Genomic DNA, 57671 nt, shown 5'->3' on the forward strand with positions numbered 1-57671 from the left:
ACGATATTTTAAAGCGGACCTCTAAGCTACAGATATTTTAATATACCGATATATTCTTAAAATAATTGAATATTTGTCAAAAGAAATGGAGAAGATTTACTTCTAATCCATTTTATTTAAAAAGTCTTTGTTACTTGTAAATGATAAACAACTCATTCTAACTTCATCTAACTCACCTAAACCCGCATAAAACCGTCTATTCCAATCTAAAGATAAATTTAATGTTAAGAAAGTGTAAAGTTTATTTACATTACGTTAAGAAAATGTTAATCTACGTAAGGATATAGGAGGTTTTGTATGAAATTAGCAAATATATTTTCTATGCTAGGTGGTTTAGCCCTATTTTTATATGGAATGAATATGATGTCTAATGGACTAGAACTCGCAGCTGGAAACAAAATGAAAACAATTCTTGAAAAATTAACATCCAATCGTTTTCTTGGCGTTTTAGTAGGTGCATTAGTCACTGCCATTATTCAATCATCATCTGCAACAACAGTGATGGTTGTAGGATTCGTTAATTCTGGATTAATGTCACTAACAAGTGCGGTATGGGTCATTATGGGAGCAAATATTGGTACTACGATTACCGGTCAGTTAATCGCTATTGATATTACAGCTATTGCCCCTTTAATTGCTTTTATTGGTGTAGCCATGATTGTCTTTTTCAAAAGTAAAAAACTGGATGCATTAGGAACTGTTATTGGTGGTCTTGGTATTTTATTTATCGGAATGGAAACAATGTCTAATGCGATGATTCCTTTAAGAACAATGCCAGAATTTGTAGGATTAATATCTAAATTCCAAAATCCATTTATTGGTATTCTAGTTGGAGCTGGATTTACAGCTATTATTCAATCTTCATCTGCTTCAGTCGGAATACTACAAGCATTGGCTCGTAGTGGCGTAATGACATTACCATCTGCTATTTATGTTTTATTTGGACAAAATATCGGAACATGTATTACATCAGTACTTGCTTCAATTGGAACAAGTAAAAACGCTAAACGAACAACCATTATTCATTTATCATTCAATATTATTGGAACCATCATCTTTGTTACAATTAGCATGTTATTCCCATTTGCTCATTTAGTTGAAAGTATTACACCACATAATGTAGCAGCACAGATTGCTAATGTTCATACAATATTTAACGTAACAACTACTCTTTTACTTCTTCCTATAGGTACTAAATTAGTTGATTTAACTTATCTTGTTTTACCAGAAAAACATGATGAAACTGAACATATGACACTTAAATATCTAGATTTTAGTATCTTTAACAATGATTATCATATTGGTACAAGTGCTATTGCGAATACACAATTATTCAATGAAAGTCAACATATGTTAAATTTAGCTAATCATAATGTTAAACGATCATTTGAATTACTTGATCATTTTTCTCAAGAAAAATATGAACGTTTATTAAAAGATGAAGAATATATTAATTACTTAAATCAACAAATTATCGATTTTACAACAGCTGTTATTTCAAATGAATTTCCTACCGAAGGATCTCAAACAATTGTCTTATTCTTAAAAGTGGCTTCAGATTTAGAAAGAATTGGTGATCATGCAATCAATATAGCCAATAGAGCAAAAGCTTTATCTGAAGATGATACTCACTTCTCTATTGATGCTATTAAAGAAATCAGTATCATGGAAAGTCTATGTAATAATATTCTTGATGAATTAGTTATCTTAGACTATGATGAATTTAAAAATCTTGTTGATAAAGTTGATGTGATGGAAGACAATATTGATAAAACACAACATCAATTTACAGTTAACCAATTACATCGTTTAAAAGAAAAACAATGTACAACAGAAAACAGTATTATTTATACAAAAATTCTAACTGACTTTGAACGAATTGGTGACCATGGTTTAAACATTGCTGAAAGTTTATATCATATAAGAAAAATTATGAATACCATGAAGATGATTAAACCAGAACCCGAAACACTTAAAGAAGCCTAAATATTGAGAACTAACATAAGTTAGTTCTTTTTATTATAAAAAAATGATTGCGTCTATCACTATAGACTGCAATCATTTTTAATAACTATTTATAATTTCTTACCATTAATCATCTATTTTTATTACTTTTTTATTTGGCTATAAATAGCCATTTTTCTCCATATATTCACTCATATTTTTTTAATCTGCTTCGTCCATTTGTCGTCCACAATAATAAAAATCTTCTTATATAATATATATAGAAAAAATATATATTCTAGCAATTATAATACTATCTATATTAGAAAATTATAAGTGATAAGATTCCCTGCCTTGAAATGTGCAAATGGTCTCCTAAGCAGTATCGGGTTTCTATGATCACAGTAAATGAATATGTACTGCAATTTACGATTCAAATAATAGCAGTAAGAAAGTATCTGATAAGAATAAAATTGAAATGAGGCAAATTATCAGAACTAAAATATCTCTTTTTCAGAACATTTTGAAGATAGATTACAAGATAGAGAAGTAGACATAGCTGATGTAGTAGATGCTATTAGAAATCCTCTAAAAACAAATAAGTCAAAACTGACACACAATGCAAAACATCATTTAAAATCATAGAATAAATGCTACAATTTATATAGATCCTAATATTGGTATCATAACCACAGTACACAAAACACATTTTAAAATTGCTAAAAAACTATTAGACGGAAAGGAAGATTGAAATGCGATTAAGTTTAACAAAAAATGAAATTGAACTTTTGAATAAATTTGATATTTTTATTGATGAAAATAAAGATTATAGTGAGGATGAGTTGTTAGATTTGTCTGAATCTATTTACGATCAAGAATCTTTTAATTATGAAAAACCAATAGCTAAACAATTGGCGCATTTAGGAGATAAATTACAAGATTTAATAAATGAATAAAATCAAAGATTGCCTACTCTCAATGTAGATACTATAAGTTTTTTAATTGTATTACGTATACCAAAATAAAAACGTGAAAAAAACAAGATGGTTTTAATGATTAGTATTATGTTTTTGATGCTATCATTCCAATATATCCAGGTACATTCCGTTATAGGTTCAATAAGGATTTAAAGAATGTTAATGTTAAACATATTACTATCTATGGGTTTCGACATAGCCATGCCAATTATCCTCTATCCAATCCTACAATAAATAAAAGTCTAGTTGCCAAAGAATGGAACATTCTATTGAATGCTAAAGAACACATACGCTTATATTTATGAAAAAAGGCGTACTGCTTTTGTTGAATATATAGAAAAATTATAGGTTTGTCGTCCACAAAAACAAAAAAGCCTCATAAAAACGAGGCTTTTTTAATTTAATCTAGCTCTTCTCCGTTAGTTTCGATAACATGTTTATACCAATCAAATGATTTCTTTTTACTTCTAGAGAAATCACCTTCATGTTTATTATTATAATTAACATAGATAAAACCATAACGTTTATCATATTCACCAGTAGAGGCAGAAACAATATCAAATGGTGACCACATTGTATAACCTAATAAATCTACACCATCATAATCTACAGCATCTCTCATCGCTTGAATGTGTTCTTTTAAATAATCAATTCGATATTGATCATCTATTGTACCATCAGCCTCTTTTTTATCATAAGCACCAAAACCATTTTCTACAATCATCATTGGTAATTCAAAACGATCATTAAACCAGTTTAGACACCAACGTAATCCTAAAGGATCAATTTGCCATCCCCAGTCAGAAGCTTTTAAATATGTATTTCTAACAAAGTCTTCTGGTACATAATCAAAAGTCTTTTCATTACGTCCTTGATATTTTGTAGCAAATGACATGTAATAAGAGAATCCAATGTAATCTACTTTGCCTGCTTCTAAAATAGCTTTATCTTCTTCAGTAATAAAATCATATCCCTTTCTTTCAAATTTCTTTAAGATATGACGAGGATAATGTCCTCTTGCATGAACTTCTACATACCAGTATTTTTGATGCATTGCACCTAATGCATTCATAACATCTTCTGGTTTTGGTGAAGCTGGATAAACACCGTTCATACCTATCATACATCCTACTTGTAAATCAGGATTAATTTCATGTGCTGCTTTTACAGCTAATGCTGAAGCAACTAACTCATGGTGAGCTGATAAATACATTAAATATTCTGCATCATCACCTTCTTTAAGTAAAATGGCACCTTCTTGAATCAAGTTATGTTGTGTAACATCAGCTTGATTATTAATTTCATTAAAAGTCATCCAGTATTTTACTTTATGTTGGTATCTTTCAAAACATACTTTAGCAAATTTAACAAACATATCAATGGCTTTACGATTTCTAAAACCACCATATTCTTTAGCTAATGCCCAAGGCATTTCAAAATGTGATAAAGTAATAACTGGTTCAATTCCATGTTTAATTAATTCATCAAAAACATCATCATAAAATTTTAAACCTTCTTCATTAGGTTGATCTTCATCCCCTCTTGGAAAAATTCTAGTCCATGCAATAGAAGTTCTAAATGCTTTAAATCCCATTTCAGCCATTAAAGCAATGTCTTCTTTATAATGATGATAGAAGTCTACACCAACATGGTTAGGATAATCTTCACCAGGAATAACACCATCTGTTAATCTTCTTGGTGCTCCTGTTACATTATCACCTGCAGTTTCAACGTCAGTACAACTGATTCCTTTTCCTCCTTCTTGCCAAGCTCCTTCACATTGGTGTGCTGCAACAGCGCCACCCCATAAAAAGTCATCTCTAAAACCCATTATTTTACCTCCAATTTATATTACTTATTATAGTATACTATAAATTACTATGTTTTAAATATTTTTTTAAAAAATTAAAATAATATATTGAATTTATCATAGGCGAGAACTATAATGCAGGTGTAAAAAGAAAGAAGGCAACAATATGAGTGATTTAGAAAAAAAATTAGAAGATGAAGCAAAGGATGCGTTTGATAAATACTTTACTTACGACATCCAAGAAAAAAAACATCATCAATCTAAAGACTACACTAAAGAACAAATGAAAGATATTGTCTTAAAAGAAATTGATGACAGTGAAAAGAAATTAAAAGAAGCTTATTCTTTAAAAGAAAAACTTGAAAAAAGTATTGATCAACAAGCTGAATCATCACTAAAAAAGTATTTTAAAGAATAAAAATAAGAGCTATGCTCTTATTTTTTTATATACTCAAATGGAATCCATCCTACATCATTATGACAAATTCCATATGCATAATGTCCATAAATCCCTGCTATCCTTATTTTATCTCCCTTGTTCACTGATAAAAAACAATCTATATAATCATCTAAACAGTATGCTTTATTATTTTTATAGTATAAAAATTCATTTTTTATTGGAAAAATTGCTTGTGTATCAATTTGTTTACATAACGAAAACTCTTGCCCCTGTTTTAATATTTCAACTTCAAAATGAGGCCATGCTATCTTATGAACATGTTTAGAATTAATACTTACAGAATGTGTAACTTCATAGATTGGGAAAGGTTGTACATATTCTTTTTTTAATGTCAATTTATGATTTTTTGATTCAACAACAAGTGCATTCATTTGACTAATCATCTTTACACCTGTTCCACCATCCAAACAAATAATCCTTTTTTCATTATTAATAATAATATGATTGTCTATTTTATTTTGATATTGATTTGAAGTAGGCAAATGACCAACTACAACATAATCATTCAAACAATGTCCATCTTGATAAAAAGTTTTTGTTTCAATCATTGATGATAAAGAGCCATTATACCAATCTGTTCTTTTTTCTATGCCAGCATGAATGAATAAAAATTCATTAAAATGTAAAGATAATGGTAATGTATGTAAGTAATCTAGATAAGGCTTTAAATAAGTTTGAACTTGTTTTTGTAAATAATGAGGATCAGCTTTTCTATCCAGTTTTAAAGCAGTTAATGCTTGATCTATCATCCCGCTTTTACCAATATGACTGACATAATGCATCATTTGACTAGCATAACGTTGATCATTGATGAGTGTTTCTATTGCATACTCGCAATTACCTAATAATACAAATACTCGATTTGATTCTTGTTGTAACTGTTTTAAATATCTTATAGTTTGTAATGTTTGGGTTCCCTTTTCAACAAAATCTCCAACAATAACTAAATAATCACCTTTTTGATAATGAACGCGTTCTAACAGCGATTTAAAACGATCTAGATGGGAATGAATATCACTAATAGCAATTAGACGATAATCCTGATTTACTTTTTTTATAATATGATTTATTTTTAACACATGTTTCCCTCCACATATCTATTATACTCCATAACGAAAAAAAGTCATTTATATGACTTTAATCAATCCAACCAAAATGTTTACAAGCATTATAAATACCATCTTTATCACAATCATCAGTAACATAAGTTGCTTTAGCTTTAAGTTCATCAATAGCATTTCCCATAGCAATACTTGTCCATTCATCTCTAAACATGCTTAAATCATTCTTTTCATCGCCAAAAACAACAACATCTTTATAATCACCTTGAAAGTGATCGACAATCATTTTAATTCCTACCGATTTATCACCTGGTTCCACAAATAAATATTCTTTATGAAAACGACACCAAGGAAGCTCTTTTAATGATTCTAATTGTTGTTCCTCAGGACTATAACAAGCTATATACACTTTGTAAATTTTATCATAATCTAAAGGATTCAATCCTTCTTTCACTTCTGTTTTCATATAAACATCATGCGTAAAATCATAAAAGCGATGATCTGGTGCTAATCTTCTCGTTTTATTATCTGGTGAAATAGCCCAAATAAATCCTTTTTCTTTACACTCATTAATCAAATTAATACATTTTTGATAATCCAAAGGCTTAATATCAATCAACTGATCATGAATGGTAATTCCATTACCACCATCACTTACCATGTTTTCAAAACCTAAATCATGCATGTGATCAACTGCCATAGCATAGCTTCTTCCTGTTGCTATAGCAACAAAATGTCCTTTTTCTTTTAATAATGCTATAGCTTTTTTTGTTGATTCTGGTATATATTGTTTTCCCGGTGTACCTACCGCAAGTGTCCCATCTATATCAAAAAAGAAATATTTTTTATTCATTCTGTTCACCTCGCTTGTAACTATAGCATAATTATTTTTTTATACTAATAATTTACAAAATGAGAAAAAAAGAGCACACTTTGAAAATGTACTCTTACATATAATTATGGTCAATTTGAATGACTGTAAAGCAATATGGATATTGTTCTTGAATCTTTTTAGTAATCATATTTTTTAGTTCTTGATGATTAATCTGATCTGATGGTGGTACGACAACATCAAAAATCAAGTTTGTATGCGTCTTCCCTGGAACCATTCTAAAATCATGAATCGAATATTCAGGATTAAGATCATGTACTATTTTTTGAGTTAAATCACGATACTTTATCATATCTTTGTTTTCAACATCAATTGGATCCATATGAATTGTTGTCAATATATGAAATTTTTCATGTATGCCTCTTTCAATTAAATCAATTTGATCATGTACGACCATCATATCATCATGACAATTTACTTCCACATGTAATGTTAAAAACAAACGTCCAGGACCATAATCATGTAACAAAATATCATGTACTCCTAACGGTTTATCAAATGACATAATAAAATCTTTAATTTCTTGAATAAACTCTTTATCTGGAGCAAGACCTAACAGTGGATTAACCGTATCTTTAAAAACTTCAACCCCTGCTTTTAACACGATAATTGAAACGATTGTACCAAAAATACCATCTACAGGTAACGTAGTAAATAATGTTAAAACTAATGAACATAAAGTAGCAAAAGTTGTCATAACATCATTCAAACTATCTTGACTTGCTGCTTTTAATGTAGATGAATCTATCTTTTTACCAACGAAAGCATTAAAATGATACATCCATAATTTAATAAAAATAGAAGCAATCAAAATAATAACAGCAATCCAACTGAATAATACTTTTTCTGGATAAATAATCTTTAATACAGAATCTTTTAATGATTGTATTCCTACCAATAAAATTAAAAAGGAAATAACTAAACCTGCAATATATTCATAACGACCATGCCCATAAGGATGTTCACTATCAGCATGTTTATTAGATAATTTAAAACCAAATAATGAAGCCAAGTTACTTCCTACATCAGACAAGTTATTAAACCCATCAGCCATAATGGCTACACTATGAGTAATAAAACCCATGGTAATTTTAAAACACACTAATGTAATATTACAAATAATAGATAGTATTGAACATAATGAACCGTACTGCTCTCTTACTTTAATATTGGCATAATCTTGATGATTTTTTATAAAAATATGTGCTAAATATTGTATCATTACCCTAAATCATAGACAAAAAGATTTTGTCCTTCTACCTTAATTAAGTTTACTTGATCTAATTCTTCAATGTATTTTAACATCTTTTCTTGATTAACTTCTTTATTAGCTAAACGAGCTAAAGTATTTTTTATTTCAGGATTATCAACCTTAATAAATGCTAGATTTTCTTTAGTATATTGTGCTTTTGACATAAGTATATCTAAAATAGCTGCATAAGCTAACTTTGCTTCTAAACGAATTGTTGCATATTGATGTGTTTCAAATAATGGTTTAGGTAAAATAAAATCATGACCTTCATTGCCTTTCATTACTGTTTTTAAACTTTCTTTTGTATATAATTCCATAACTTAACCTCCTATATATATTATTATATCATAGTTTAATCAAAAGATGTCTAATCCTTTACTTTAATTGCGCAACCTTATAAATACATCCTATCTTTTTAAGATAAATGTTTTTTAATAAATTTAACAACTTCATCTAACATTTCTTCACAAAAAAACATCGGTCCACCATGGTCAGCACCTTTCATTCGATAAAAAACAACCTCTTTATTTTTATCTAATAAAGCTTGGTATAGTTTTACACTTTGTTTAAAGGCAACAAGACGATCTTTAGTTCCATGAGCAATCAATATCGGCGGAATATCACCGTCTAAGTAATGAATAGGATTTGTTTGATAAGCTATATCGAGATTGTCTAAAACATTTTTTCTTCCTATTAAATATCCTTCTGGACTGTCAGGTTGCTGATGATTTTTTGTTGTAGGAAAACCATCTTCCATGGTAATATCAACAACACCATAAAAATCAATAATTCCTTTTATATCACAAGAATATTCTTCATATAAATGACTATCCAGCATATTTAAATGAGATGTAAGTCCAGTAAGTAAAGCAACATGTCCACCAGAAGAATCACCAAATAAAAAAGTATTTTTATTGTCGATATAATATTCTTCACTATGTTTTTTTAAAAAACGAATCGCTGTTTTTGTATCTTCAATCTGGGCTGGAAAGGGAGCTATGTCGCTTTCACGATATTGTACAATAGCAACAACAAACCCCTGTTTGCATAAATAATTAAGTTGACCTACATGTTGATAAACATTTTGTTGATGCCATGCTGACCCTTGAACATAAATAATTAATGGATATTTTTCATGATTCATATTTCTTTTTCGAGGCATAAGTATCTGTAAAACACGGCTTATACCATCAAGATTCATATATTCAACATCTGGTATATATATTGTATCCATCTCTTCGTCGCTCATGACTTTTGTATTCATTCCCTCAATGACTGTTTCATCTTCTATCATTTCTTCATATGTCATTTTTTACACTTCCTTTTATAATTTAATCAATAGTCATCAAGTCCTTCACTTGTAATGTAAACGTACTTACATCATTAAAGCCTATTTCTTTTAATTTTTTTACAACTGTTAAACAGTTTTCACCTACTCGATCACTAGTATGACTATCAGTTCCAACTGTAATAATGCGTCCTCCTATATCATAATATCTTTGTACTTGTTCAAAATTAGGAAAACCACATGTTTTCAAATCTCGATATCCAGATGTATTTACTTCTATACCTTTTCCTTTTTTTATTAATGTTTTAAATATTTCATCAATAATATCTTGATACTTTTGATGATCTACACTTTTATCTTGATAAGGGCCATAGCGAACAATGTAGTCTAAATGACCTAACACATTAAAACAATCGAATTCTTGAACACATTTTAATGTTTCCTCAAAAAACTCTTGGTGAGCTTGTTCTTTAGATTTATTTTTAAAGAATTCACCATAATAAAATTCTGTATGATGGATAACATGAATTGATCCAATTACAAAATCAAAAGGGTATTGAGCAATTAATTGATTAATTTCTTCCTTATGATCTAAATCCAACCCTATTTCAATTCCCCATTTAATTTTAATTTTATCTTTAAATTCTTCTTTTAATGACTGAATTGTTTGATAATAGTTTTCAACGTCTAATTCAAAAGAATCAATAGGATAATCAAAATCCCGATGATCTGTAAAACAAATTTCATCCAAATTCATCTTTATAGCTTGTAAAACATGTTCTCTGGGATTGGCCTCACTATCACCAGAAAAACATGTATGCATATGATAATCTATTGTTTTCATAGTTTTATTAAAAAAGGAGAATGCTCTCCTTAATATTCTCCTCTCGTATGAAATTCTTTTTTATTTCCTGTAATTTGATGACGCGCTTTAAGTTTATTTTGAATATCAGATAAAGCTACTCCACGATCATTCATTAATACAAAGACATGATACAATAAATCACTAATCTCACCTACGAGTTCATCTTTATTATCATTTTTAGCAGCAATAATTGTTTCACTTGCTTCTTCACCAACTTTTTTACAAATCTTATCTACACCTTCATTTAAAAGATAATTAGTATATGATTTTTCTTTTGGATGAACTTTACGATCAGCAATTAAATTTTCTAATTCTTTAAAGATATCTACGCTGTCATATGGTTTCACTTCATTAAAGAAACAAGAATAAGCACCAGTGTGGCAAGCAGCTCCTGTTTGCTTAACATAAATAAGTAAAGTATCTAGATCACAATCTAAATGGATTCCTTTAACATCTTGAAAATGTCCTGATTCTTCTCCTTTGTGCCATAGTTTTTTTCGACTTCTTGAATAAAATACAGTTTGACCAATCTCAAGCATTTTATCATAAGCTTCTTCATTAACATAAGCAAGCATTAATACTTCTTTTGTTTGATAATCTTGTACAATTGCTGGAATTAATTCCATTTTTTTAAAATCTGGTCTCATTTTGCTCTCCTTACATTTATATGATGTTGTCTACATGCCTCTCTGACATCTTCTACTGTTGCTTCATCAAAGTGAAATAAAGAAGCAACAAGTGCAGCATCACAATTTGTTTTTTCAAATACATCAATAATATCTTGAATACTTCCACAACCACCACTGGCAATAACCGGTATATCTACAACTTGACAGACTGCATTAATCATGTCAATGTCATATCCTGCTTTTGTTCCATCAGCATCCATAGAAGTTAATAAAATCTCTCCAGCACCTAATGATTGACATTTCGTTACCCAGTCAATTAAATCAATGCCAGTATTTTCTCTGCCACCTTTGACATAAACATCATAACCACTACCATCATCTCTTTTTTTAGCATCAATGGCCACAACAACGCATTGAACACCAAATTCTTTGGCAGCATCTTCAATTAATTGTGGATTTGCTATAGCTGCTGAATTAACGGACACTTTGTCAGCACCACTTGCTAAAATCGTTCTAAAATCATCAAGAGTACGAATTCCCCCTCCTACAGCTAAAGGAATTGTAAGCTCACTGGCTCCACGTGCTATTAAATCTTTAATAATATCTCTTTTTTCATATGAAGCGGTTATATCTAAAAAAACAACTTCATCAGCACATTGTAAGTCATATTTTTTGGCTAGTTCAATAGGATCACCCACATCTTTTAAACCAACAAAATTGATGCCCTTAACAACCTTACCATCCTTAATATCTAAACAAGGAATTATCCTTTTTGTAAGCATGTAATCGCCTCCTTTAAGTCAACTTTATTTTCATAATAAGCCTTTCCGACGATACAAGCATAATAGCCCTTATCAGCTACAGCTTTAATGTTATCAAAATCTTTAATACCACCAGAAACAACAAATTGAATTGAACTATGTTGATAAATTTGATCATACATATCAAAGTTAGGTCCTGTTAAAGTTCCATCTTTTGAAATATCCGTCGCAACAATATATTTTACCCCTAAGTTTTCTAATTGTTTAATAAAATCAAGATAAGCTACTTGACTTGTTTGTAGCCAGCCTGATGTTGAAACAAAACCATTTTTTACATCAACACCAACAACAATTCTTTGAGGTCCATATTTATCAAGGGCTTCTTTTAAAAATTTTGGATTTTCAATAGCTGCTGTTCCTAAAATAACACGATCAATACCTACTTCATTTAAATATAAATCAACAGTTTCCATATTACGGATTCCGCCACCTAATTCTAAATTCATTGAAGTCGCATTTCTAATTTTTTTAATCGTTTCTAAATTGATGCATTGTCCATCTTTAGCTCCATCCAAATCAACAACATGAAGAATCTTGGCACCTAACTGTTCAAAATGTTGCGCTAACTGTTCAGGATGATGACTATAAACTGTTTTTTGATTGTAATCTCCCTTAAACAATCTTACTGCTTGTCCATCTTTTAAATCTATCGCTGGTATAACTAACATGATATCATCTCCTTAAATGCCTTTAATAAATTTTGTCCGACCGTTCCACTTTTTTCAGGATGGAACTGACATCCCATTACATTTTTATTAGCCACAATTGCTGTGATATTAGCTTTTCCATAATCACTGTAAGCCACTAAATATTGTGGATCACATTTTGCATAATAAGAATGAACAAAATAAACATCTTCATTTTCATTAATATATTTTAATAATGGATGTTTTTGATTGAAATGAAGCTGATTCCATCCCATGTGTGGAATCTTTTCATCTATATCCATAAATTCAACAGTTCCTGGAATAAATCCTAACCCTGCTGTTTTTTCTACCTCATAACCCCAATCAAACAATATTTGCATACCTAAACAAATACCTAATATAGGTGTCCCTTGTTCCTTTTTTTCATTTAATACATCAATTAAATCATATTTTTTTAGATTTTCCATAGCTACTGGAAATGCTCCAACACCCGGTAAAACAATTCCATCTGCTTGTCTAATAACATCTTGATCTCTTGTAATAATAGGATCAAGACCAATTCTTTTCAAAGCGCCATAAACACTTTTTAAATTCCCCAAGTTATAATCAATAATAGCTAACATGATATCCCCCCTAAAAGATTTATAAAACACCCTTTGAAGAACTTACTTTATCCGCATTTTCAGGATCAATTTTAACTGCTTGTTTTAAAGCACGTCCTAAGGCTTTAAAACAAGCCTCAATAATATGATGACTATTTTTGCCATAGTGTTCATTAATATGTAAAGTCAAATTGCCATGTGTCGCTAATGCTCTAAAAAATTCTTCTGTCATCTCAGTTTCATAATTCCCTAAAATTACTGTTGGTAAATCTGGAACATGATAGACCAAGAAAGCACGACCACTGATATCTAAATCAACCGTTACCAATGCTTCATCCATTGGAATTGTAAAACTACCATAACGATAAATACCTCGTTTATCACCTAAACATTCAGTTAATGCATCTCCCAAAGCAATGCCTATATCTTCCACTGTATGATGACTGTCAACTTGCAAATCACCATCACATGTTAAATTCAAATCAAATTGACCATGAAACGCAAGCAAAGTCAACATATGATCTAAAAAGCCAACCCCTGTATTAATAGATGATTGTCCTTCTCCATCCAAATTTAAAGTAAGGTTAATTTTTGTTTCTTTAGTTTCTCTTTTTATTGTCGCTGTTCTCATATTATTGATCCTCGAATCTTACTGCAATTGAATTAGCATGAGCATCTAATCCTTCACTTTTAGCAAATGTTTGGACGTCATCTTTGAATGTTTCTAAAACGTTTTTAGGATAATAGCTATAAGATGAATATTTAACGTAATCATAAACACCTAAAGCAGAATAGAATTTTGCTGTTCCACCTGTAGGTAAAACATGGTTTGTTCCTGACATATAATCTCCTAATGGTTCTGGAGTATATTCTCCTAAAAAGATTGAACCAGCATTTTTTATTTTTGGTAATGTATTAACAGGATTTTCAACTAATATTTCTAAATGTTCCGGTGCAAGATAATTAGAAACTTCAAAAGCTTCATCTAAATTATCTACAATAATAGCACCTCCATAGTTTTTCAATGATTCTTCAATAATTTCTTTTCTTGATAAATATGCTATTTGTCTTTTTAGTTCTTTGTTAACTTCTTCAACTAATGATTGGCTTGTTGTTACAAGCATAGCACTAGCAAGCTTATCATGTTCTGCCTGTGACATTAAATCAGCAGCAATATACTTTGGATTAGCTTTTTCATCAGCAATAATTAAGACCTCACTTGGTCCTGCTACCATGTCAATATCGACAACCCCATAACTCAATTTCTTTGCTGTAGCAACATAGATGTTACCTGGTCCAACAATTTTATCTGCTTTTTTTATTGTTTCTGTTCCATTTGCTATTGCAGCCACCCCTTGTGCTCCCCCAAATTTATAAATGGTATTAACACCACTGACTTTAGCTGCTGCAACGATGACCGGATTGACTTTACCATCTGCTTTAACTGGTGTAATAATAACTAAATCTTTCACTCCAGCAAGCTTAGCCGGAACAGCATTCATTAAAACTGTTGAAGGATAACTTGCTGTACCTCCTGGTACATATAAAGCTACTCTTTCAATCGGTCTTACCATTTGTCCCATAATAACACCATTGTCTTTATATAAAGACCATGATTTATCAATTTGATTCTTATGAAATTCTGTAATTTGTTTTTTTGTTCTTTCTAAAATACGAATATAATCCTCGTCTACTTCTTTTAAAGCCGCTTCTTTTTCAGCATCACTTACTATCAAATCTTGTTCATCTTTTATTTCATAGCCATCAAATTTTTTACAGTAATCAAACAGTGCTTGATTCCCATTTTTTCGTATATCTTGAATAATGCCATTTACTGCATTGTTTACTTCTTCGCTAATTTCTTCTTTACGATTATTTAATTTATTAGCTATTTCTTTTAAATCCCCGTTATAATTAATCGTTTTTAACATGTTTTATCCCCCTATAACATTTTCTAATTTATTAACAACATTCATAATTTCAGCTTTTTTAAATTTAAAACTTACTTTATTGACAATCAAACGTGTTGAAATATCACTTACTTTTTCAATCACTTCTAAACCGTTTGCTTTTAATGTTGACCCCGTTTCAACAATGTCTACAATTGCATCAGAAATGCCTGTTACCGGTCCTAATTCAACTGATCCTTCTAATTTAATAATTTCAACATCTTCCTGTTTTGAAGCAAAATATTTTTTAGCCACATTCGTATATTTACTAGCGATTTTCTTTCTTCTTTTAAAATCTTTCGTGCGATACTCTGGATAAGCAGCCACTGCAAAAAAGCATTTACCAATATTTAAATCAAGCAATTCATCATAATCATCAAAATCAACATCATCCAATGTATCTTTACCAACAAAACCTATATCAACAATTCCATGTTCCAAAAAAGTAACCACGTCATTAGGCTTACCAAAAATAACCGAAAATCCATCTTTAGTTTCAATTAATAATTCTCTATCCTTATTAATAATAGGATCCATATCAAATCCTGCCTGTTGTAATAATTTACAAACCTGTTTTTCTATTCGCCCTTTTGTAATTGCAATCTTAATCATTGATTTCACCTTCTCTTTCAATCGCTTTTAAAATATGATTCATGTGATAACAAAATCCTATCGCACTTGCCTGACGATTAAAACGTGGTAATAAATCATCATATCTTCCCCCTGAGATAATAGGTGAAGCTGATTGATCGCTATAACCCTTAATCATTAAACCAGTATAATATTTCATTGTCGGAACCATTCCCAAATCAAAAATAATATGTTCTTTATTTTCAAGTGAATTATATAAATCTCTTAATTCAATTAATGCATCTTTTAATTCCTGATCTTTAATGGTATCAATAGCTTCTTCTAATAAATCAATATTTCCAAAGGCCGTAGGTAATTTTAATAATAATTGATTAAGTCCATCATAAAAATAATTTTCTTCAACAAACTTTTTCATACCACTGATGTCTCTTAATCTTAAAATATGTGTCAAATCATCCTTTTTATCTTCTACTAATTCTAATAATCGATTGTAAAATTTAGCAGAACCTAATTCAATTAAAATGTTTTTTAAAGCTAAATATTTTAATGATTGTTGAATCATATTCATGCATTCCAAATCACCTTGAAGACCAGGCAGATTCATCAATTCGACCCCACCTTGAAAAAATTCGCTACTTCTACCTTTATGCATCGTTTCTTTACGGTATACTTTACCAAAATAACAATAACGTGCAACATCCTGATTATGACTGTTAGCATAAAGACGAGCTAGTGGAATTGTAAAATCCAACCTCATTGCTACATTTTTACCCTCATGATTAATATATTGAAACATTTTATCTAATTCAAAGCCGCAATCTAACTTGGTATACAAGTCAACATATTCAAACGATGGCATTAAAACCTCATTGTACCCATGACTAGAAAAAATCCCCCTTAAATTATTCTCTATTTCTCTTAATTTTGATACATTTGTAATAATTGCATCAATGCTTTCTTCTGGTATTAAATACTGAAACTCTTCCATTCTATGTCCCCCTACTAAAAAACGAGTCATTGACTAATGACTCGTTGTTCTTTATTGTGCCATTAGATACGCCCTTAATATATAGTGAAAATGGGCTGTATCATCAAATGATATAACCCTATGTATTCCAATGGTGATGGTGATTTAATTGTACAAAAATAAGTTTTTTCATATTGATCACCTCTTGTTGGTACTATATTAGCATAAATTGTATACAAAATAAAGTACTATTTCATTAAATTATCTTTTATTATATTAATAACTTATTCTTACAATAATTATTTCTCAATATATTTATTTATTATTAAAGAGGGTTTACAATAATAACCAGGAGGACAATTAAAATGAATTATATTGAAAAAGTATTAAAAAGCGTTAAAGAAAAAAATGCTGATCAGCCAGAATTCATTCAAGCAGTAGAAGAAGTTCTTGAAAGCTTAGAACCTGTAATCGCTGCTCATCCTGAATATGAAAAAATGGCTATCTTAGAAAGATTAGTAGAACCAGAAAGAACATTAATGTTCAAAGTACCTTGGATGGATGATCAAGGACAAGTTCAAGTTAACAGAGGATACCGTGTCCAATTCTCAAGTGCCATTGGACCATATAAAGGTGGTTTAAGATTCCACCCATCAGTTAACTTAGGAATTATCAAATTCTTAGGATTTGAACAAATTTTCAAAAACTCATTAACTACTCTACCTATCGGTGGTGGTAAAGGTGGATCTGATTTCGACCCACAAGGAAAATCAGATGCAGAAATCATGAGATTCTGTCAATCATTTATGACTGAATTATATCGTCACATTGGACCTAGCGTTGATGTACCTGCTGGTGACATCGGTGTTGGTGGACGTGAAATCGGATATTTATTTGGACAATATAAGAGAATTAAGAGTGCCTTTGAAAATGGTGTACTAACTGGTAAACCTATGCCATATGGTGGATCATTAATTCGTCCAGAAGCAACTGGATTCGGTGCTGTATACTACGGAAAAGAAGTATTAGCTCACTTCGGGGAAACATATGAAGGTAAAACAATCGCTGTATCAGGATACGGAAACGTTGCTTGGGGTGTATGTTTAAAAGCAAGAGAATATGGAGCAAAAGTTGTTTCTATTTCAGGACGTGACGGTTACGTATATGATCCAGAAGGAATCACTACAGATGAAAAAATTGATTTCTTATTAAAAATCAGAGAATCAAATGATGTTAAATTAAAAGATTACGCTGAAAAATTTGGTTGTGAATTCCACGCTGGTGAAAAACCATGGGGATTAAAAGTAGACATGGCATTCCCTTGTGCTACACAAAATGAAATCGGTGAAGAAGAAGCAAAACAATTAGTCGCTAACGGAGTTAAATATATCATTGAAGGTGCTAACATGCCTACTACTGCTGAAGCTGTTCATTACTTCTTAAGTCAAGGTGGAACATTAGGACCAGCCAAAGCTGCTAATGCCGGTGGTGTTGCTGTATCTGCATTAGAAATGTCACAAAACTCTATGCGTTATAATTGGACAAGAGAAGAAGTTGATGAAAAACTTCATAATATCATGAAAGATATTTATCATTCTTCTGTAGCTGCTAGTGAAAAATATGGTTTAGGATACGACTTAATCAAAGGTGCAAATATCGCTGGATTTGAAAAAGTTGTTGCGGCTATGATTTCACAAGGAATTTATTAAAATACAATAAACATGTAAATAAAAATAATACATCTACTTATTAGATGTATTATTTTTTTTATTTAAAAATTGATGATATTGTTGATCTAGATCATGATAATAAGAATGAGCATCAAAAATGCATAACTTTACTCTTTTATGATTGTTCAAATTAATAATTAATTTATGTTTAGAAATCAACTCATATGATTGCACGTTATCATATTTGACTACTTGAGGAAAGACCCCTATTCCTTTAAAAGAATAAACAATGGCCGAATCATCAAAAACATAACATTTAAATTTCATAAGCGCCATTGACAAAGTCATCATAAACAAAAGTCCTGCAATACAAAACTTAAATATCTGATGAATAGTTAAAAAATAGATCATCATAAACAAGATAATAATATTAAGTATAAATGCAATCATAGTCATTCTCATATCTTTGTATTTCATATATATCTCCTTTTATACAAAAAAGGAACTCTAATGAGTTCCTAAATTATCAAATGGTGGTTCCGGGCGGAATCGAACCACCGACACGAGGATTTTCAGTCCTCTGCTCTACCGACTGAGCTACGGAACCATTTGGCGGTCTGGACGGGACTCGAACCCGCGACCTCCGCCGTGACAGGGCGGCATTCTAACCAGCTGAACTACCAGACCTTTTGGTTGCGGGAGAAGGATTTGAACCAACGACCTTCGGGTTATGAGCCCGACGAGCTACCAGACTGCTCCATCCCGCGATATGAATTTTTTAAATGGCGGAGATTGAGGGATTCGAACCCCCGCAGGACGTTAATCCTCTGCTGGTTTTCAAGACCAGTCCCTTCAGCCAGACTTGGGTAAATCTCCGCTTCAATAATAATGGTGGACCCTGTTGGACTCGAACCAACGACCGATCGGTTATGAGCCGATAGCTCTAACCAACTGAGCTAAGGGTCCGTGTCTTTGCCTTAAGGGCACCAACTCTAACATGGTAGCGGGAGGGGGATTCGAACCCTCGACCCTCCGGGTATGAACCGAATGCTCTAGCCAGCTGAGCTATCCCGCCATGTTATGTTTTAATTAAATTGGTGGAGCCAAGCGGGATCGAACCGCTGACCCCCTGCGTGCAAGGCAGGTGCTCTCCCAGCTGAGCTATGGCCCCAATTATTTTAAATGGTCGGGAAGACAGGATTTGAACCTGCGACCCCCTGGTCCCAAACCAGGTGCACTACCAAGCTGTGCTACTTCCCGATAAATGGCGCGCTAGGCAGGAATCGAACCCACAACCTCTTGATCCGTAGTCAAGCACTCTATCCAGTTGAGCTACTAGCGCAATTCATAACGCTTGATTATTTTATCAAATTCATTAAGATAAGTCAAGCATTTTTTAAATGGTGCCCAGGGCCGGAATCGAACCGGCACGGATTTTAAAGGTCCGCAGGATTTTAAGTCCTGTGCGTCTACCAGTTTCGCCACCTGGGCATAAAATGGAGGTTCCAACCGGACTCGAACCGATGATAACAGAGTTGCAGTCTGTTGCCTTACCAACTTGGCCATGGAACCATTTCTTATTTATGTCGCTTAATTATTATATGATATTATCACACAAATTGCAACAGTTTTTTTCTTTTTAATTTTTTCGATTTAAGCATGTCTCTTTCAAGACAATGACTATTATATAATTTGACACCCTTGTTTGTCAATAAAATTCCACACTTATTTTTTGTGGATGACTCTATTTTTTCAAAAAGTTTTGATTATATCAACAAAAATAAGGATGAAAAATTTCATCCTTATTTTGATGCATTTGAAGCTGCAATTTTCACTTTACTAAATAAACTAGAAATAACTTTTCTTGTATTTTCATCATAAGCAAATACTTCATCTTTTTTATAACCTGAACGTGGTTTATACGCATTGATTCCCTTATAATCTGTTGATGCTAATTCCTTTAATACCTCTTTATTTGAAGACGTATATCCTACATAACTAGAATTATCATATGCTCCTTCATAACTTGTAACATAATTAATAAATTCATGTGCTAATGGCACGTTTTTTGCATTCTTAGGAATAACCATGGCATCAGACCATAAGTTTGTTCCTTCTTTTGGCATATAGAATCCCATATTTTTATTTTCTGACATAACATAAGCTGCATCACCAGAATACATTAATCCCAGTGCTTTTCTTCCTTGAGCCATATTATCAATAATTTCATCAGTAACTATCTCTGGTTGCATTGTGTTGACACAATTAATTAGCCATTGATATGCTTCATTCAATTCGTTTTGATTAGTTGTATTCATTGAATATCCCAAAGCTTTTAAAGCCATCATAAAAGAATCTCGCTCAGAATCATACAAATAAATATTTCCTTTATATTTTTGATCCAAGAAAATATTATATCCTTCTTTATCCAAATCTTCCTGACTCACTTTTGTTTTATCATAAGTAATACCTACAGTTCCCCAAAAATAAGGTACTGAATACTCATTGTGTGGATCATAAGGAAGTCCTTTTACCCCTTTTGCTAGCAAGTCTAAACAATCTAATTTTGAACGATCTAATTTTTGAATTAATTTTTCATTAATTAATCTTTCAATCATGTAATCACTAGGCACAATAACATCATAAGACTCACCATTAGCAATTTTGATATACATCTGTTCATTAGAATCAAATATATCCATAACAACTTTAGCACCTGTTTTTTCTTCAAAATTGCTAATTAAATTTTCTCCAGTATATTCTCCCCAGTTATAAACATGTAATGTTTGCCCGGCATATTTTTTTGAGTTAAAACCACCTTTAGATAAGCCCACACCAAGCCCTGCAACTGCAACAGTGATACTTACTAAAACAGCAATCCATTTCTTTGATAATGGTGCTTTATTTGTTTCCACTCTTTTTTGTTTAATCATTGGTAAAACATTAATAACAATGAGAACAATCGTAATTAAAACAACAACCAGTGTCGATATAGCGTTAATGCTTGGATTTACACGTTTTGACATCGTATAAACCATAATGCTTAAATTCTTCACACCACCACCGGTAACAAAATATGAAATAATAAAATCATCAAACGACATTGTAAAGGCAATAAGCGCTCCTGATATAATTCCCGGCATGATTTGAGGCACTAAAACTTTTGTCAAAGCCTGCCAAGGTGTAGCTCCTAAATCCATTGCTGCATCAGCTAAATTAGGATCTAGAGATCTAATTTTAGGCATAACGCTTAATATGACATAAGGAATACAAAAAGCAATATGGGCAAGCAACATTGTCATATAGCCTTTTTCTATATGAAACGTAATAAATAAAAGCATTAAACCAATTGCTGTAACAATTTCAGGATTCATAATCGGAAAATCATTAAGTTGGGAAACAACTTTTTGTATAATTTTCTTTGATTTAGATAAACCAATTGCTGTAATCGTTCCAACAATTGTAGAAACAATTGTTGCAATGACTGCAACAGAAATTGTCGTATATAATGATTGCATCATATCTCTACTAGCAAACATTTTTTGATACCATATCGTACTAAATCCACTAAAACTTGTTAAAGATTTACCAGAATTAAATGAAAAGACAATCATAAATAAGATTGGGAGATAGAAAAAGATAACAACCAACGCCATTAATATTTTTCCTACTATTCTTTTGTTCTTTTTCATAATTTTTGACTACCTCCACTATTTCTTTCATCTATTTTTCTAATAGCATACATACATACCATCATAATAGCAGCAATAATCAAAGAGATAGCACTACCAAAATTCCATTCACCAACTGTAATAAATTGATTTTCAATAACATTTCCTATTAAGAAATATTGACCTCCACCTAATAATTTTGGAATGAAAAATGAACTTACTGCTGGTAAAAAAACCAAAGCAATGCCACTTACTACTCCTGATAAAGACAATGGGAAAGTTACTTTAATAAATGTTTGAATCTTATTTGCTCCAAGATCAGCACTTGCTTCCAATAAAGATTTATCCATTTTACATAAAGCAGTGTTAATTTGTAAAATCATAAAAGGAATAAAGTTATAAACCATTCCTAATAAAACAGCACCTTCACTATAAAGCAATTGTCCATGATAAAGTCCTGTCCATTTCAAAATAGTCTGAATGATTCCGCCATCAGATAAAAGACCAATCCATGCATAAGTTCTTACAAGCATATTGATCCACATAGGAAGAGTAATCACTAAAACTAAAATATTTCTTAAACGATCACTACTACGCGCAATAAAATAAGCAATAGGATATCCTAAAAGTACGCATATAATCGTCGTTTTAATAGCGATACTGATTGAACGCCATAAAACAAGTAAAAAGTCTGGGTCGGTAAAAAACTTCTTAAAATGAGCTAATGTAAACGAAAAACTAACAATACTGTTACCTTGTGTTGTAAAAGCATATAAAGCAATTAAAATCATTGGTAACAATATCATTAATGCAGCCCATATCATATATGGTATAGCTAATTGAGATAGTTTTTTCATTAGAACACCATCTTCTTCATAACATGAATATCTTCTGGGAAGAAAGTTAATCCGACCTTTTTACCTTCTTCTACATAATCCGTTGTATGTATTTTAAATTCTCTACCTTCTGTAGAAAAACGTACTTGATAAATGCCTTCTTTAATTGTTTCAGGATCAAAATCATAATCAACATAAATGTCAACTGATTCATCTTCATCATTTAATTTCCATCCTTGTGCATTAGCCCAAGTTTTTAAATCGGTATCTAAAGCTACTGATTCTTTAATTTCATCAATTGTTTTAAAGAAATTAAATGCCATAACCCCTTCATTGGCTTTTAAGTTTTTAACAAACGGTTGATTGACAACAATAATTTTTCTCCTTACTTCTGTTCCATTTGAAGTAGAGAAAACAACTGGATATTCTCCTAATTCATTTTTTAAATCATATTCAATCTTATTAATCGAAATATATTCATCAGTTTCTGGATCCCATGCTTTTGCATCAGCACGAGCAATAATTTCAGCATCATCTAGAAGATGTAAATCTTCAATATCAACATAGAAATCATTAGCACTCATTTTTTCTTTACCATTTTCAGAAGTAACATCATGGCTTTGAGTTACTTGCATTTGAACAATCACTGTTGTTCCTGGTACAGTTTCTACCATAATTTCATAGTGTACCCCTTTAAATAAAACGCTCAATACTTCTCCTGTCATTTTTCCTTGATTTTCTTCTACAATATCAATATCTTCAGGGCGGATAACAATATCAACTGGTTCTTTTTCTTTAAAACCGAAATCAACGCAATCAAAAACATGATCATCAAATTTAACTTTATAATCTTCTAACATAACTCCTGAAATCAAATTGCTTTCACCTATAAATTTAGCGACATATTGATTTTCTGGTTCATTATAAATATCTTCCGGTGAACCGATTTGTTGAATCATACCATCTTTCATTACCACAATTTTATCAGACATCGTTAACGCTTCTTCTTGATCATGAGTAACAAAAATAAAAGTAATTCCTACTTCTTGTTGAATTCTTTTTAATTCGTATTGCATTTCTTTTCTTAATTTTAAATCTAAAGCGCCTAATGGTTCATCCAATAATAAAACTTTAGGTTCATTAACCAATGCCCTAGCAATAGCTACACGTTGTTGTTGACCACCAGAAAGTAATGTTACATTTTTATTTTCATAACCCTCTAAACCAATTAATTTCAACATTTTCATAACCATTTGTTCAATGACATCTGAACTCATTTTTTTTATTTTTAATCCAAAAGCAATATTTTGATAAACTGTCATATGAGGAAATAATGCATATTTTTGAAACACTGTATTGAGTTCTCTTTTATGTGGAGGAACATGACTAATGTCTTCTCCATCAAAAATAACTTGACCTTCATTTGCATCTAAAAAGCCACCTAGTATTCTGAGTAATGTTGTTTTCCCACAACCACTAGGTCCTAATAATGTCACAAATTCATTTTCATAAATATCTAAATTAATTCCTTTTAAAACAACCGTTCCATCAAAATCTTTAACAATATTTCTAAATTGTATTAATTTCTTTTTTTCCATAAAACTCTCCCTCTCTAAAACATTGGCGGTGTGGTAATCCATAATATCTTAGCGTCATTACTTCCTGTATTCATCAAATAATGACTTTGTTTACCATCTAAATAAAAGGTTTCTTTAGCCTTTAAACGATATTTTTTATGCCCACACACAAGCATAACTTGACCCTTTAAAACATAGCCAAATTCTTGACCATTATGACATGCCATTTCCATACTTTTTTGATGAGAATGTAATGTCATCAAAATAGGTTCCATTTCATTTTTTTGAGCATTAGGAATGACCCATTCGATAGTATATTCATCTTTTTCATTCACAAAAAAATCTTGAGTATGAAAAACAATTTTTTCATCTTTGTCACCTTGAAAGAACTCAGCTAAATTAGTCCCCAGTGCCTCTAATAGATCTTCAAGTGTAGAAATACTAGGACTGGTTAAATTCCTTTCAACTTGAGAAAGAAAACCTTTAGTTAATTCACTACGTGAAGCTAATTCTTCTAAAGTCAAATCATTTTTTATTCTCAAATCTTTTAACCTCTTACCAATATCCATATTCCCTCCATGTCAGTATATTAAACTTATAATTTAAAAAATCGAACAAAATCATTATACATGATTATTTGTCAAAAGCAATCATAAATTTTATATTTTTAATTTTGGGTTTAATATTACTAAACATATGCACAAAAAAAGTAAGTCCCAGGACTTACTCTAAATGTTCTCTTCTTTTTGATGATTCAATAAAAGCTTCCTTTAGTGCTTGTTCATCTTCATTTTTAATAGCTGTTTCAACACGGTCTAATTGTTCTTTAAAACAATCAATACTTTGTAATAGATTGTCTTTATTCTTAAAAAACAATTCACACCATAAGTCTTCATTAATGTTAGCAATACGTGTTAAATCACGATATGAATCCCCAATATATTTACCTGTATCATATTTTTGACGGTCACTATTGATTAAAGACACTGCAATAGCATGAGGCAACTGCGAAGTAAATGAAATGATTTCATCATGAGCCTGTGGCGACATAATCTTAACGCTTTTAAACCCTAAAGTCCCAACAAATTTCTCCATCATCTCGATTGTTTCTTTTTTATTAGTAGGATGTTCTATTAAAATATAATTAGCATTTTTAAATACTTCTTTACTTGCATAACTGTATCCTCTTTTTTCACGTCCAGCCATAGGATGACCACTAATAAATTCAACTTCAGGATCAATCATTTCCATTGCTTGATCTAAAAAATATGATTTTACTCCTACTGCATCACTAATAATACTTCCTTTTTTAAAATGGTTATTTTTAATAAAATCTAAGACCAACGAAGGATATAAACAAATAATTGTTAAGTCAGTCTTTTCAATTATTTCTTTTCCATCTTTATAGCCTTCTATAATGCAGCCTTCTTCTTTTGCCTGTTTTAATGTTTCTAAATTTGTATCGATGCCATAAACCTCATGACCAAGCCCTTTTAAAGCCTTAACGAAGCTTCCCCCAACGACGCCTAAACCAACAACTGTAATTATCATTTTCTTCCCCTTTATAATATAAATTTACCTGTAACAAATGACGCTAAACCTAAAACTAACGCTAAAAAGCAATAACGAATAAATAATGCAGACAATGGTGGTTTTTCTTCATTAATAAAGTAAAATGTTAAAACAAGTAACAAACTTGTCAATACACCGTGTCCTAAAGTTAATGCCGTAAGCATATTATACTTTTGAACAAGCATCGGTATAAAAATAAAACTTACCGCCATATAATCAATAATAATAAATAAAATTGATTTCCAATTTAAAGGAATCCATTTTAAATTAAAATTTTCTCTAAACTCACTTGATTTTTTCTTTTTTTCAATTGGTTTTGTTGTAAATTGATATTCTTTTTTATCACGTTTTAATTTACGATCAAAATTAGCCATCTTATTTTCTTTTTTCCTCCAACATCATCATTTTATAATCTAATAATCTTTTAGTAAGATCCACATAATAATCATGAGGATATTCTAACCTAAAGATTTCATCCCATAATCTTGCTTTTTCTTTTATTGAATAATCTCTAATTTCTTTAACCGATAATTCTTCATAAACAAATTGACCCTCTTCAAAAATAGGAATTTGTAAAGGCTCTATTGTATACGTATTAGCTTCTATTGTTTTACATTTCCAGCTATTTGATTGATGATAAATTGTTAAATCTTTTTGATTATCTAATTCTTCATCATAAAAAGCAATCACATCACCAATAGCTTTACCTGTCTCATTTTCAAATAAACGATATACTTTTTTATAACCCGGATTGGTTATTTTTTCAACATTTTCAGAAATTTTGATTTTAGGAACAATCTGTCCATCTTTTTCAATAGCTACCAATTTATATACACCACCAAATACTGGTGACGATTTAGATACAATTAAGTTTTCACCCACACCAAATGAATCAATTTTAGCTCCTTGATCTAAAATTGAACGAATTAAATATTCATCCAATGAATTTGAAGCAGTAATTTGAACATAACTTAATCCTGCTACATCTAACATTTGTCTTGCTTTTTTAGATAAATAAGCAATATCTCCGCTATCTAAACGAATTCCCTTTAATTTTTTACCCATTGGTTCTAAGACTTCTTTAGCCACCTCAATTGCATGAGGAACCCCACTTTTTAAAGTATCATACGTATCAACCAATAAAATACAATCATCCGGATAAGTTAAAGCATAAGTTTTGAATGCTTCATATTCATTATCAAATGATTGAATAAAAGAATGTGCCATTGTTCCTACTACCGGAATATCAAACATCATCCCTGCTGATACAGTTGCAGTTCCCGCTACACCACCAATATAAGCTGCTCTGGCACCATAAGTTGCACTATCATAACCTTGCCCTCTTCTTGCACCAAATTCAAAAACAGGACGGCCTTTTGCTTCTTGAACAACGCGATGAGCTTTCGTTGCGATTAATGATTGATGATTAATCGTAACAAGTAAAACAGTTTCGATAATTTGAGCCTCAATTATTTTAGCTTTTACTGTAATTAATGGTTCATTAGGAAAAACTGGTGTTCCTTCCCTCATGGAATAAATAGATCCAGTAAAATGGAATTCTCTCAAATAATCAAAAAACTCTTCATCAAATTTATGTAAGGAACGGAGATATTCAATATCTCCTTCACTAAAATGTAAATCTTTGATACATTCTATTAATTGTTGTAAACCAGCATAAATAGCAAAACCACCATGATCGGGATTTTTACGATAAAACATATCAAAATAGACATATTGATCTTTTTTGCCTTGTTTAAAATAATTATAAGCCATTGTCATTTCATATAAATCCATAACTAATGTAAGATTTCTTTTATTGCCTGCATGTTGTGTCATTTTGCCACTCCTTATTCTTGTTTTATCATAATAATAAACTGATTTGTATTAAAAATCCAGTTAATTAAAAATATAATTCATAGGATTCTTGTTCACTACGTGGCATCACTTGTTGATTAATGACAGGAACTAATAAATTTTGCCCAGGGAAAATCATCATTTGATTATTCAAATTATTCATACAGCGAATAAAATCAACTGTAGAATTAAACATTCTTGCTATTCTAAAAACATTATCACCAGGTCTTACTTGATATAAAAAGATATCCCCTACCTTTCTAGGACGTGGTGGTCTTGGTGGTTGATTTCTTTGACAATCCCCTTCATATAATTCATCATACATATTTTATTCCTCCTTCATTGTATCTTATGTTTACTTGCAAATATGATATGGGCATAAAAAAAGTTATTATTCATCAAAGTATCTGAATAATAACTTCACTTAATCCAGCAAGAATCATCACGAGTACCGGATTCATTTTATATTTTCTAAGTAAAATCAAACAAATGATAAAAACAACGAAAGCATGATAACGAATATAGCCTATGCACACAATTGAATTTTTAAAAAATGAAGAAATCAAAATTGAAATCCCACTAATAGCAATCATAGCTACTACAGCCGGTCTTAAATAAGATAAAACCATCTGCATAAGCTTCATATTCTTATACTTAACATAAAAATATGCAAGTAAAGAAACCAAAATACATGAAGGTAAAATGCAACCAAATGTAGCAATCAAAGCACCAGGTAAATGTGCTACATATTGACCTATAAAAGTTGAACAATTTACCGCAATAGGACCTGGAGTCATTTGTGATATTGTAATCAAATCAGTAAAAATATTCTGATCAATCCAATGATATTGACTTACAACTTGTTGAAAAATAAGAGGCAAAGACGCATAGCCACCACCAAAACTAAACATGCCAATTTGAACAAAGGCAATAAATAATTTCAAATAAATCATATCTTTCGCCCCCTAACAAAAAACTCTAACAGAGCAAAAATCAAGCAAGCTATAATGATATACATAATATTGATTTGAAAAAAATAATTAAGAATAAAAGAAACTCCCACAATAATAATATTTCTGATTTTATTTTGGTCCATCACACTTAAAAACATATCATAAACAACACTGACAATAATCGCACCAATTCCTGCACGCATTCCTAGAAGCATAGCACTTACTATTTTATTAGTAATAAAAATTTGATAGAAATACGCAATGATACTAATAATAACGAGTGGTGGTATAATTGTACCTAAAACACAAACAATGATTCCTAATATACCTGCCATTTTATATCCTAAAACAATAGCACCATTGACAGCAATTGCTCCAGGAGCAACTTGAGCAATCGCCACTAAATCAAGCATTTCCTTTTCATCAATATAATGCAATTGATCTACAAAACGATCCTTTAATAAAGAAACAATAACATAACCTCCACCAAAGGTAAATGTAGACAAATAAAGCGTTGAAAAGAATAATTCTTTAAGTAAATTTCCTTTTTCCTTCATTATTTTCACCTCAAGACTATTATAAAAAAAATTGGATATTCATAAAGTAGGTACTTTTAAGTAACTATCTTATAATTAAAAAAGGATGAAACATCCTTTTACTTAGCTAATTTTTGTAAGGCTGCTTTAGCCGCTTGTTGTTCTGCTCTTTTTTTACTTGACCCTTTACCTTTACCTAAAATCATATTATCCATTAATACTTCAACTTCAAAAATGGGAGCATTAGAAGGACCTTCAGTCGATATAGTTTGATATGTTACTGTCTTTCTTTGATCCGCTTGAATTAATTCCTGTAAAGTTGTTTTATAATCCGTAATATCATCATAATGGATATCTTCAACATGTTTATAAATCGTCATCTTTAAAATTTTATCTACATAATCATGTCCACAATCATGACATACAGCCCCGATAAATGCCTCAAATATATCTGCAAGAACACTATTACGATCTCTTCCACCATTATGTTCTTCACCTGATCCTAAATAAATAAAACGACCTAATTTTAATTCTCTAGCAAAACGAGCTAAAGATTCTTCTCTTACTAGTTTTGATCTTAAAGTCGTAAGCTGACCTTCGGGAATATCTTGATATAAATCAAAAATAAAATTAGAAACATGATACTGTAAAACAGCATCGCCTAAAAATTCTAATCGTTCATAATTTTTTCGCCCATTTTTTTCATTAGAAAAGGATGGATGTGTAAAAGCCTCAATAAATAAATCAATATTTTTATAAGGAATTTCTAATTGATCCAAAAATTCATTAATCTTCATGATGAACTAAACCTACTTTCATTTTTTCTACTACATTTGTTTTGACCATTTCAAAAGCTAAATCCATTGCACTTTCAAACGATTTTGCATCACTGGCACCATGAGCCTTAATAACCGGTTTAATAAATCCCATCATTAAAGCACCACCTACACTTGAAGCATCAAAACGATGTTTTAATTGACTTAATGCTGGCTTGGAAATCATGGCACCTAATTTTGTTCGTGACGATGATAAATAGGCATCTTTTAGTGATTTCATTAAAATACCAGCAACTCCTTCTACTGTTTTTAAAGCAACATTACCTGTAAAACCATCAGTGACAATTACATCAACATCACCATTCAATAACTCTTTACCTTCAATATTACCAACAAAATGAATATCTTTCATTTCTTTTAACATTTGATAAGTTTCTTTATGTACCTCATCACCTTTATGATCTTCACTTCCAATATTCAATAAAGCTACTTTAGGATTATCAATGTGACGAACATTCTTAGCGTAAACATTTCCCATAACTGCAAACGATTTTAATTGTTCAGCTGTATTTTCAGCATTGGCACCAACATCAAGCATAGCTACACCTTTACCATTATAAGTTGGTAAAATCGCCATTAGACATGATTTTTCTACCCCTTCAATACGCTTTAAAAATAACATTGCACTAGCATAATAAGCACCGGTATTACCACAAGATAAAACTGCATCCACTTCACCTTTGCGGGCTAACATCATTGCTTTAACCATACTTGATTCTTTTTTTCTACGAATCGCAAGAATATTTTCCGTCATTTCTAAAATTTCTCTTGCATCAACAAGTGTTACTTGTCGATAGTCTTTTAGTGCTTGTAATTCTTCTATTTTCCCGACTACATAGAGTTCATCTGTTTTATTTTTTTGTAAAAATGATAAACAGGCATCTACCACAATTTGACTTCCCAAATCACCACTCATGGCATCTATTGCTAATTTCATCAAATCACCTCTCCAGCATTATATCATATTAATCTACATATTCGTTATTCTTTAGCAAATTGTTTTTTATTTCTAATAATAATTGTTTTATTTTTTCATCTGATGCATGATTATTTAAAGCATCGATAGCATCTTTTCTTGCAATTTCTAAAATATTAAAATCCTTCATAACATCACCTATCATAAAAGTAGGAACCCCGCTTTGCTTTTGACCAAGCAAATCTCCTGGTCCTCGTATTTGCAAATCATATTTCGATATTTCAAATCCATCATTATGATTAGCCAAAAACATAAGTCGCTCTTTAGCTTCCTTTATCTTAGAATCAGATAACAAATAACAATAACCTTGTTGGCTTCCTCTTCCGACTCTTCCTCTTAATTGATGCAATTGTGATAATCCAAAACGATCCGCATTATAAATGACAATCATGTTGGCATTAGACACATCAACCCCCACTTCAATAACTGTAGTAGAAACAAGAATTTGAATTTGATTATCACTAAATTGTTTCATCATTTCATTTTTTTGTTCATCACTTAATTTACCATGAACCAACCCTACTTTATATTGACCTTTAAAATATCGTGACATAGCATCATAAATTTGATTGGCATCACGGCAATTTAAAGACTCACTTTCATTTACAAGAGGACAGACTACATAACATTGTCCCCCACTTGCTAGATATTGTTTTAAATGAGGTAAAAATGGTTTCATACTTATAGAAGGAACATATTCAGTGATTACCTTTTTTCTTCCTCGAGGCATACTTTGAATGGTTGAAACATCCATATCTCCATACAAAGACATAGCTAATGTTCTAGGAATCGGAGTTGCTGACATAACCAGAAAATCAACCTTTTGTCCCTTGTCTTTTAATGCTTTTCTTTGTTCAACTCCAAAGCGATGCTGTTCATCTGTAATGACTAAACCCAAATTTTGATACTGTACTTTTTCTTGAAATAAAGCATGTGTTCCCACAATTAAATCAATATCACCTTGTGCTATTTGCAGATATAATTCATTTTTTTCTTTTTGTGATAAATGTCCCGTTAATAAACCAATTTTAACATCAGTATTTTTAAATAAATGTGTTAAAGATTGATAATGTTGTAAAGCAAGAATTTCTGTAGGTGCCATCATTGCTCCTTGATAACCTGCTAAATAGTTTGCATATAAACCTATGGCTCCAACAACTGTTTTTCCACTTCCTACATCACCTTGAACAAAACGATACATTAACTTATCACTTTTTAAATCAGTAATAATTTCTTCTACTGCAGTACTTTGATCTTTTGTTAGAGAAAAAGGCAGTTGATTAATAAATTGTTGTAATTTTTTATTATCAATTTCTTTAATCATTCCTACATGTTCATGATGATATTGTTTAATATAATTCATAGTCAATTGAAATTTAAAAAATTCTTCATATTTTAAATATCTAATTGCTTGAATCACATCACTATTTTGATGAGGTTGATGAATTTTAAAATAAGCCTCTTGTCTAGAAATAAGATGATATTGTTGTATTAGATAGTCAGGTAAAATATCTAAAATATGATTTTGATAAAAGTGCAAAGCTTTGTTAATATAACCTCTTAAACTCTTTTGAGTCATTTTTCCTTTAACTGTATAGACAGGAGTAATGCCTTCTAATTGATCTAGTGGTTGCAATTTCATCTCGCTTGCTACTAAAGAATGATTCTTTTGGGTATACTTACCGATTAAAGTCAAAGTCATGCCTTCATGCATATGTGCTTTTAAAAAATGTCGATTAAAGATAGCCACTTTTAATGGCAAATCTTTATATAAAACAGTAAATGTTAATCGTGATAATCTTCCTTTAAAAAATACTTTAGGTTGATCAATTAAAGTTGCTTCTATGATAACTTTTTCTTGATTAATAAGTTCTGTTGGTTCTATCACTTCATAACGATAAGGAAAATACAAAACAAGATCTTTAATATTATGAATTCCCATATTTTCTAATAACGTTATTCTATTATCCTTGATTTTTAATTCTTTTAAACTATGTTCCACTTCTATCACCAACATCTATTCTATCTTATATAAATTAAACAAACAACATGATTAATACTGTAAGTTCAACGATACTGATAATAATACTCATTGAATTAGCAATGGCTGGCGCATCACGATAATAACCAATCTTTTTAGAAAATACCGCTGATACTGTACTAAGAGGTGCTGCTAAAGCCAATACTAAAATCTTTCTGGCAAGTAATGGAAAAGGTAATAAAAAATAACAAACCAGCATAAATAAACTGTTAAATCCAATACGGGTTATTAATATTTTTAATACATCCTTTATTTCACTGGCGCTAACTTTGATTTCTAACATTAAACCAATCATCAACATCGCAAGAAAGCCATTTCCTGAACCTATAAATGTTGAAATAGATAAAACCGGTGCCGGTACTTTAATTTGAAATAAAGCTAAAATAAATAAAATAATATAAACATCAAAAGGAATAGAAGAAAAGAGTTTTTTACATACGCTTTTAAATGTAAGTTTATCTTGTGAATTAGCTACACTACCAGCGATGGCATAAGTTCCACCAAGACCCATTAATGCATTACCAATATCAAACATACATAAATAGGCAACACCCATACCCGGAAAAAAAGTCTCTACAAAAGGTAAGACAAAATTACCAATATTATATCCTGAGCAGTTAATCATAAACATTCCTTTTTTCAAAGCATCCTGATCTAAAAAATAACCAACAATAACAATAAAAACATTAGAAAAAACACCTATTAAAATAAGTCCGATCATAGCTGCATTCACTACCATTCCATTAGCGTTAGAAAGCAAAGCGCATGGAAGTGTAATATTCATAATAATTGTAGCAAGCGTATTACCATCCTTTTTTTCTAACACTTTTATTTTCTTTAAAATAAAGCCTAAAATCACAACAAGGACAAATCCTGTTGCCTTAACAAAGACATTAAACATATTTTCCCTCCATAAATAAAAAAACATCATATGATGTTTTTAATTTTTATCAATTAATGAAATAGCTTGATCTAACGTAGCCTTACCATCCATGTTTGAAAAAGCATTTTCGTCAATTGCAGCACAAGGGATTGCCCCATTTATCATTGATTTTACTTTTTCTAAATCACCCTTTGCCTGAGGTGCAACTAAAACGCAGTCAGCATCAGCCCATGATAAATCAACTGCCGATTCAGCAACAGCCCAACATAATACTTTGGCACCTCTCGATACACCTTCTTTTTTAATAGATTCTACTAATCTACTTGTAGTAATACCAGAAGTACAACATAATAAGATTTTATACATTTTTACACCCCCTATAAGTACTTTTTAAATCTGCAAGCATTTTATCACAATAAGAAACAAATTACTACTATTTTCATAATTAGAAAATCAAATTAGCTCTAAAATGCGCTTTTTGAAAGGCTTATTATTAAACAGGTACATCTAGACACTATTTATCGCACTCATATGAAACATATAGAAAGCAACTACTCAATATCTATATTGTCATTCATTATATAGCTACGGTATCATCACTTTAGGAAGGAGATAGTTAGATGAATGGACATATCAACAATTAAAAAAATCAATGAAAAATTTCAGTTTCTAACAAAATACTGTCACATTCATCCAAATCATTCAATGAAACTACTAGATATTATTGTTATTACACTAAGTTTGTTACTTCTTGTTGATGGAATTAATGGCGAATTCAATAATCCTACAACATTTGATATTATAAAATGGATTTGTTATGTTGCCATGATTATTATTTATATCTTATACAGAAAAGGTATACACAATAACCGTGTTTAATAAAGGGAATACAAACATCATAAACCATTAATGATTTCAAAAAGTCTGTCAGTTTCTTGACATTAAACAAAAAACAATAAAAAACAAAACAATAAATAAAAAGAAGGCAAGAATATGAAAAAAGAAATAAAGATAATTATTCTGTTTTTAGGTATTATCCTCACTTTATTCAAAAATTATTGGTTCATAGGCATGTCATTAATGATTCTAGGATTTTATATAATCTCAAAAGAATAGTTGCAAAACAATTTTTATTACTTTTAGTAAAAGACCATTAAAATATGGCTATTATTGTATTTATTTGTCTAAGCAAAAAAGAGTTGTAAAGAAATCAGCATTATATGCTAGAAATCTTTTCAACTCTTTATTATTATTTATTTTTTATCATTGGTTTTAAAGCTTTGTAAGCTGCTAAAGCGACAACAGCCCCTAAAATAGCTTCAATAATTCCATTTGTTGTTACAACTCCCAATAAAACTGTAACCAATGTTGAATAGCTAACACCTACCGCATGAGCATAGGCTTCTCCAAAAAATACATAAATTCCACCTAATACAAGAACAGTATTTGTCAAGGCTCCTACTAGTGCACCTACAACAACACCAATATTTTCATGATTTTTCTTTTTTAAAATTTCAAAAGTTAAACCAGCTAAATAACCTAGCAAAATACGTGGGATAAAAGCAATAAGTAAACTTTTGTAATTACCACTCATTGTTCCAATTGTCACAAATGGAGAAAAACAAAACGATGTTACTCCAGGTTGAATGGTTGCTTTAATTAAACTTGTCAATCCAAAAACAAACCCTAATTCTGCTCCTGCTTTTTTTCCTAGCATAATTCCTGCAATAATAACTGGAATATGCATTGTTGTGGCATTAAGCGGTCCAATTGGAATATATCCAAGAGGTGTCACAACAAGAATGATTTCAATAGCTAGAAATAAAGCCATTGTCGTCATGTACTGCGTTTTTTTCGATTTCATATAATCCTCCTACTATCGCTCATTAAGATGCGATGTTTTTTTGGTATTCCTTTATTTTAATTGCATTAATAAGTGTCTAACGATCACTTTTAACTTTAAAATAAAAGAACGAATTTATTATATGATAAAATGATATTTTTTACAATCAATAATCAAATATAACTTTTGAACTCAAATATTTTCCATACTTTTCTTTCCAAATATGATGAATATCACTGTTATCAAAATATAATAGTGAATTCTTTTCCATATTAATTACAATCATCAAATCGTATCTTTTTGGTAAATGAATAATGTTTTGATGAATCTCTACTTTGCTAACACCTTGAATAGAAACTGATTTATTAAATAATACTTCAATTTCATCTATGATTTCATCAATATTATCAATATCATCTTTAAATTTAACCATGATAATATGTTTCATTATTCTATCCTTCTTTCCTTAATCTCATATTATTTCTTTTTAAAATCAGAATAAGATTTTAAACCATAAGCTCCTTTAGCATGAGTAATAGCTCTTTTAACACACATTTCTATGACTTCAGTAGCAATAATACCTACTGCATCAACCATACCTTCTACTTCATTAGTGCTTAACACAAAAATAGTATCCCCATCACTCATTGTATGTGCTGGAACAATGGCTTTAGCATAGCCATTATGCGCAATACCAGCAATCTTAGTACATTGTGCCTTATTAAGTTTAACATTTGTTACAATACAGCCAATCGTTGTATTACCCTCAGGTAATTTTCTTAACTGATCCATTTGTTCAAAAACAACCTGACGGGCATCAAGCATTTTACCATCCTTATAAATACCCGCTAACATTTCTTGAGTTTGACTATCAATAATGTTACCACATGCATTAACAGCCACCAATCCTGCTACCTGTACATGACCAACTTGCATCCCATAACTACCTACGCCACCTTTCATAGCATAATCAAATCCAGCAATTTTACCGATACTGGCACCACAACCAGCACCATAGTTTCCTTCTTTTATTTCATTGCTTTCACTATCTAAACAAGCAAGATATCCCATTTGTTTATCTGGTCTTACATGAGGATCACCGACAGACAAATCAAATAAAGAAGCTCCACATACAATAGGAACTCTTGCAACTGACATATCAAAACCGATTTCATGTTCTTCTAAATATTGCATTGCTCCACTAGCTGCATCTAAGCCAAATGCACTTCCCCCACTCAACATAACAGCATGTATTTTTTGTACCATATTGATAGGATTAAGTAGATCTGTTTCTCTTGTTGCTGGTCCACCACCACGAACATCCACACCAGCTGATGCCCCTTGTTCAACAATGACAACACTACATCCTGTACCTGCTTTTTCATTTTGTGCTTGTCCTACTCTAACACCTTTAATATCAGTTAATTTAATTTCCTTCATTTTTATTACCTCAATATCTTTTCTAATAATAAAAATAACATATTTAGGATTGCATTTCATTATAAAAGGTGTATATATTATTTTGAAAGAAGGGATTTTATGTGGATTTTATTCGCAGTAGGTTCTGCTGCTTTTGCAGGTCTTACATCTATTTTAGCTAAATGTGGTATCAAAAAAACAGATTCTACCTTAGCTACTGCCATTCGTACAATCGTTGTATTAATTTTTTCATGGATTATGGTATTTATTGTTCATAGTCAAAATGAAATTTATCAAATTGACACAAAAACTTTATTTTTTCTTATTTTATCAGGACTTGCTACTGGAGCAAGCTGGTTATGTTATTATCGTGCCCTACAATTAGGTGACATTAACAAAGTTGTTCCCATCGATAAAACAAGCACTGTTTTAACAACTCTTTTAGCCTTTATCATTCTTCAAGAACAAGTTTCTTTATTTAAAGTGATCGGCATGATTTTGATTTTAACAGGTACATTTTTAATGATTGAAAAAAAACAAAATACACATCAAACAACAGGTAACAAATGGTTATTGTACGCTATAGGTTCTGCTGTTTTTGCAAGTCTTACAGCCATTTTAGGCAAAATCGGTATTACTCATATTGAATCAAATCTAGGAACAGCTATTCGTACTGTTATCGTATTAATCATGTCTTGGATGATGGTTTTTGTCAGTGGTAAACAAAATGAAGTTTCGTCAATCAATAAAAAAGAGCTTGTTTTTATTTGTTTATCTGGCCTTGCTACTGGTGCAAGTTGGTTATGTTATTATAAGGCATTACAAGATGGATTAGCTAGTGTCGTTGTCCCTATCGACAAATTAAGCATATTGGTCACTGTTCTATTTTCTTATTTGGTTTTTCATGAAAAATTATCTTTTAAAGCATTAGTAGGACTCATTGTTATTGTTGTTGGAACAATGCTGATGCTATTTTAATATGAGGTGATAAAATGACACTATTACAACAATTAAAACAAAAAGATTTCTTTACAGAAACAGAATATCATATTATAAACTATCTTTTAGAACATTTAGATCAGATTGACACCCTAACAATAAATGAATTATCTAAACAAACCTTTTCTTCTAATGCATCCATTATTAGATTATGTAAAAAATTATCTTTTTCAGGTTTTAAACAATTAAAAGTTCAATTAGTAAAAGAAATTGAATCAAATAAATACATATCAAAAAAAGTAAGTTATAGTATTCCTTTTCAGTTTAACCAAACATCATATGAAATCATAGATAACATGTATTCTTTATATAACGAGAGTATTAAACTCATCCAATCACAAATAAATAAAGAAGAATTAATTCAAGTTGCAGAAGTATTAATGAACGCTAATAGAATTTTCATTTATGCTATCGGTGATACTAAATTTACAACCCAAGCTTTTATTAATAAAATGATTAAAATTAATTATTATCCAATTCTTGCTACTGCTGATCATGAAGAACTTTTTATTTCGCAATCTTTAAAAAAAGGAGATTGTGCTTTATTTGTTAGCTACGGTGGTAAAAATGATGTATTAAACCAATGTATTCAAATATGTCATCAAAAAAATATAGAAACAATCATCATTACTGCTAATCAATCTAACCCTATCATTCGTCAATGCCTACACAAAATTATGATTCCAAATGAAGAAAAAGAATATAAGATAGCCACTTTTTATTCTCAGTTTGCTATACAATATATTCTTAATATCATCTTTGCCATTATTTATAATCATCAATAATTATTTAAGTTTACTAACACCTTGTTCAAGCATTTCCATTTGTAATAATGTTTGCCAAGGTTGAATGACTTGTTCTTTACCATGAACAATACTTTCATAAATTCCATCATAAACACGCCCATAGTCCCCATCTACTGATGGGACTTTTTCTTCATGATAGCCTCCTTGATCATCATAATATGTCAAAATTCCAAAATGTTCTGGTAAATCTTTACCAAAATCTTGATGATCAGGCATATAAAATAATTTTAAGTGTTCTTCTTGACGATCTTTTGTTTCTTTTACAAACATTCCTTTTTTACCATAAACAATAAAAGAAGGACGTGATTTAACCCTAAAATAAGAAGATTTAACTGATACTTTTAATTTACCATAATATAAATCTAAGTCAAAATAATCATTCATTCTACCTGCACCAAGTAGTTGTCTTACATCATAATGAACATAATCAGGCATACCAAAATAAGAAATGACTTGATCTAATGTATGACAACCATGCCCATATAAATAAGACATTGCTGGATCAAACTGATGAACACTTTCAGGTATTTCAGGTCGATAATAATCAAAATGCATTTCTAACTCTAATAAATCTCCTAATTTCCCTGATTCAATTACTTTTTGAACAGTTAAAAAGTCACTATCATATCTTCTGTTTTGATAAGCTGAACAGTATAATCCTTTTTCTTTAGCTAATTCAAAAATTTCTTTTGCCTGTTGGCTATTTTCCATAAATGGCTTCTCACATAGAACATGTTTACCTGCTTCTAAAGCTTTTTTACTATATTCATAATGAAAATGATGTCCGGTACATACAACAACCATATCAATTTCATCATCTAAAAAGATATCATCTTGATTTTCAGTATAATGAACTCCTTCAATTTGTTCCCATATATCATGATGAATATGCGGATTATAAATAGTCTTAACAATAAATTTATCTTTTCTTTGCATGACAAAAGGTAAATGATATCTATTTGTACTTTTACCATTGCCAATATATCCTAATACAATTTTATTATCTATCATTATCAAACACGATCCCTTCTTGTTTTCTACCTTCTTCCATTAATTTTGAAATTAATAATGAAAGTTCTAACATTTCTTGTTGCTTCGTATGGTTATTTTCTTCAATCATTTTTATAAATTCTTTAAATTCATAGATTAAACGATGTTTTTTCTCGAATGTTTTTATTTCACTTGTTCCATCATTATAGCATATTTCATATTCTGTCATCTGACTTAGTGGTGCTTTAACAACAATAGCCGCCTGATTACCTTGAATAGTATTCATTAAAGGTGCTTTACAATCTTTAGCACCAATACATAATGCTTTAAAGTTACCATAATCAAAAGTCATCATCCCACTGGTATCAATCTTATTTTCAATATTAGCCATGTAACGATGTGAAACTGGTTTACCAAATAAATCAATTAAAGCATGAATATTATAAACATTTAAATCCATCAAAGCCCCTCCGGCTTTATGATAATCAAACGCTGGTAAAATCGTTCCTTCTTTAAATGCATTATAACGTGAAGAATATTGAGAATAGTTAAATGAAACAATTTTTATATCTCCTAATTTTTTTAAATCTGCTTTTAAAGAAAGAAATGCTGGTGTATAGTGTAAATTCATTGCCTCAAAAATCATACAATGGCTCTTTTGGGCAATATCAATTAATTCCTTCAATTCCTGACTATTTGCAGTAATTGGTTTTTCAATAATAACATGCTTTCCCTTTTCTAATGCTTTTTTAGCAAAACTATAATGCAAATGATTAGGTAAAGCTACATAAATAGTATCAATATCACTATCTAAAAGTTCATCATAATCTAAATAATATCCATCAAAATGATGTTCCTTAATCATTTTTTCAGTTTCTTCCAATGTATTTTCTGTCGACAAAATAACAGTCTTTTCAATGTTTAATTCATCATAAGTTGTCATTAAATCTTTGACAATCATTCCTGTACCTAATATTCCTAATTTCATATTTCTTCCTCCTTGTCTATCCATCCAAAATATTGACAAGCATACGCTATGCCATCATCTTTATTTTCTTTTGTAATAAAATCCGCTTTATCTTTTAAACTCGAACACGCATTGCCCATGGCTATTTTTGTCCATTCATCTTTAAACATAATTATATCATTAATATCATCACCAAAGACGACAACTTGATCATCTCTACCACCAATATAGTCTATCATTTTTTTAATACCTTGATCTTTTTTATCATGTTGAAAAGTCAAATAAGAAGGAACAAATCTTAAATAGCCTAATTCTTTTCTTGTTGTAAGTAAAGGTTCATCCTCTTGACTAATAGCCACATAAACTTTGTAAATGTTTTCCAACTTATCAAAAGATAATTTTGGATCGTAAATGTATTCTGTAGGTTCTTGCCGCTTACCTACCTGTTCAATAAATTGATGATCATTCATCATAACTTTAATACTGTCGTCGAAAGCAACCAATACACCACAACCTAACTCTTTAGCTTGTTTGCATAATGCTAATGCTTTTTCACGATTTAATGGTTCATTTTCAACTAATTTTCCATGATCAGCCAAAGCTGCCCCACCATTAGCCACAACATAATCAATCCCCATTTCACGGGCAAAATCCTTAACTTTATAATAAGCTCTGCCACTCGCAATACAAACAAAATGTCCCTTTTCTTTTAGTTTCTTTATTGTTTCTTTCACTGATAAGGGTACTTCCCCTGTTTCTTTTATCGTTAAAGTTCCATCAATATCAAAGAAAAAACATTTCTTTTCCATTATTCCACACCTTCTAACAATCCAATCGCTTCTTCAATGTTATTAACACATACATCAACTTTATCCTTTAAATCAGATGGTGAACTATGAAATGTAAAACAATAATCACTTGCCTCAAATAACGGAAGATCATTGTATGAATCCCCTATACCACTGATATGTTCTATTTGTAATGCCTTTTTAATTTCTTTAATACCTTGTCCTTTAGAACAATCTTTACTAACTATATCAATAGAATTTTTATTTTGAAAAGGCATAACGTCGCCATAACGATAAATTGAATCTAATTCTTTTTTTGTTGTCATCTCATCTTTAAAAATCAAAGAAACGCTATAAATAACTTCGTGTTCTACTTCTTTAAAATGATGTACAATTTGACAATATGAATGATTTTCTTCATTAAACGTTGCATAAAAGATATCTCTATTCCCTGTTTGAATAATCATATCTGCTTGATTAAAATAATCTAAAAAGATATTTTTTGCTGTTTCTTTATTCATAGGGGTATGTTGGATTATATTCATTCTTTTGTCGAGAATTAAAGCTCCAGTAGATAAAATATAAAAATCTAAATCTAATTTTTTTACATCATCTAAAGCACATAACGGTCTGCCTGTACACACGCCAAATAAATGATTTTTTTGATATTTTTTTATTGCCTTTTCATCATCTTCTTTAATTCGTCCATCAAAGACTAAAGTATGATCTATATCACTTACTAATGCTTTCATTTTTATACTCCTTTAAAACATCTACAATTACTTGATGATCTTGATCATGTTCAAGACCGGAAACGTAGATGCCGCCGATTATTTGATGCTTAACAATAAGTGGAAAACCACCACCACATATCACATATCCTTTTTTTAATTCTTCATCTTGAAACAACTGATCATCTTGATGTTGTTTGTACACATAATAAGTACTATGTTGATATTTTTCTAATGTATTTTGTTTATAATCTAACCACTTTGTTCCTGTTTTACCATCCATCAAGTATTGAAAAACAATATCGTGATTCATCACTACTCTTATTCTAACAGGTTTTAATCGTTCTTGGGTTATTTTTTTTATTATCATTTGACCAACATAAAAAGCATCTTTATGGCAAAATGACTCAAAAGATAATTCATTTTCTAATTGCAAAAGTTCTTCTTGATTCATATACATCTTCCTTTCACTCTTTTTATATCACACTAGATATACAATCCATAGTTTTATACAATAAGTAGGAAAAAAAGTTCATCATTCTTTTATTATATTTTTCAAAACAAGAATTAAAAGTTCAAAAAAGCGCTCACTTATGTGAACGCTTATAAATGATTAGCATTTAACCAATCCTTAACCTCTTGTAAACTATCATGTACTTGGCTACCTCTAATTGCAAGTCCTTGATGAACGATAGCTTGAGGACATAATTTTTTTATATCATTTTCACTTACGCCCATACCACTGCCTTCATGGCTGCATAATGGATAAATATGCTTACCAGTTGTATCATGTGTTTGTAAAAAAGTAAACATAGCCATCGGCATTGTAGACCACCAGTTAGGATAACATAAGATAATATGATCATATTGATTGAACTGATGAACATAATCTAATATTTTAGGTCTTTCTTGATTTAGTAATTCTTTTTTTGCTTGAGCAGTACATTGATGATAATCTTGAGGATAGCTATGTACTATTTTTACTTGAAATAACGTACTATCAATTAATTCATGTATCATTTTAGCAAGAACTTCGCAATTTCCTTGAGGTAAATCAACAATATTACCTGCTACATAATTTTCGCCTTTTCTAGAAAAATAAACAATTAAATTTTTACTCATTACATTCCACCTCTTTCATTATCATTATAAAAGATTGCTTAATATAAACAATTTTCATTACTAATGAAATAAATAAGTTTTTCTAATCATTATGATTCTTGATGTTTTTCTCTAAGTTTATTTCTTAATAATTCAGCAAATTCTTCTACATAGTATTGAGAATTCTCTTTTTTCCAAAAAGCACAATAATTTCTTTGAATTGGTTTTTGATGACGATACAAAGGAATAGCTTTAATTTGTTTTGAAGCAAGTTGAGGTTTATTTGCGTATTCAATTGGCATAAAGCCTTTATTGATTGTAACCAATAATCTAGCTTCTTCTATTCCATCTACAAAAATATATTTTCCTTTTAAACCGATGATATTTTTATAAAACTCTTGTTCTATTTCTTGTTGTTCTTTAGATGCTACAAGTATGCACGTTTCTTTTTTTAAATCTTGTACGTCAAGTTTTGTTTGATTGCTTAAAGGATGTTGATTAGAAATTTCTACATAACAATCCATATGTAAAAGATGATAATTAATATAATCATCATGAAAAGTCCTTCTTTGATCGCTAATAATTAAATTTAAATCATCATTAACTAAATAATTATATAATTCTTCATGATTACCTATTTTCAACTCAATGGAAACATGAGGATAAAGATTAGAAAACTCTATAATTGACTCTCTTATCTCCTTACCATGATAGTCTCTTAGATAACCTATTTTTAATACATTTTCATCTTCCTCTATTTCTTTTGTCTTTTTACATAACTCATATACTTCTTGTACAATATCCTTACAATGATGATAAAAATATTCTCCTGCCGGTGTTAAAGAAATTGCTTTTTTATTTCTTACTAGAAGTTTAACATCTAATTCTTCTTCTAAAGATTTAATTTGTTGAGATATAGCAGATTGTGAAATAAAGCATTCTTCAGCTGCTTTAGTAAAACTTTTTGTATTGACTACCGAAATAAAGTATTGCATTTGTTTATACATTTAATCATCTCCTAAAAATATTATAACTGATAAAATAAAATGATGAATAAACTTCATCATTTTATTTTTCAAATGTTATAGCTACGTCTTTAAGATACTCAATAATAGGTAAATGTTGTGGACATATTCTTTGACATTGTCCACATTGTAAACATTCACTGGCCTTTCCATTAGATTTAGTATGGACACCATAATAGTAATCACTATTCCAATCATTAAATTGCTTTTTAGCATTAAAACAAGCAAATAAATCGGGTATCTTGATTTTCTTTGGACAACCATCTTCACAATAACGACAACCTGTACAAGCAATACCACCCATGGATTTTAATATATGACTTACTTTAAACACAGCAGCATATTCATCTTTTGAAAAAGGAACAAAATCTTTCATATAACTAAGATTATCTTTCATTTGTTCAAGAGTGCTCATTCCTGATAAGACCTGGAATACACCATCAAATGAAGCCGCAAAACGAATAGCATAACTAGCATAACTGTCTCCATTTAACTGATCTAGTACCTTTTTTGCTTCATCTGGTAAACGAATTAAACCACCACCCTTGACAGGTTCCATAATTAATACTGGTTTATTAAACTGACGACATACATCATATACTTTTTTGCTTTGAACACCAGCATCATGATAATCAACGTAATTAAACTGAATTTGGACAACTTCGATTTCAGGATGTTCTGTCAGTATTTGTTCTAATACTTCACTACGATCATGAAAAGAGATACCGATATGTTTAATCTTTCCTTCTTTTTTTAACTGTTTAACCACATCATAAGCATGACATTTTTGGAAATGTGATAAATTTGTTGATCTTGCGCATGCATTAAATAATAATCAAAGTAATCAACACCTGTTTTTTCTAATTGTTCATTAAATAATGAGCGTATATCTTCCTCTTTATTAAAAAAATGAACAGATAACTTATTTGTTAAAGTATAACTTTCTCTAGGATAACGAGCATCCAGACAATCTCTTAATGCTGTTTCACTTTTTCCTTGTAAATAACCATGCGCTGTATCAAAATATGAAAATCCCTCAGCCATATACAAATCAATCATTTTATTAAATTCTTCATAATCCACGTCTTCACCTTTCATCGGCAGACGCATACAGCCAAATCCTAATTTTTTCATTTTTATTTCCTACTTACATGCTTCATTTACACAACGTAATGCGTTTAAACTTCTAGGATATCCAATAAATGGCAAGCATTGAGAAATAATTTTAATAAGAAAAGCTTTATCATTACCTATTTTCATATTTGCTGCTGCATGAGATGTTAATTGTGGTTCACATCCACCTTGAGCTGCTAAAAAACAAAATGTGATCATTTCTCTTTCATTATAATCTAAACCATGACGTGTATAATAATCTCCAAAAAAATTATCAGCCAACCAGTGATTAATATGTCTTGATTCTTCAGGACCAGATTTATAAAATTCTCTCATCCCTTCACCAAAAATATCAACCTGCGCTTGAATACCTTTTTCTAAGCGATTTTGTGGCGTTGTTGTTGATTGTCCTTCTAAAGGTAAAGCAATATTTTGTGCTTTACAAAAATCATTAACTGCATGTAAAAAAGGAAAGACTCTACCAATTCCTAAATATGCAACTCCTTGATATACAATTTCTTTCATTTCTACAGGAGTTACTCCAAATTGATAAGCAGCTTTTAACATTGCCTTAAACTCATCAATACCTTGACATCCAATTAAAGTAGCAAGAATCGCTTTCATTCTTACTTTATCGTCTAAATCATCTTGATTAACAACTTCATCAAAAGCAAAGTTATCAAATAATTCTATAAATTCAGGATCAGTTTTTAATAATTGAGATTCATATCCCGGAAACATTCTTTCATGATATTTTTTTGCATTTTCACTAATAGCCATATTTTTACCTTCTTTCTATTATTTTTCTGGTTTTAATGGTCCATAGAAATAAGATGCTGTTGCACCACCATCTATCAAGAAATCTGAACCAGTAATAAATGCTCCTTTATCTGACATAATTAGTTCAGCCACATTAGCCACTTCATCTGCAGTTCCTGGTCTTCCAGCCGGACATTTAGCAAACATATTTTTATAAAAATCTCCTCGTGGACCGTTGAACTCATCAACAGCTAAAGGTGTAACAATGATACCTGGAGAAATAGAATTAATTCTAGCCCCTTTTTGTCCCCATCTCACTGATTCAAACATCACTCTTTTTTCATTACAACGTTTTGCTAATTGGTATGCATGTAAAGTATCATGGATATTTTCTACTTGTAACATATCAAGATTTAGCAATTCTTCGGTTGGTGTTGTAGCAAGCAACTCATCTTCTTGTGATGTCAGTTGTTTCATACGATGTCCTGATTGACTAGAGATGGTTACACCCACACCACCTTCTTTTATTACTTTACCAACTTCTTCTAACAAAACTGCTGTTCCATATAAATCTACTTTTAAAATAGCTTCAATTGGTGCCTGTGATGGTGAAACACCAGCACCATTAATTAAGTAAGCAATATCTCCAAAGCTTCTAGCAAATTCAAACATTTCCAATATTGAACTTCTTGATGATAAATCCATTTCAAACGGCTCCACATCAAATCCTGCATTATTCATTGTCTCAGCAATTATCCTTGCATTATGAATATTTTTATCTCCTAAAACAATCTTTTTTCCATAACCAATTCTTCTAGCGATAGCCATACTAATTTGACCAGCGCCAGTTACTAACATAACGTCTTTCATATAATCACTCCTTTTACATTCATTATTATATTAATTTGATAATTGACAAACAATTTCCATTACTAATCATATACATAAGAATTACTTATAAAGTATATCATAGTATGTAGATAGGCAAAGTATGTATTTACAATTTCATCTTTTTTATCTATACTAATAAAGTAAATTAGAGGAGATTAAAATGACAAATCAATATTCAAGAACACAATTACTTATAGGACAAGATGGAATTGAAAAATTAAAGAAAGCACGCGTTGCTATTTTTGGCATTGGTGGTGTTGGTGGGTATGTTGTTGACGCCCTTGCTCGTAGTGGTGTCCAACATTTTGATTTGATTGATGATGATCGCATATGCCTAACTAATATTAATCGCCAACTTATTGCAACTAGAAAAACCGTTGGAAAATATAAAGTTGATGTAATGGAAGAACATATTAAAGACATTTTTCCTTTATGCCGTATCAATACCTATAAAACATTCTTTTTACCAGAAAATAAAGATACTTTCCCATTTGAAGAATATGACTATATCATTGATGCCTTAGATACAGTAACAGCAAAAATTGAACTTGCTGTTTTGGCTCAAGAAAAACAAATTCCCATTATTAGTTGTATGGGGGCTGGTAATAAACTTGATCCATCTCAATTTGAAGTGAGTGATATTTATAAAACAAGTATTTGTCCTCTAGCAAGGGTAATGAGAAGAGAATTAAAAAAACGTCATATAAAAAAATTAAAAGTTGTCTATTCTAAAGAAAAACCAATTAGACCACTTGAGGATATGTCTATTAGTTGTCGTAATCACTGTATATGCCCTCCTGGTGTAACAAGAAACTGTTTAGATCGTCGCGACATACCAGGAAGCATCGCTTTTGTTCCATCTGTAGCAGGACTGATTGTTGCTGGTGAAGTTGTTAAAGATTTAATCAATGCGTAAAAAAAACTTAGGTTAAATTCAATTTAAACCTAAGTTTTTTATATGAGTTTTTCATGTTTTAATGCTTTTGTAATACCTTCTTGATCAACATTATCGGTAATATAAGTTGCTACGTTTTTTAATGAATCAACAGCATTACCCATAGCTATTCCGTGATTGACTTCTCTAAACATAGCACGATCATTTTCACCATCACCAAATGCATAAGCATCATTTTTAGATATTTTAAAATATTTTAAAATATAAGCAATGCCATCTCCTTTATCAAATCCAATGGTTGAACAATCACAGTTTCCAATACCACTATGATCATTAATAACCAAATTTTCTTTAAATACGTTTACCATATTTAAATAGCGTTCTCTATCTCGATAATAAATATCAAGTGTATAAACCGTAATTTTGTCATCATAAGGTTGAATTCTTGTTTTCCCATATTCTTTTTTAGCTTGTTCTATTTCTTCATCACTTAAATGATAAGCCATAGAACAATCATCACTAACAAGTAAAGCACCCAAATTATTTTTATCAAGTAAATCTAGATATGTTCGTAATTCATCCCGGCTAAAAGCTTCACCATGAAGTTTTTTATTTTGATACAAAATATACCTACCATTACAACAAACAATTCCGTCAACTAAATGACCAAATAGTTTTTTTGCATAAAATGGCGCTCTACCGGTACATATAAAAGTCTTATGTGATTTATCTTTTAATAATTTTAATGCTTTTAAATTAGACTCCGGTATTTCCCCACGAACTGCTAGTGTTCCATCAATATCAAAAAATATAATTTTATCCATATTATTTTTCCCCAATACAATCAAGACATAATTTTGTAAGTCCATCTAACATATATGAACTTACCTCTTTAATATAGAAAAATTCAGGCAAAAATTCTTTTGGAATAAAAGAAGCTAAATGACATTTAATTTCATTCATGTCAGGTGTCATTGGTGAACGAATAGCAACTGCATCTGGTCCTACTAAAGCAATGGCTGGAAGTAATGCTTTCGTTACAACTTCAATTGCTCCTTGCTCATTTAAAATTAATTTATGACAATCATCAGATAGCTGCATTCTTTCAAGAAAATATTTAACTTCACCGGCCAATCCATTTTTCCCAGTAATGATTCTTCCATTAGCAATGATACCTTGACCACCTACTCCAAAACCAAATGGTTGTGAATGAAAAATGATACTGTTGTATTCTGGATGTTCCAAAGAAAATCCAACAACTGCTGCATTAGCATTATTATAAACAAAAATAGGTGTATGATATTTCTCTTCAAAATCTTGTTTCATATCAATATATTTTTCTGTTGTAGGATCTTTCAATTGTTTATCATCACTTACTATTCCTGGAGATGCAATACCAATCAAATCAATATATTGATGTTTTAATAAAATAGTATCAATAATATCATATAAATCATATATATTCATTATTTGCTTAATTATTAAATTTTCATCTATTATCTTTGACTTATCATACAAACGATAATAAATTCTTGTTTGTGTTTGATTTCTCAAAATAGCAATAGATAAAATACGTTTTTTATGTTGCATACAATGAACACATCGTTCTTCTTTTTGTTTTTTTCTTAATTTATTAAAATTTGTTAATTCATCTTGAATAAACTGAATTGTTTGAAAAGCATCATATGCAGCAAATAGCGCTGTAGGAATTTGTAATACTAATTTATCAGGTAAAGTATCTTGTAATTTTTTTAACATATAACCTATTTGTGGGGCAATCATCACTGCATCATATTTTTCTACTTCTTCATAAATATTCAAATATGATACTGCATTAAAATGATAATCAAGATGTAATGATTGTGCTGTCTCATTTAACATTTGAGCAAACATAGAAGTTGTTAAACCTGCCGAACAAGAAAGCAAGACTTCAATTGTTTTATGGTTCTTTAAAGCTACAAGTGTTTCTACCATTTCATCATATAATTGCTTTGCATGACCTTCATCTTTTAATTCAAAATGAAGATAAAACTTCACAGTTTCATCTTTATTAGAAACAATTGTAAATTCAACAACTGTACTTTCTTCAATATCGGTAAAACGAATTGTAGACTTACCATAATCAGAATTTAATTGAATAACATCTTGATCAACTTGTTCAACTTGATATTCATCATTTTGATGATTTTTTATCCATGCTATAAAGTCATCTTTCATATCACATTTTCTCCTTTCTTTCTTCTTTCATTTTTTCCTTTGTAATATACATATTTTTATCTGCTCGACTTAGAATATACCTTATATCTTCTTGAGGATATTGATTAGAAAGAGCATACCCACAGGCAAAATCAATATAGACTGTCGAATCTTTTTTATTTTGTTTTGCTACTTCTTCTTGGATATTTTTAATCATCTTTTTTAAATCTTGTGAATTTACATTTTCTAAAATTGCAATAAATTCATCACCACCATATCTTCCTACAAAGTGTTTTTTAGGAATCACTTTACGAATAATATGAGCAAAGCTACTGATTAATTTATCTCCTGAGATATGTCCTAAAGAATCATTTGTTTCCTTTAAATCATTTAAATCAAAAATAACGATAGCAAAACAACCTTTATAGTAATATTGATATTGACGAATTAATTCTTCGATAGAACTACGATTAGGCAATCCTGTAGCTAAATCTAAATAAGCTTTTTTATTAAGTTTACTATTATTTTTTACTAAAATAAAGAGTGAAATTGATTCTTTAATTAATATAGCTATCATAATCGTAATAACAATAATCAATCCATCTTCTATCTTTCTTAATTTTGTTGCACATCTTTGAGAATAGTCTTCTGCCGCACTTACAGTTTGATCTGCCTGTTGAAAATAATCCTCACTCATAGAAATAATATGAGAATTAGCATAATGTGTACTTCTATTTTCATTAATTTCTTTTTTTATATTATTCCAAGAAGTATACAAATGCTTTAATTTATTTTGATATGACTTATCTGGTAAAATCGTAAGATCATACTTTCCTCCACCATGCATTAATCCATCAAAAATATCATCTAAATATACAATTAAATCATCGTTACTTTGACCTGCAATTTCTAGTTTAATCACCCTTTGAGTAGCACCCCTGATAATACCGGCATAGTTAATAACACGAGCATTCCCCTGAATTGAATTAACATTAAACATCATACTCACTGTCAAAATAACGAGGAGTACTAAAACCCATCCTTGTATAAATTTTTCTATAATTCTTTTTTTACTTCTTTTAAACACAATACCATTTCCTTTTCATCTAAACCTATTATATCAAATATAAAAATCTATTAAATTCTCAAAAATAAAAATCCTATATAAAAAAATGAGATCATCTTTAAAAAATCTAAGAAATTTTTATTCTGTTTTTTTAATATCTCTTTGTTATAGTTTTCACGATGACAAAAATAAAAAATTTTAAAAGATTATTCATTGCTGTTATTTTCTTTTTGATTAAATTTCAAATACTAATTGTAACTGATATTCGTATTGTTAATCATTTATACACATCTCATTATCAAACAGATACAGTTACTTGAAATCTGGTACCCGTAAATAGTAAAATTACATACCTAATGATTATAAAATGCCATTAGAAACATCATCTAACAGTTAGAAAACTCGCTCTTCAATGTGTTGTCATACCTCGCATAAGTGAGCACGAACATAATATAGCCGTTGATATTAATGCTGATACTACTGTCTGTTCAAAAGACACCGTTTATCACTGGCTTGAACAACATGCTTATACATACGACTTTATTAGACATTATCCTGAATGCAAAAAAATATCACTGGTATTAACAATGAACCATAGCATTATAGATATGTAGGAAAAAAGCAACTAAAATCATAAAAAAACTTATGTTTAGAAGAATATTTGAATCAATATTTCCTTTCATAAGTTTAAATTCTGTTAGATATTTAAATTTAAATTCTAACAACATTAAAAAACGTTGATTATATCAACGTTTTTTTAATATATTATTCTACACCAATAATAAATGAGTATACAGGTTGTTTACCTTCAATAAGTTCTAATTCAGCTTCAAAGTTATCTTCGATATAACTTTCAATTTCTTCAACTTCTTCATCATTAACATCTTCACCAACAATTAAAGTAACTAACTCTGAATCTTCATCAATTAATTTATCTAAGCATACTTTTAAAGCATCTAATTTATTATCCACACAAGCAACAATATCTTTTTCAACTAATGCCATATAATCATTTGCTTTAATTTCTACACCATCAATATTTGTATCTTTAATCGCAAATGTTACTTGACCAGTTTTAACATTACTCATTGCTTCTTTCATTTCATCAATATTTTCGTCTAATGAAGCATCTGGATTAAACATGATACATGCTGATAATCCTTGAGGAATTGTTTTTGTTGGAATAACAATAACATTTACTTCTCCCTCTAAAATTGTTGCAGTTTGTTGTGCTGTCATCACAATATTAGAGTTATTAGGTAAAATAATAACGTTTTTAGCATTTACTTTTTTTACTGCTACAACCATATCTTCAGTAGATGGATTCATTGTTTGACCACCACTTACAATATAATCACAATGTAATTCTAAAAATGCATTTTCAATTCCTTTTCCTGCACAAACAGCAATGACTGCTGTTTCTTTAGCTTCTTGAACACCGGCATCATTATCATCAACACCAACAATACTTCCCGCATTAGCTTGAAGAGTATCAGCTTGTTCTTGCATATTTTCGATTTTTAATTTAACAAATTCTCCAAATCTTTGGGCAATATTTAAAGCATTACCTGGTTTTAAAGTATGAACATGTACTTTTACAATATCTTCATCTTGTACAACAACAATACTTTCTCCAGGAATTAATGATAATTCCTTTTTAAGTTGATCTTCTGAAAACTTTTCAATTAATGATGGATTTAAACGGATAATAAATTCTGTACAATATCCAAATTCTTCTTCTTTACCTTCTAAATTAGTTCCAGCATTAGTTTGTGCTCCACCTGTTACATCAACAAATTCAACACGATCTCCTTGTAATCCAGCCATAAATCCAGTTAATACAAGTAATAGCCCAGCACCACCACTATCTACAACACCTACTTCTTTTAAAACTGGTAATAATTCTGGTGTTCTTTCTAATGATGCTTCTGCTTCTTTAACAAAGTAAGATAACACATCTTCTACTTCCATACCTTCTCTAGCATATTCAACAACTTTTTCACTAGATTCACGGATAACAGTTAAAATTGTTCCTTCTACTGGACGCATAACGGCTTTATAAGCAACTTTAGCACCACTTTGCCATGCTTTTGCAAGTAAAAGAGCATCTATTTCTTGATGACCTTCTAATGCCATCGCAAACCCTCTAAAAATTTGTGATAGAATAACTCCTGAATTTCCACGTGCTCCCATCAATAAACCTTTAGATAATTTTTTTGCAATTTCATAAACATCATTGCTTTTTAAATCTTTTACTTCTTTAGCACCAGCATTAAATGTCATTGACATATTTGTACCAGTGTCCCCATCAGGTACGGGGAAAACATTTAAAGCATCAATTTCTAAATGATTATTATGTAACGTATTTGCTCCGCATAAAATCATTTCTTTTAATAATTCACCTGTAATGACTTTCATATGATCCTCCATTATTCAATATTACGAAGCCCTTGTACGTATACATTTACTGCTTCAATTTTTACATCTAAAGTTGATTCAACAACATATTTTACTTTCTTTTGAACTTCAACTAAAATTTCGTTAATTTTAATACCATAGCCTAAAATAACATATAAATCTAAAATAAGCCCTGTTTCTCCATCACGAGCAATAATTCCTTTTGAATAATTTTCCTTTTTTAATAATTCAAAAAAACCATCTTTAAGTTTCTTTTGACTAGCCATACCAACAACACCATAACATTCTGTAGCGGCACCACCGGCAACAGTAGCAACAACATCTAAAGAAATATTGATATCGCCTAAACTTGTATTCTTTTCAATCATCCAAAAATTCCTCCTTCTAAATGATTTTATGATATATTTACTTAATTATTATACCTTAATTATCAATCATTTACAATTTATATAACTAGACTTCATCTGCCAAAGAAAAGTCCTAGCAAATAATAACATAATTTTCAAAAAAAACAATTGCATTTTGTATAAATAAATGATATTATAGTCCAGTACGTAAAGCAACTACTAAAAAAGGAGGATTACGACATGTCAAGAAAATGCCAAATCAGCGGTAGAGGACCTATGACTGGGAACAGACGTTCACATGCATTAAACTCAACTAGAAGAAGATGGAACGTGAATTTACAAAAAGCTACTATTTTAGTAGATGGTAAACCTACAAAAGTTAGAATCTCTGCTAAAGAATTAAGAACTTTAAGAAAATCAGCTTAAGGAATATAAATAACAGCATTAATGCTGTTTTTATTTTCTTTAAAAGGAACGGTTTAATAAACCGTTCCTTTTTTAGTCATATGGTTTATATTCTACTGATTGCTTTTTAAAATCAATAAATAATTGAAAGGCTTGACGATTTTCATCTTCATCCCAAATTTCAACAAACTCAGGTGTTACTTCAATTAATATTTCAGTATCTTCATGACTATAAGCATTATAACTTTGCCATAAATATTGTTTGTATTTCTTTTCAAAAATACGTCCGGGTTCATCAATAACCAATCCTTTATTTAGTGCTATTCCTTCTACTTGAACACCATTAAAGCACATTGCTACACGATTATTTTTAAATAACTGCTGTGTTTTTCTAAAATTCTTATCAGTTTTAAAATAAATCTTATCATTATAAAAAACACAACTTACATTTCTTACCATTGGATAATTGTCCACGCAACTTGCAAGAGCCATAATTTTCCAATCACCTAATTTTTTATCCATTATACTTTTTGCTTCTAAAAATTCCATTTCAAAATTCCTCCTATATTATTCCTTGATAACCTAAAATAAATAAAATAGCTGTAATAAAGATCATTCCTGCAACAATAATGTATCCTTTATACACTTTTTGTTGATGTAAAGAAGATTCCACCAAATTTGTTCTTCTTAAAATATTCATAAGTGGTTTATATAAAAACCATGTTACCACAGCATTCATTGTTGCTTTGATTAAATTAAATGGTAATATACCAGGTAAAAGAATAGCAACGACAGCACTTCTTGGCATCCCATAATAAATAGGTGTCACAATGTAGTTCCATATTAACATACTCACTGTTGTAAGAATAACGCCACAAATAAGACCTATGTTTGCTCCTTTTTGATGGTGATGACGCTTATAAATAAAAGCAGCCATACAAGCAAATGAACATGTTGAAACCATATTCATAATGACATCTAGAATGTTTCCACCCCTAACTAAAAGTTCAAATATTGAACAAATAAAACTCATGATTAAAGATGTCATTGGACCATAAATAAATCCACCGATAATAATTAAAATGTCTTTAGGATCATACCTTAGAAAAGACACCATAGGCACAATTGGAAATGATATGATTAGATTAACAATCATTGCCATCGCACAAAGCATACCTACTGTTGTAATTTTCTTTGTTTCCATTTTCAATACCTCCTTCAAAGAAAAACGCACCTAAAATAATCTTCTAGGTACGTTTTTTGCTTATGAAGTATAACAAAAAAAGACTTCTTCCATCCAGACTATAACTGTTGCTACTGGAATTTCACCAGTTCGGCCTTTATGGCTCGCGGAGTTTACCGCCAGTAGAGAATTTCACTCTGCCCCGAAGTATTATTTTATTTGCATATTCATTGTATACTTATTTTATTTATTTGTAAACAAAAACGAAAGAGTGAATCCACTCTTATCGTTTAAATTGATTTTTAAATGTTTCAAAAATTGATTCTTTTTTCTTAGCATGTTTAGCTAATTGTTCGTACAATTCTTTTTCTTTACTTGATAATTTTGTTGGAATCTTAACTTCAATAGTCACCATTTGATCTCCATAACTTGAACCACGTAAATCTTTAACTCCTTTACCTTTTAATCGTAAAACAGTACCAGATTGAGTTCCTGCAGGAATTTTTAATGTGACATCACCTTGCACTGTTGGCACATCGACTTCACATCCTAAAGTTGCATCAACACTTGAAATAGGTACAGTAATATGAATATTACGACCATTTCTAACAAAATGTGGATGACTTTGTACATGTACTTCTACAAATAAGTCACCATTAGGTCCGCCGTTTGCTCCACGACCACCTTTTCCAGATACTCTTAATTGTTGACCATCGTTAATACCAGCAGGAATATCTAAAGAAACAGTCACTGTTTTATTATTATATCCCTTACCATGACAATGTGGACATTTTTCTTTAACAATTTTACCAGTACCATTACAATCTGGACATGTTGTTTGTGTAACAAAAGTTCCAAATGGAGAAGATTGTTGTTGTGAAATAGTACCTGTACCATGACAATGTGGACAAGTTGTTACATCATTAGGATTCTTAGCTCCCGTTCCATGACAATGACTACATGGTGCATCATATGTGACTTTAATGTCTTTTTTAACACCATTAACAGCTTCCATAAAACCAATATTTACTCTCATTAAGTGGTCATCACCACGACGAGGACCATTTGATCTTTGACGACGTGATCCCCCACCAAAGAATGAACCAAATATATCACCTAAATCAACGTCTTCGAAACCACCGAAGCCACCGAAACCACCTGCACCGCCAGCTCCTTGTTCAAATGCTGCATGACCATATCGATCATAAGCAGCTTTTTTATTATCATCAGACAATACATCATAAGCTTCTTGTACTTCTTTGAATTTTTCTTCAGCATCAGGTTCTTTATTGACATCAGGATGATATTGTTTTGCTTTTTTACGATAAGCACGTTTGATTTCATCAGCAGAAGCCCCTTTATTAATACCTAAGACTTCATAATAATCTCTTTTATTTGCCATAATTTCACCCTTTCATAACAGTTTTAAAACCAAGGTGGAACCTTGGTTTTAAACTTCTAGTTCTTTTCTTCAAAATCAGCATCTACAACATTGTCATCATTGTTATTAGATGTAGTTTCACCAGTTGGTCCTTGTTGATTTTGTTGTTGATATGCATATGATGCCAT

Annotated in this window: 63 protein-coding genes, 11 tRNA genes, 1 pseudogene and 1 riboswitch (1 of these 76 running past the window's edge); of the genes and pseudogenes, 10 read left to right on the forward strand and 65 right to left on the reverse strand. The window is 30.4% G+C overall.

Going from position 1 to position 57671, the window contains the following annotated elements:
• Positions 1–297: 297 nt before the first annotated feature.
• Positions 298–1986 carry a Na/Pi cotransporter family protein gene (locus tag DWZ53_RS02965; protein WP_118431861.1) on the forward strand — a complete coding sequence of 563 codons (1689 nt, stop codon included), beginning with the start codon at positions 298–300 and terminating at the stop codon, positions 1984–1986.
• Between the two features lie 710 nt (positions 1987–2696).
• Positions 2697–2900 (forward strand): hypothetical protein, encoded by a 204-nt coding sequence (locus DWZ53_RS02970; protein ID WP_118431863.1) that lies wholly within the window; start codon positions 2697–2699, stop codon positions 2898–2900.
• Between the two features lie 421 nt (positions 2901–3321).
• On the opposite strand, the gene DWZ53_RS02975 is transcribed toward DWZ53_RS02970, so the two are convergent.
• Positions 3322–4752: a 6-phospho-beta-glucosidase gene (locus tag DWZ53_RS02975; RefSeq protein WP_118431865.1), complete on the reverse strand. Its 1431-nt coding sequence runs from the start codon at positions 4750–4752 to the stop codon at positions 3322–3324.
• 145 nt (positions 4753–4897) lie between these two features.
• Between DWZ53_RS02975 and DWZ53_RS02980 the strand changes: the two genes are divergently transcribed.
• Positions 4898–5149 (forward strand): hypothetical protein, encoded by a 252-nt coding sequence (locus DWZ53_RS02980; RefSeq protein ID WP_118431867.1) that lies wholly within the window; start codon positions 4898–4900, stop codon positions 5147–5149.
• Between the two features lie 17 nt (positions 5150–5166).
• Here the strand turns inward: DWZ53_RS02980 and DWZ53_RS02985 are convergent, their stop codons facing one another.
• The 14 genes from DWZ53_RS02985 to DWZ53_RS03050 all read right to left on the reverse strand — a co-directional run bounded on the left by DWZ53_RS02985 (position 5167) and on the right by DWZ53_RS03050 (position 16776).
• The gene (locus DWZ53_RS02985) at positions 5167–6270 is read right to left on the reverse strand and encodes a metallophosphoesterase (RefSeq protein ID WP_118431869.1); all 1104 of its coding nucleotides are present in this window, start codon (positions 6268–6270) and stop codon (positions 5167–5169) included.
• A gap of 58 nt (positions 6271–6328) precedes the next feature.
• Positions 6329–7105, reverse strand: coding sequence for an HAD-IIB family hydrolase (locus tag DWZ53_RS02990; protein WP_118431871.1), 777 nt, complete (start codon positions 7103–7105; stop codon positions 6329–6331).
• A 94-nt stretch (positions 7106–7199) separates the two neighbouring features.
• Positions 7200–8366 carry a cation diffusion facilitator family transporter gene (locus tag DWZ53_RS02995; protein WP_118431873.1) on the reverse strand — a complete coding sequence of 389 codons (1167 nt, stop codon included), beginning with the start codon at positions 8364–8366 and terminating at the stop codon, positions 7200–7202.
• Entirely contained in the window at positions 8366–8713 is a 348-nt protein-coding gene (locus DWZ53_RS03000; RefSeq protein WP_118431875.1) for a hypothetical protein, read from the reverse strand. Before DWZ53_RS03000 ends, DWZ53_RS02995 begins: the two co-directional genes overlap by 1 nt.
• A gap of 98 nt (positions 8714–8811) precedes the next feature.
• Positions 8812–9705: an alpha/beta hydrolase gene (locus DWZ53_RS03005; protein ID WP_118431877.1), complete on the reverse strand. Its 894-nt coding sequence runs from the start codon at positions 9703–9705 to the stop codon at positions 8812–8814.
• A gap of 22 nt (positions 9706–9727) precedes the next feature.
• The gene (locus DWZ53_RS03010; protein ID WP_118431879.1) at positions 9728–10528 is read right to left on the reverse strand and encodes a histidinol-phosphatase HisJ family protein; all 801 of its coding nucleotides are present in this window, start codon (positions 10526–10528) and stop codon (positions 9728–9730) included.
• 29 nt (positions 10529–10557) lie between these two features.
• A complete protein-coding gene (gene hisIE / locus DWZ53_RS03015; RefSeq protein WP_118431881.1) occupies positions 10558–11196 on the reverse strand; it encodes a bifunctional phosphoribosyl-AMP cyclohydrolase/phosphoribosyl-ATP diphosphatase HisIE in 639 nt (212 codons plus the stop codon).
• Entirely contained in the window at positions 11193–11960 is a 768-nt protein-coding gene (gene hisF / locus DWZ53_RS03020) for an imidazole glycerol phosphate synthase subunit HisF (RefSeq protein WP_118431883.1), read from the reverse strand. Before hisF ends, hisIE begins: the two co-directional genes overlap by 4 nt.
• Positions 11942–12667: a 1-(5-phosphoribosyl)-5-[(5-phosphoribosylamino)methylideneamino]imidazole-4-carboxamide isomerase gene (gene hisA / locus DWZ53_RS03025; RefSeq protein ID WP_118431885.1), complete on the reverse strand. Its 726-nt coding sequence runs from the start codon at positions 12665–12667 to the stop codon at positions 11942–11944. The genes hisF and hisA overlap by 19 nt, the downstream gene beginning before the upstream one ends.
• Positions 12661–13269: an imidazole glycerol phosphate synthase subunit HisH gene (gene hisH / locus DWZ53_RS03030; protein WP_118431887.1), complete on the reverse strand. Its 609-nt coding sequence runs from the start codon at positions 13267–13269 to the stop codon at positions 12661–12663. Before hisH ends, hisA begins: the two co-directional genes overlap by 7 nt.
• A 19-nt stretch (positions 13270–13288) precedes the next feature.
• Positions 13289–13879 (reverse strand): imidazoleglycerol-phosphate dehydratase HisB, encoded by a 591-nt coding sequence (hisB, locus tag DWZ53_RS03035; protein ID WP_118431888.1) that lies wholly within the window; start codon positions 13877–13879, stop codon positions 13289–13291.
• A gap of 1 nt (position 13880) precedes the next feature.
• On the reverse strand, positions 13881–15179 hold the full coding sequence (gene hisD, locus DWZ53_RS03040) for a histidinol dehydrogenase (protein ID WP_118431890.1): 1299 nt from the start codon (positions 15177–15179) through the stop codon (positions 13881–13883).
• Positions 15180–15182: 3 nt separating this feature from the next.
• On the reverse strand, positions 15183–15809 hold the full coding sequence (hisG, locus tag DWZ53_RS03045) for an ATP phosphoribosyltransferase (RefSeq protein WP_118431891.1): 627 nt from the start codon (positions 15807–15809) through the stop codon (positions 15183–15185).
• Positions 15802–16776 (reverse strand): ATP phosphoribosyltransferase regulatory subunit, encoded by a 975-nt coding sequence (locus DWZ53_RS03050; RefSeq protein WP_233541820.1) that lies wholly within the window; start codon positions 16774–16776, stop codon positions 15802–15804. Before DWZ53_RS03050 ends, hisG begins: the two co-directional genes overlap by 8 nt.
• A gap of 344 nt (positions 16777–17120) precedes the next feature.
• Between DWZ53_RS03050 and gdhA the strand changes: the two genes are divergently transcribed.
• The gene (gdhA, locus tag DWZ53_RS03055; protein WP_118431895.1) at positions 17121–18464 is read left to right on the forward strand and encodes an NADP-specific glutamate dehydrogenase; all 1344 of its coding nucleotides are present in this window, start codon (positions 17121–17123) and stop codon (positions 18462–18464) included.
• 33 nt (positions 18465–18497) lie between these two features.
• Here gdhA and DWZ53_RS03060 read toward each other — a convergent pair whose 3' ends face one another.
• The 27 genes from DWZ53_RS03060 to DWZ53_RS03190 all read right to left on the reverse strand — a co-directional run bounded on the left by DWZ53_RS03060 (position 18498) and on the right by DWZ53_RS03190 (position 34526).
• Positions 18498–18902: a hypothetical protein gene (locus tag DWZ53_RS03060; protein WP_118431897.1), complete on the reverse strand. Its 405-nt coding sequence runs from the start codon at positions 18900–18902 to the stop codon at positions 18498–18500.
• A 54-nt stretch (positions 18903–18956) separates the two neighbouring features.
• Positions 18957–19032, reverse strand: a tRNA-Phe gene (locus tag DWZ53_RS03065).
• 3 nt (positions 19033–19035) lie between these two features.
• Positions 19036–19112, reverse strand: a tRNA-Asp gene (locus DWZ53_RS03070).
• Between the two features lie 3 nt (positions 19113–19115).
• A tRNA-Met gene (locus DWZ53_RS03075) sits at positions 19116–19192 on the reverse strand.
• A 16-nt stretch (positions 19193–19208) separates the two neighbouring features.
• A tRNA-Ser gene (locus DWZ53_RS03080) sits at positions 19209–19301 on the reverse strand.
• Between the two features lie 13 nt (positions 19302–19314).
• Positions 19315–19391: transfer RNA gene (locus tag DWZ53_RS03085), tRNA-Ile, on the reverse strand.
• Positions 19392–19423: 32 nt separating this feature from the next.
• Positions 19424–19500, reverse strand: a tRNA-Met gene (locus DWZ53_RS03090).
• A 20-nt stretch (positions 19501–19520) separates the two neighbouring features.
• Positions 19521–19596, reverse strand: a tRNA-Ala gene (locus DWZ53_RS03095).
• 12 nt (positions 19597–19608) lie between these two features.
• Positions 19609–19685 (reverse strand) — tRNA-Pro (locus DWZ53_RS03100).
• A 5-nt stretch (positions 19686–19690) separates the two neighbouring features.
• Positions 19691–19767: transfer RNA gene (locus DWZ53_RS03105), tRNA-Arg, on the reverse strand.
• Positions 19768–19826: 59 nt separating this feature from the next.
• Positions 19827–19916, reverse strand: a tRNA-Leu gene (locus DWZ53_RS03110).
• A gap of 6 nt (positions 19917–19922) precedes the next feature.
• A tRNA-Cys gene (locus DWZ53_RS03115) sits at positions 19923–19997 on the reverse strand.
• 230 nt (positions 19998–20227) lie between these two features.
• A complete protein-coding gene (locus DWZ53_RS03120; protein WP_118431899.1) occupies positions 20228–22117 on the reverse strand; it encodes an extracellular solute-binding protein in 1890 nt (629 codons plus the stop codon).
• On the reverse strand, positions 22114–22953 hold the full coding sequence (locus DWZ53_RS03125) for an ABC transporter permease (RefSeq protein WP_118431901.1): 840 nt from the start codon (positions 22951–22953) through the stop codon (positions 22114–22116). The genes DWZ53_RS03120 and DWZ53_RS03125 overlap by 4 nt, the downstream gene beginning before the upstream one ends.
• Complete coding sequence (locus DWZ53_RS03130; protein ID WP_118431903.1) at positions 22953–24530, reverse strand: ABC transporter ATP-binding protein; 1578 nt, start codon at positions 24528–24530, stop codon at positions 22953–22955. The genes DWZ53_RS03125 and DWZ53_RS03130 overlap by 1 nt, the downstream gene beginning before the upstream one ends.
• Positions 24531–24544: 14 nt before the next feature.
• Positions 24545–25078: a helix-turn-helix domain-containing protein gene (locus tag DWZ53_RS03135; protein WP_118431904.1), complete on the reverse strand. Its 534-nt coding sequence runs from the start codon at positions 25076–25078 to the stop codon at positions 24545–24547.
• 154 nt (positions 25079–25232) lie between these two features.
• A complete protein-coding gene (locus tag DWZ53_RS03140; protein WP_118431906.1) occupies positions 25233–26060 on the reverse strand; it encodes a prephenate dehydrogenase in 828 nt (275 codons plus the stop codon).
• Positions 26061–26071: 11 nt separating this feature from the next.
• Positions 26072–26455, reverse strand: coding sequence for a hypothetical protein (locus DWZ53_RS03145; RefSeq protein ID WP_118431908.1), 384 nt, complete (start codon positions 26453–26455; stop codon positions 26072–26074).
• A gap of 1 nt (position 26456) precedes the next feature.
• Positions 26457–27917 (reverse strand): nicotinate phosphoribosyltransferase, encoded by a 1461-nt coding sequence (locus DWZ53_RS03150; RefSeq protein ID WP_118431910.1) that lies wholly within the window; start codon positions 27915–27917, stop codon positions 26457–26459.
• Between the two features lie 64 nt (positions 27918–27981).
• Entirely contained in the window at positions 27982–28260 is a 279-nt protein-coding gene (locus DWZ53_RS03155) for a LysM peptidoglycan-binding domain-containing protein (RefSeq protein WP_118431912.1), read from the reverse strand.
• A gap of 73 nt (positions 28261–28333) precedes the next feature.
• Positions 28334–28888, reverse strand: a complete 555-nt coding sequence (locus DWZ53_RS03160) for a chromate transporter (protein ID WP_118431914.1) — start codon at positions 28886–28888, stop codon at positions 28334–28336.
• A complete protein-coding gene (locus tag DWZ53_RS03165; RefSeq protein ID WP_118431916.1) occupies positions 28885–29445 on the reverse strand; it encodes a chromate transporter in 561 nt (186 codons plus the stop codon). The genes DWZ53_RS03160 and DWZ53_RS03165 overlap by 4 nt, the downstream gene beginning before the upstream one ends.
• Before the next feature lie 98 nt (positions 29446–29543).
• A complete protein-coding gene (rnc, locus tag DWZ53_RS03170; protein WP_118431918.1) occupies positions 29544–30221 on the reverse strand; it encodes a ribonuclease III in 678 nt (225 codons plus the stop codon).
• Positions 30211–31197: a phosphate acyltransferase PlsX gene (gene plsX / locus DWZ53_RS03175; protein WP_118431920.1), complete on the reverse strand. Its 987-nt coding sequence runs from the start codon at positions 31195–31197 to the stop codon at positions 30211–30213. Before plsX ends, rnc begins: the two co-directional genes overlap by 11 nt.
• Before the next feature lie 28 nt (positions 31198–31225).
• Positions 31226–33253: an ATP-dependent DNA helicase RecG gene (gene recG, locus DWZ53_RS03180; protein ID WP_118431922.1), complete on the reverse strand. Its 2028-nt coding sequence runs from the start codon at positions 33251–33253 to the stop codon at positions 31226–31228.
• Positions 33254–33272: 19 nt separating this feature from the next.
• A complete protein-coding gene (locus tag DWZ53_RS03185) occupies positions 33273–34178 on the reverse strand; it encodes an AEC family transporter (RefSeq protein ID WP_118431924.1) in 906 nt (301 codons plus the stop codon).
• A gap of 39 nt (positions 34179–34217) precedes the next feature.
• Complete coding sequence (locus tag DWZ53_RS03190; protein WP_118431926.1) at positions 34218–34526, reverse strand: PTS sugar transporter subunit IIB; 309 nt, start codon at positions 34524–34526, stop codon at positions 34218–34220.
• Between the two features lie 258 nt (positions 34527–34784).
• Between DWZ53_RS03190 and DWZ53_RS03195 the strand changes: the two genes are divergently transcribed.
• Positions 34785–35039: a hypothetical protein gene (locus tag DWZ53_RS03195; RefSeq protein ID WP_118431928.1), complete on the forward strand. Its 255-nt coding sequence runs from the start codon at positions 34785–34787 to the stop codon at positions 35037–35039.
• 370 nt (positions 35040–35409) lie between these two features.
• Here the strand turns inward: DWZ53_RS03195 and DWZ53_RS03200 are convergent, their stop codons facing one another.
• The 3 genes from DWZ53_RS03200 to DWZ53_RS03210 form a co-directional block, all read right to left on the reverse strand.
• Positions 35410–36024, reverse strand: coding sequence for an ECF transporter S component (locus DWZ53_RS03200; protein ID WP_118431930.1), 615 nt, complete (start codon positions 36022–36024; stop codon positions 35410–35412).
• A 145-nt stretch (positions 36025–36169) separates the two neighbouring features.
• Positions 36170–36451, reverse strand: a complete 282-nt coding sequence (locus tag DWZ53_RS03205) for a Dabb family protein (RefSeq protein WP_118431932.1) — start codon at positions 36449–36451, stop codon at positions 36170–36172.
• Positions 36452–36480: 29 nt separating this feature from the next.
• Complete coding sequence (locus DWZ53_RS03210) at positions 36481–37443, reverse strand: P1 family peptidase (RefSeq protein ID WP_118431934.1); 963 nt, start codon at positions 37441–37443, stop codon at positions 36481–36483.
• Between the two features lie 99 nt (positions 37444–37542).
• On the opposite strand from DWZ53_RS03210, the gene DWZ53_RS03215 reads away from it, so the two are divergent.
• On the forward strand, positions 37543–38400 hold the full coding sequence (locus DWZ53_RS03215; protein WP_118431936.1) for an EamA family transporter: 858 nt from the start codon (positions 37543–37545) through the stop codon (positions 38398–38400).
• 14 nt (positions 38401–38414) lie between these two features.
• On the forward strand, positions 38415–39206 hold the full coding sequence (locus tag DWZ53_RS03220; protein WP_118431938.1) for a MurR/RpiR family transcriptional regulator: 792 nt from the start codon (positions 38415–38417) through the stop codon (positions 39204–39206).
• Here DWZ53_RS03220 and DWZ53_RS03225 read toward each other — a convergent pair whose 3' ends face one another.
• The 11 genes from DWZ53_RS03225 to DWZ53_RS03270 form a co-directional block, all read right to left on the reverse strand.
• The gene (locus DWZ53_RS03225) at positions 39207–40238 is read right to left on the reverse strand and encodes a Gfo/Idh/MocA family oxidoreductase (protein WP_118431940.1); all 1032 of its coding nucleotides are present in this window, start codon (positions 40236–40238) and stop codon (positions 39207–39209) included.
• Positions 40228–41205, reverse strand: a complete 978-nt coding sequence (locus DWZ53_RS03230) for a Gfo/Idh/MocA family protein (RefSeq protein ID WP_118431942.1) — start codon at positions 41203–41205, stop codon at positions 40228–40230. Before DWZ53_RS03230 ends, DWZ53_RS03225 begins: the two co-directional genes overlap by 11 nt.
• Positions 41202–41993 carry a Cof-type HAD-IIB family hydrolase gene (locus DWZ53_RS03235; protein WP_118431944.1) on the reverse strand — a complete coding sequence of 264 codons (792 nt, stop codon included), beginning with the start codon at positions 41991–41993 and terminating at the stop codon, positions 41202–41204. Before DWZ53_RS03235 ends, DWZ53_RS03230 begins: the two co-directional genes overlap by 4 nt.
• Positions 41993–42724: an HAD-IIB family hydrolase gene (locus DWZ53_RS03240; RefSeq protein WP_118431946.1), complete on the reverse strand. Its 732-nt coding sequence runs from the start codon at positions 42722–42724 to the stop codon at positions 41993–41995. Before DWZ53_RS03240 ends, DWZ53_RS03235 begins: the two co-directional genes overlap by 1 nt.
• Positions 42705–43157, reverse strand: coding sequence for a heme-binding protein (locus DWZ53_RS03245; protein ID WP_158568167.1), 453 nt, complete (start codon positions 43155–43157; stop codon positions 42705–42707). The genes DWZ53_RS03240 and DWZ53_RS03245 overlap by 20 nt, the downstream gene beginning before the upstream one ends.
• Before the next feature lie 149 nt (positions 43158–43306).
• Positions 43307–43825: a flavodoxin gene (locus tag DWZ53_RS03250; protein WP_118431950.1), complete on the reverse strand. Its 519-nt coding sequence runs from the start codon at positions 43823–43825 to the stop codon at positions 43307–43309.
• An 89-nt stretch (positions 43826–43914) separates the two neighbouring features.
• On the reverse strand, positions 43915–44811 hold the full coding sequence (locus DWZ53_RS03255; protein WP_118431952.1) for a LysR family transcriptional regulator: 897 nt from the start codon (positions 44809–44811) through the stop codon (positions 43915–43917).
• Positions 44812–44872: 61 nt separating this feature from the next.
• On the reverse strand, positions 44873–45598 hold the full coding sequence (locus DWZ53_RS11415; RefSeq protein ID WP_255415308.1) for an aldo/keto reductase: 726 nt from the start codon (positions 45596–45598) through the stop codon (positions 44873–44875).
• Positions 45583–45963, reverse strand: a complete 381-nt coding sequence (locus DWZ53_RS11420) for an aldo/keto reductase (RefSeq protein ID WP_255415309.1) — start codon at positions 45961–45963, stop codon at positions 45583–45585. Before DWZ53_RS11420 ends, DWZ53_RS11415 begins: the two co-directional genes overlap by 16 nt.
• Before the next feature lie 9 nt (positions 45964–45972).
• The gene (locus tag DWZ53_RS03265) at positions 45973–46722 is read right to left on the reverse strand and encodes a carboxymuconolactone decarboxylase family protein (RefSeq protein ID WP_118431954.1); all 750 of its coding nucleotides are present in this window, start codon (positions 46720–46722) and stop codon (positions 45973–45975) included.
• Positions 46723–46740: 18 nt separating this feature from the next.
• The gene (locus DWZ53_RS03270) at positions 46741–47571 is read right to left on the reverse strand and encodes an SDR family oxidoreductase (RefSeq protein ID WP_118431956.1); all 831 of its coding nucleotides are present in this window, start codon (positions 47569–47571) and stop codon (positions 46741–46743) included.
• 181 nt (positions 47572–47752) lie between these two features.
• Between DWZ53_RS03270 and DWZ53_RS03275 the strand changes: the two genes are divergently transcribed.
• Positions 47753–48508, forward strand: a complete 756-nt coding sequence (locus DWZ53_RS03275) for a ThiF family adenylyltransferase (protein ID WP_118431958.1) — start codon at positions 47753–47755, stop codon at positions 48506–48508.
• 38 nt (positions 48509–48546) lie between these two features.
• Here DWZ53_RS03275 and DWZ53_RS03280 read toward each other — a convergent pair whose 3' ends face one another.
• The 3 genes from DWZ53_RS03280 to DWZ53_RS03290 are packed head-to-tail and all read right to left on the reverse strand — an operon-like array spanning position 48547 to position 51770.
• Positions 48547–49311: a Cof-type HAD-IIB family hydrolase gene (locus DWZ53_RS03280; RefSeq protein WP_158568169.1), complete on the reverse strand. Its 765-nt coding sequence runs from the start codon at positions 49309–49311 to the stop codon at positions 48547–48549.
• Between the two features lies 1 nt (position 49312).
• On the reverse strand, positions 49313–50704 hold the full coding sequence (locus tag DWZ53_RS03285; protein WP_118431962.1) for an ROK family protein: 1392 nt from the start codon (positions 50702–50704) through the stop codon (positions 49313–49315).
• A 1-nt stretch (position 50705) separates the two neighbouring features.
• Positions 50706–51770: a GGDEF domain-containing protein gene (locus tag DWZ53_RS03290; RefSeq protein ID WP_118431964.1), complete on the reverse strand. Its 1065-nt coding sequence runs from the start codon at positions 51768–51770 to the stop codon at positions 50706–50708.
• Between the two features lie 389 nt (positions 51771–52159).
• On the opposite strand from DWZ53_RS03290, the pseudogene DWZ53_RS11490 reads away from it, so the two are divergent.
• Positions 52160–52363: pseudogene (locus tag DWZ53_RS11490) on the forward strand (D-alanyl-D-alanine carboxypeptidase family protein); the annotation flags it as partial.
• 151 nt (positions 52364–52514) lie between these two features.
• Here DWZ53_RS11490 and DWZ53_RS03300 read toward each other — a convergent pair.
• Positions 52515–54167, reverse strand: coding sequence for a DAK2 domain-containing protein (locus DWZ53_RS03300; RefSeq protein WP_118431966.1), 1653 nt, complete (start codon positions 54165–54167; stop codon positions 52515–52517).
• Between the two features lie 11 nt (positions 54168–54178).
• Entirely contained in the window at positions 54179–54535 is a 357-nt protein-coding gene (locus DWZ53_RS03305) for an Asp23/Gls24 family envelope stress response protein (RefSeq protein ID WP_118431968.1), read from the reverse strand.
• A gap of 219 nt (positions 54536–54754) precedes the next feature.
• Between DWZ53_RS03305 and rpmB the strand changes: the two genes are divergently transcribed.
• Positions 54755–54940, forward strand: coding sequence for a 50S ribosomal protein L28 (rpmB, locus tag DWZ53_RS03310; protein WP_118431970.1), 186 nt, complete (start codon positions 54755–54757; stop codon positions 54938–54940).
• A 72-nt stretch (positions 54941–55012) separates the two neighbouring features.
• On the opposite strand, the gene DWZ53_RS03315 is transcribed toward rpmB, so the two are convergent.
• The 4 genes from DWZ53_RS03315 to dnaK form a co-directional block, all read right to left on the reverse strand.
• Complete coding sequence (locus tag DWZ53_RS03315; protein WP_118431972.1) at positions 55013–55468, reverse strand: pyridoxamine 5'-phosphate oxidase family protein; 456 nt, start codon at positions 55466–55468, stop codon at positions 55013–55015.
• 13 nt (positions 55469–55481) lie between these two features.
• The gene (locus DWZ53_RS03320; protein ID WP_118431974.1) at positions 55482–56123 is read right to left on the reverse strand and encodes an ECF transporter S component; all 642 of its coding nucleotides are present in this window, start codon (positions 56121–56123) and stop codon (positions 55482–55484) included.
• Between the two features lie 77 nt (positions 56124–56200).
• Positions 56201–56316, reverse strand: a riboswitch (FMN riboswitch).
• Positions 56317–56385: 69 nt separating this feature from the next.
• Positions 56386–57504 (reverse strand): molecular chaperone DnaJ, encoded by a 1119-nt coding sequence (dnaJ, locus tag DWZ53_RS03325; RefSeq protein ID WP_118431976.1) that lies wholly within the window; start codon positions 57502–57504, stop codon positions 56386–56388.
• A gap of 56 nt (positions 57505–57560) precedes the next feature.
• Positions 57561–57671: the 3' portion of a molecular chaperone DnaK gene (dnaK, locus tag DWZ53_RS03330; protein WP_118431978.1), read on the reverse strand. It continues 1701 nt past the right edge of the window; only the last 111 of its 1812 coding nucleotides appear in the window; its start codon lies beyond the right edge, outside the window; its stop codon occupies positions 57561–57563.

This window comes from Coprobacillus sp. AF33-1AC (assembly GCF_003475785.1).
Taxonomy (GTDB): Bacteria; Bacillota_I; Bacilli_A; order Erysipelotrichales; family Coprobacillaceae; genus Faecalibacillus.

Excerpts from the sequence above, each read along its gene's own strand:
- DWZ53_RS03010 (WP_118431879.1), bottom strand. The coding sequence starts at position 10,528 with ATGAAAACAATAGATTATCATATGCATACATGTTTTTCTGGTGATAGT.
- DWZ53_RS03195 (WP_118431928.1), top strand. The coding sequence starts at position 34,785 with ATGGACATATCAACAATTAAAAAAATCAATGAAAAATTTCAGTTTCTA.
- DWZ53_RS03265 (WP_118431954.1), bottom strand. The coding sequence starts at position 46,722 with ATGGCTATTAGTGAAAATGCAAAAAAATATCATGAAAGAATGTTTCCG.
- gdhA (WP_118431895.1), top strand. The coding sequence starts at position 17,121 with ATGAATTATATTGAAAAAGTATTAAAAAGCGTTAAAGAAAAAAATGCT.
- DWZ53_RS02980 (WP_118431867.1), top strand. The coding sequence starts at position 4,898 with ATGAGTGATTTAGAAAAAAAATTAGAAGATGAAGCAAAGGATGCGTTT.
- DWZ53_RS03215 (WP_118431936.1), top strand. The coding sequence starts at position 37,543 with ATGTGGATTTTATTCGCAGTAGGTTCTGCTGCTTTTGCAGGTCTTACA.
- DWZ53_RS02990 (WP_118431871.1), bottom strand. The coding sequence starts at position 7,105 with ATGAATAAAAAATATTTCTTTTTTGATATAGATGGGACACTTGCGGTA.
- DWZ53_RS03120 (WP_118431899.1), bottom strand. The coding sequence starts at position 22,117 with ATGAAAAAGAACAAAAGAATAGTAGGAAAAATATTAATGGCGTTGGTT.
- DWZ53_RS03255 (WP_118431952.1), bottom strand. The coding sequence starts at position 44,811 with ATGTATAAACAAATGCAATACTTTATTTCGGTAGTCAATACAAAAAGT.
- DWZ53_RS03155 (WP_118431912.1), bottom strand. The coding sequence starts at position 28,260 with ATGTATGATGAATTATATGAAGGGGATTGTCAAAGAAATCAACCACCA.
- hisG (WP_118431891.1), bottom strand. The coding sequence starts at position 15,809 with ATGATTAAGATTGCAATTACAAAAGGGCGAATAGAAAAACAGGTTTGT.
- DWZ53_RS03060 (WP_118431897.1), bottom strand. The coding sequence starts at position 18,902 with ATGAAATACAAAGATATGAGAATGACTATGATTGCATTTATACTTAAT.
- hisB (WP_118431888.1), bottom strand. The coding sequence starts at position 13,879 with ATGAGAACAGCGACAATAAAAAGAGAAACTAAAGAAACAAAAATTAAC.
- rnc (WP_118431918.1), bottom strand. The coding sequence starts at position 30,221 with ATGAAGATTAATGAATTTTTGGATCAATTAGAAATTCCTTATAAAAAT.
- dnaJ (WP_118431976.1), bottom strand. The coding sequence starts at position 57,504 with ATGGCAAATAAAAGAGATTATTATGAAGTCTTAGGTATTAATAAAGGG.
- DWZ53_RS03165 (WP_118431916.1), bottom strand. The coding sequence starts at position 29,445 with ATGAAGGAAAAAGGAAATTTACTTAAAGAATTATTCTTTTCAACGCTT.
- DWZ53_RS02965 (WP_118431861.1), top strand. The coding sequence starts at position 298 with ATGAAATTAGCAAATATATTTTCTATGCTAGGTGGTTTAGCCCTATTT.
- DWZ53_RS03160 (WP_118431914.1), bottom strand. The coding sequence starts at position 28,888 with ATGATTTATTTGAAATTATTTATTGCCTTTGTTCAAATTGGCATGTTT.
- DWZ53_RS03305 (WP_118431968.1), bottom strand. The coding sequence starts at position 54,535 with ATGATTGAAAAGAATACAAGTTTAGGCGATATCAATATTTCTTTAGAT.
- DWZ53_RS03140 (WP_118431906.1), bottom strand. The coding sequence starts at position 26,060 with ATGATAATTACAGTTGTTGGTTTAGGCGTCGTTGGGGGAAGCTTCGTT.
- DWZ53_RS03240 (WP_118431946.1), bottom strand. The coding sequence starts at position 42,724 with ATGAAAGCATTAGTAAGTGATATAGATCATACTTTAGTCTTTGATGGA.
- plsX (WP_118431920.1), bottom strand. The coding sequence starts at position 31,197 with ATGAAATTAGCAATAGATGCCATGAGTGGTGATTTGGGAAGTCAAATT.
- DWZ53_RS03005 (WP_118431877.1), bottom strand. The coding sequence starts at position 9,705 with ATGACATATGAAGAAATGATAGAAGATGAAACAGTCATTGAGGGAATG.
- DWZ53_RS03245 (WP_158568167.1), bottom strand. The coding sequence starts at position 43,157 with ATGAATCAAGAAGAACTTTTGCAATTAGAAAATGAATTATCTTTTGAG.
- DWZ53_RS03190 (WP_118431926.1), bottom strand. The coding sequence starts at position 34,526 with ATGTATAAAATCTTATTATGTTGTACTTCTGGTATTACTACAAGTAGA.
- DWZ53_RS03125 (WP_118431901.1), bottom strand. The coding sequence starts at position 22,953 with ATGAAAAAACTATCTCAATTAGCTATACCATATATGATATGGGCTGCA.
- DWZ53_RS03300 (WP_118431966.1), bottom strand. The coding sequence starts at position 54,167 with ATGAAAGTCATTACAGGTGAATTATTAAAAGAAATGATTTTATGCGGA.
- DWZ53_RS03220 (WP_118431938.1), top strand. The coding sequence starts at position 38,415 with ATGACACTATTACAACAATTAAAACAAAAAGATTTCTTTACAGAAACA.
- hisF (WP_118431883.1), bottom strand. The coding sequence starts at position 11,960 with ATGCTTACAAAAAGGATAATTCCTTGTTTAGATATTAAGGATGGTAAG.
- recG (WP_118431922.1), bottom strand. The coding sequence starts at position 33,253 with ATGTTGGTGATAGAAGTGGAACATAGTTTAAAAGAATTAAAAATCAAG.
- DWZ53_RS03225 (WP_118431940.1), bottom strand. The coding sequence starts at position 40,238 with ATGATAGATAATAAAATTGTATTAGGATATATTGGCAATGGTAAAAGT.
- DWZ53_RS03145 (WP_118431908.1), bottom strand. The coding sequence starts at position 26,455 with ATGGCTAATTTTGATCGTAAATTAAAACGTGATAAAAAAGAATATCAA.
- DWZ53_RS11420 (WP_255415309.1), bottom strand. The coding sequence starts at position 45,963 with ATGAAAAAATTAGGATTTGGCTGTATGCGTCTGCCGATGAAAGGTGAA.
- DWZ53_RS02995 (WP_118431873.1), bottom strand. The coding sequence starts at position 8,366 with ATGATACAATATTTAGCACATATTTTTATAAAAAATCATCAAGATTAT.
- rpmB (WP_118431970.1), top strand. The coding sequence starts at position 54,755 with ATGTCAAGAAAATGCCAAATCAGCGGTAGAGGACCTATGACTGGGAAC.
- DWZ53_RS03285 (WP_118431962.1), bottom strand. The coding sequence starts at position 50,704 with ATGAAAGATGACTTTATAGCATGGATAAAAAATCATCAAAATGATGAA.
- DWZ53_RS03200 (WP_118431930.1), bottom strand. The coding sequence starts at position 36,024 with ATGAAATCGAAAAAAACGCAGTACATGACGACAATGGCTTTATTTCTA.
- DWZ53_RS03230 (WP_118431942.1), bottom strand. The coding sequence starts at position 41,205 with ATGAAATTAGGAATATTAGGTACAGGAATGATTGTCAAAGATTTAATG.
- DWZ53_RS03235 (WP_118431944.1), bottom strand. The coding sequence starts at position 41,993 with ATGGAAAAGAAATGTTTTTTCTTTGATATTGATGGAACTTTAACGATA.
- DWZ53_RS03130 (WP_118431903.1), bottom strand. The coding sequence starts at position 24,530 with ATGGAAAAAAAGAAATTAATACAATTTAGAAATATTGTTAAAGATTTT.
- DWZ53_RS03050 (WP_233541820.1), bottom strand. The coding sequence starts at position 16,776 with ATGGAAGAGTTTCAGTATTTAATACCAGAAGAAAGCATTGATGCAATT.
- hisH (WP_118431887.1), bottom strand. The coding sequence starts at position 13,269 with ATGTTAGCTATTATTGATTATAACTTGGGGAATTTAAAAAGTGTTTAT.
- DWZ53_RS03320 (WP_118431974.1), bottom strand. The coding sequence starts at position 56,123 with ATGGAAACAAAGAAAATTACAACAGTAGGTATGCTTTGTGCGATGGCA.
- DWZ53_RS03315 (WP_118431972.1), bottom strand. The coding sequence starts at position 55,468 with ATGGAATTTTTAGAAGCAAAAAGTATAATGGATAAAAAATTAGGTGAT.
- DWZ53_RS03135 (WP_118431904.1), bottom strand. The coding sequence starts at position 25,078 with ATGGATATTGGTAAGAGGTTAAAAGATTTGAGAATAAAAAATGATTTG.
- DWZ53_RS03150 (WP_118431910.1), bottom strand. The coding sequence starts at position 27,917 with ATGACACAACATGCAGGCAATAAAAGAAATCTTACATTAGTTATGGAT.
- DWZ53_RS03280 (WP_158568169.1), bottom strand. The coding sequence starts at position 49,311 with ATGGATAAAATTATATTTTTTGATATTGATGGAACACTAGCAGTTCGT.
- DWZ53_RS03210 (WP_118431934.1), bottom strand. The coding sequence starts at position 37,443 with ATGAAGGAAATTAAATTAACTGATATTAAAGGTGTTAGAGTAGGACAA.
- DWZ53_RS03275 (WP_118431958.1), top strand. The coding sequence starts at position 47,753 with ATGACAAATCAATATTCAAGAACACAATTACTTATAGGACAAGATGGA.
- hisA (WP_118431885.1), bottom strand. The coding sequence starts at position 12,667 with ATGTTAGTTATACCAGCGATAGATTTAAAAGATGGACAAGCAGTAAGA.
- DWZ53_RS03205 (WP_118431932.1), bottom strand. The coding sequence starts at position 36,451 with ATGAAACATATTATCATGGTTAAATTTAAAGATGATATTGATAATATT.
- DWZ53_RS03270 (WP_118431956.1), bottom strand. The coding sequence starts at position 47,571 with ATGAAAGACGTTATGTTAGTAACTGGCGCTGGTCAAATTAGTATGGCT.
- DWZ53_RS02970 (WP_118431863.1), top strand. The coding sequence starts at position 2,697 with ATGCGATTAAGTTTAACAAAAAATGAAATTGAACTTTTGAATAAATTT.
- hisIE (WP_118431881.1), bottom strand. The coding sequence starts at position 11,196 with ATGAGACCAGATTTTAAAAAAATGGAATTAATTCCAGCAATTGTACAA.
- DWZ53_RS03000 (WP_118431875.1), bottom strand. The coding sequence starts at position 8,713 with ATGGAATTATATACAAAAGAAAGTTTAAAAACAGTAATGAAAGGCAAT.
- DWZ53_RS03250 (WP_118431950.1), bottom strand. The coding sequence starts at position 43,825 with ATGAGTAAAAATTTAATTGTTTATTTTTCTAGAAAAGGCGAAAATTAT.
- hisD (WP_118431890.1), bottom strand. The coding sequence starts at position 15,179 with ATGTTAAAAACGATTAATTATAACGGGGATTTAAAAGAAATAGCTAAT.
- DWZ53_RS03185 (WP_118431924.1), bottom strand. The coding sequence starts at position 34,178 with ATGTTTAATGTCTTTGTTAAGGCAACAGGATTTGTCCTTGTTGTGATT.
- DWZ53_RS02975 (WP_118431865.1), bottom strand. The coding sequence starts at position 4,752 with ATGGGTTTTAGAGATGACTTTTTATGGGGTGGCGCTGTTGCAGCACAC.